Source organism: Nonomuraea antimicrobica (genome assembly GCF_039536965.1).
Classification (GTDB): Bacteria; Actinomycetota; Actinomycetes; order Streptosporangiales; family Streptosporangiaceae; genus Nonomuraea; species Nonomuraea antimicrobica.
In genome coordinates this window covers 24525-81233 of sequence record NZ_BAAAZP010000075.1, presented here as the reverse complement: position 1 = coordinate 81233, position 56709 = coordinate 24525, and the positions used below count along the sequence as shown (strand labels likewise).

The 56709-nt window shown below is 71.9% G+C and carries 49 protein-coding genes (1 of these 49 cut by a window edge); 21 read left to right on the top strand and 28 right to left on the bottom strand.

Going from position 1 to position 56709, the window contains the following annotated elements; genetic code table 11:
- On the bottom strand, nt 1–667 hold the 5' portion of the coding sequence (gene lysA, locus ABD844_RS19915) for a diaminopimelate decarboxylase (protein ID WP_344879603.1). It extends 785 nt beyond the left edge of the window; only the first 667 of its 1452 coding nucleotides appear in the window; it begins with the start codon at nt 665–667; its stop codon lies beyond the left edge, outside the window.
- A 233-nt stretch (nt 668–900) separates the two neighbouring features.
- On the opposite strand from lysA, the gene ABD844_RS19910 reads away from it, so the two are divergent.
- Entirely contained in the window at nt 901–1617 is a 717-nt protein-coding gene (locus ABD844_RS19910) for a nucleoside/nucleotide kinase family protein (protein WP_344879600.1), read from the top strand.
- Between the two features lie 15 nt (nt 1618–1632).
- Here ABD844_RS19910 and ABD844_RS19905 read toward each other — a convergent pair whose 3' ends face one another.
- A complete protein-coding gene (locus ABD844_RS19905) occupies nt 1633–2517 on the bottom strand; it encodes an alpha/beta fold hydrolase (protein ID WP_344879596.1) in 885 nt (294 codons plus the stop codon).
- Nucleotides 2518–2683: 166 nt separating this feature from the next.
- On the opposite strand from ABD844_RS19905, the gene ABD844_RS19900 reads away from it, so the two are divergent.
- Nucleotides 2684–3700, top strand: a complete 1017-nt coding sequence (locus ABD844_RS19900; RefSeq protein WP_344879594.1) for a TetR/AcrR family transcriptional regulator C-terminal domain-containing protein — start codon at nt 2684–2686, stop codon at nt 3698–3700.
- Between the two features lie 135 nt (nt 3701–3835).
- On the top strand, nt 3836–6043 hold the full coding sequence (locus ABD844_RS19895; RefSeq protein ID WP_344879591.1) for a bifunctional SulP family inorganic anion transporter/carbonic anhydrase: 2208 nt from the start codon (nt 3836–3838) through the stop codon (nt 6041–6043).
- Nucleotides 6044–6134: 91 nt separating this feature from the next.
- Here ABD844_RS19895 and ABD844_RS19890 read toward each other — a convergent pair whose 3' ends face one another.
- The gene (locus ABD844_RS19890) at nt 6135–6707 is read right to left on the bottom strand and encodes a TetR/AcrR family transcriptional regulator (RefSeq protein WP_344879588.1); all 573 of its coding nucleotides are present in this window, start codon (nt 6705–6707) and stop codon (nt 6135–6137) included.
- 113 nt (nt 6708–6820) lie between these two features.
- On the opposite strand from ABD844_RS19890, the gene ABD844_RS19885 reads away from it, so the two are divergent.
- A complete protein-coding gene (locus ABD844_RS19885; RefSeq protein WP_344879585.1) occupies nt 6821–7609 on the top strand; it encodes an SDR family oxidoreductase in 789 nt (262 codons plus the stop codon).
- 39 nt (nt 7610–7648) lie between these two features.
- Here the strand turns inward: ABD844_RS19885 and ABD844_RS19880 are convergent, their stop codons facing one another.
- From ABD844_RS19880 to ABD844_RS19865, 4 genes are all read right to left on the bottom strand, one after another.
- The gene (locus ABD844_RS19880; RefSeq protein WP_344879582.1) at nt 7649–8911 is read right to left on the bottom strand and encodes a cytochrome P450; all 1263 of its coding nucleotides are present in this window, start codon (nt 8909–8911) and stop codon (nt 7649–7651) included.
- 123 nt (nt 8912–9034) lie between these two features.
- A complete protein-coding gene (locus ABD844_RS19875) occupies nt 9035–10294 on the bottom strand; it encodes an RNA polymerase sigma factor (RefSeq protein WP_344879579.1) in 1260 nt (419 codons plus the stop codon).
- A gap of 70 nt (nt 10295–10364) precedes the next feature.
- Nucleotides 10365–10739, bottom strand: coding sequence for a YciI family protein (locus tag ABD844_RS19870; protein ID WP_344879576.1), 375 nt, complete (start codon nt 10737–10739; stop codon nt 10365–10367).
- 78 nt (nt 10740–10817) lie between these two features.
- The gene (locus tag ABD844_RS19865; RefSeq protein WP_344879573.1) at nt 10818–11486 is read right to left on the bottom strand and encodes a DUF998 domain-containing protein; all 669 of its coding nucleotides are present in this window, start codon (nt 11484–11486) and stop codon (nt 10818–10820) included.
- A gap of 250 nt (nt 11487–11736) precedes the next feature.
- Here ABD844_RS19865 and ABD844_RS19860 point away from each other — a divergent pair, with 250 nt between their 5' ends.
- The gene (locus ABD844_RS19860) at nt 11737–12792 is read left to right on the top strand and encodes a glycoside hydrolase family 19 protein (RefSeq protein ID WP_344879570.1); all 1056 of its coding nucleotides are present in this window, start codon (nt 11737–11739) and stop codon (nt 12790–12792) included.
- A gap of 138 nt (nt 12793–12930) precedes the next feature.
- Complete coding sequence (locus ABD844_RS19855; RefSeq protein ID WP_344879567.1) at nt 12931–13560, top strand: HD domain-containing protein; 630 nt, start codon at nt 12931–12933, stop codon at nt 13558–13560.
- Between the two features lie 113 nt (nt 13561–13673).
- Here ABD844_RS19855 and ABD844_RS19850 read toward each other — a convergent pair whose 3' ends face one another.
- Nucleotides 13674–14405, bottom strand: a complete 732-nt coding sequence (locus ABD844_RS19850; RefSeq protein ID WP_344879564.1) for a polysaccharide deacetylase family protein — start codon at nt 14403–14405, stop codon at nt 13674–13676.
- Between the two features lie 316 nt (nt 14406–14721).
- Between ABD844_RS19850 and ABD844_RS19845 the strand changes: the two genes are divergently transcribed.
- Together ABD844_RS19845 and ABD844_RS19840 are read left to right on the top strand one after the other, a co-directional pair.
- On the top strand, nt 14722–15711 hold the full coding sequence (locus tag ABD844_RS19845) for a glycoside hydrolase family 11 protein (RefSeq protein WP_344879561.1): 990 nt from the start codon (nt 14722–14724) through the stop codon (nt 15709–15711).
- Nucleotides 15712–15822: 111 nt separating this feature from the next.
- Nucleotides 15823–16461, top strand: coding sequence for a TetR/AcrR family transcriptional regulator (locus ABD844_RS19840; protein ID WP_344879558.1), 639 nt, complete (start codon nt 15823–15825; stop codon nt 16459–16461).
- Here the strand turns inward: ABD844_RS19840 and ABD844_RS19835 are convergent.
- The 7 genes from ABD844_RS19835 to paaA all read right to left on the bottom strand — a co-directional run bounded on the left by ABD844_RS19835 (nt 16449) and on the right by paaA (nt 22043).
- Entirely contained in the window at nt 16449–17297 is an 849-nt protein-coding gene (locus tag ABD844_RS19835; protein WP_344879555.1) for a 3-hydroxyacyl-CoA dehydrogenase family protein, read from the bottom strand. The two genes, ABD844_RS19840 and ABD844_RS19835, sit on opposite strands and share 13 nt — an antisense overlap.
- Nucleotides 17294–18052 carry an enoyl-CoA hydratase/isomerase family protein gene (locus ABD844_RS19830; RefSeq protein WP_344879552.1) on the bottom strand — a complete coding sequence of 253 codons (759 nt, stop codon included), beginning with the start codon at nt 18050–18052 and terminating at the stop codon, nt 17294–17296. Before ABD844_RS19830 ends, ABD844_RS19835 begins: the two co-directional genes overlap by 4 nt.
- 108 nt (nt 18053–18160) lie before the next feature.
- The gene (gene paaE / locus ABD844_RS19825; protein ID WP_344879549.1) at nt 18161–19249 is read right to left on the bottom strand and encodes a 1,2-phenylacetyl-CoA epoxidase subunit PaaE; all 1089 of its coding nucleotides are present in this window, start codon (nt 19247–19249) and stop codon (nt 18161–18163) included.
- Between the two features lies 1 nt (nt 19250).
- Complete coding sequence (gene paaD / locus ABD844_RS19820) at nt 19251–19814, bottom strand: 1,2-phenylacetyl-CoA epoxidase subunit PaaD (RefSeq protein ID WP_344879546.1); 564 nt, start codon at nt 19812–19814, stop codon at nt 19251–19253.
- On the bottom strand, nt 19811–20728 hold the full coding sequence (gene paaC / locus ABD844_RS19815; protein ID WP_344879543.1) for a 1,2-phenylacetyl-CoA epoxidase subunit PaaC: 918 nt from the start codon (nt 20726–20728) through the stop codon (nt 19811–19813). The genes paaD and paaC overlap by 4 nt, the downstream gene beginning before the upstream one ends.
- 26 nt (nt 20729–20754) lie before the next feature.
- Nucleotides 20755–21048, bottom strand: coding sequence for a 1,2-phenylacetyl-CoA epoxidase subunit PaaB (gene paaB / locus ABD844_RS19810; RefSeq protein ID WP_344879540.1), 294 nt, complete (start codon nt 21046–21048; stop codon nt 20755–20757).
- A complete protein-coding gene (gene paaA, locus ABD844_RS19805) occupies nt 21045–22043 on the bottom strand; it encodes a 1,2-phenylacetyl-CoA epoxidase subunit PaaA (protein ID WP_344879537.1) in 999 nt (332 codons plus the stop codon). Before paaA ends, paaB begins: the two co-directional genes overlap by 4 nt.
- A 106-nt stretch (nt 22044–22149) precedes the next feature.
- On the opposite strand from paaA, the gene paaZ reads away from it, so the two are divergent.
- From paaZ to ABD844_RS19780, 5 genes are all read left to right on the top strand, one after another.
- Nucleotides 22150–24207: a phenylacetic acid degradation bifunctional protein PaaZ gene (gene paaZ / locus ABD844_RS19800; protein ID WP_344879534.1), complete on the top strand. Its 2058-nt coding sequence runs from the start codon at nt 22150–22152 to the stop codon at nt 24205–24207.
- Nucleotides 24204–24716: an Lrp/AsnC family transcriptional regulator gene (locus ABD844_RS19795; RefSeq protein ID WP_344879531.1), complete on the top strand. Its 513-nt coding sequence runs from the start codon at nt 24204–24206 to the stop codon at nt 24714–24716. Before paaZ ends, ABD844_RS19795 begins: the two co-directional genes overlap by 4 nt.
- A gap of 171 nt (nt 24717–24887) precedes the next feature.
- Nucleotides 24888–25985, top strand: a complete 1098-nt coding sequence (pdhA, locus tag ABD844_RS19790; protein WP_344879528.1) for a pyruvate dehydrogenase (acetyl-transferring) E1 component subunit alpha — start codon at nt 24888–24890, stop codon at nt 25983–25985.
- A 1-nt stretch (nt 25986) separates the two neighbouring features.
- Nucleotides 25987–27003, top strand: a complete 1017-nt coding sequence (locus tag ABD844_RS19785) for an alpha-ketoacid dehydrogenase subunit beta (protein ID WP_344879522.1) — start codon at nt 25987–25989, stop codon at nt 27001–27003.
- Entirely contained in the window at nt 27000–28457 is a 1458-nt protein-coding gene (locus ABD844_RS19780; RefSeq protein WP_344879519.1) for a dihydrolipoamide acetyltransferase family protein, read from the top strand. Before ABD844_RS19785 ends, ABD844_RS19780 begins: the two co-directional genes overlap by 4 nt.
- A 347-nt stretch (nt 28458–28804) precedes the next feature.
- Here the strand turns inward: ABD844_RS19780 and ABD844_RS19775 are convergent, their stop codons facing one another.
- Nucleotides 28805–29074: a hypothetical protein gene (locus ABD844_RS19775; RefSeq protein ID WP_344879516.1), complete on the bottom strand. Its 270-nt coding sequence runs from the start codon at nt 29072–29074 to the stop codon at nt 28805–28807.
- A gap of 532 nt (nt 29075–29606) precedes the next feature.
- On the opposite strand from ABD844_RS19775, the gene ABD844_RS19770 reads away from it, so the two are divergent.
- Both ABD844_RS19770 and ABD844_RS19765 read left to right on the top strand, forming a co-directional pair.
- On the top strand, nt 29607–32300 hold the full coding sequence (locus ABD844_RS19770) for a hypothetical protein (protein ID WP_344879513.1): 2694 nt from the start codon (nt 29607–29609) through the stop codon (nt 32298–32300).
- Between the two features lie 13 nt (nt 32301–32313).
- Complete coding sequence (locus tag ABD844_RS19765; protein WP_344879510.1) at nt 32314–33192, top strand: hypothetical protein; 879 nt, start codon at nt 32314–32316, stop codon at nt 33190–33192.
- Between the two features lie 254 nt (nt 33193–33446).
- On the opposite strand, the gene ABD844_RS19760 is transcribed toward ABD844_RS19765, so the two are convergent.
- From ABD844_RS19760 to ABD844_RS19720, 9 genes are all read right to left on the bottom strand, one after another.
- A complete protein-coding gene (locus ABD844_RS19760) occupies nt 33447–33782 on the bottom strand; it encodes a helix-turn-helix domain-containing protein (protein WP_344879507.1) in 336 nt (111 codons plus the stop codon).
- A complete protein-coding gene (locus ABD844_RS19755; protein ID WP_344879504.1) occupies nt 33779–34150 on the bottom strand; it encodes a type II toxin-antitoxin system RelE/ParE family toxin in 372 nt (123 codons plus the stop codon). Before ABD844_RS19755 ends, ABD844_RS19760 begins: the two co-directional genes overlap by 4 nt.
- A 152-nt stretch (nt 34151–34302) precedes the next feature.
- Nucleotides 34303–36381, bottom strand: coding sequence for a hypothetical protein (locus tag ABD844_RS19750; protein ID WP_344879501.1), 2079 nt, complete (start codon nt 36379–36381; stop codon nt 34303–34305).
- A gap of 3 nt (nt 36382–36384) precedes the next feature.
- Nucleotides 36385–37239 carry a carbohydrate ABC transporter permease gene (locus tag ABD844_RS19745; protein WP_344879498.1) on the bottom strand — a complete coding sequence of 285 codons (855 nt, stop codon included), beginning with the start codon at nt 37237–37239 and terminating at the stop codon, nt 36385–36387.
- Nucleotides 37236–38201: an ABC transporter permease gene (locus tag ABD844_RS19740; RefSeq protein ID WP_344879495.1), complete on the bottom strand. Its 966-nt coding sequence runs from the start codon at nt 38199–38201 to the stop codon at nt 37236–37238. Before ABD844_RS19740 ends, ABD844_RS19745 begins: the two co-directional genes overlap by 4 nt.
- 3 nt (nt 38202–38204) lie before the next feature.
- Nucleotides 38205–39803, bottom strand: coding sequence for an extracellular solute-binding protein (locus ABD844_RS19735; protein WP_344879492.1), 1599 nt, complete (start codon nt 39801–39803; stop codon nt 38205–38207).
- Nucleotides 39804–39899: 96 nt separating this feature from the next.
- A complete protein-coding gene (locus ABD844_RS19730) occupies nt 39900–43178 on the bottom strand; it encodes a glycoside hydrolase family 38 N-terminal domain-containing protein (RefSeq protein WP_344879489.1) in 3279 nt (1092 codons plus the stop codon).
- On the bottom strand, nt 43175–44677 hold the full coding sequence (locus ABD844_RS19725; RefSeq protein WP_344879486.1) for an FAD-dependent oxidoreductase: 1503 nt from the start codon (nt 44675–44677) through the stop codon (nt 43175–43177). The genes ABD844_RS19730 and ABD844_RS19725 overlap by 4 nt, the downstream gene beginning before the upstream one ends.
- A gap of 7 nt (nt 44678–44684) precedes the next feature.
- Nucleotides 44685–46331, bottom strand: a complete 1647-nt coding sequence (locus tag ABD844_RS19720; RefSeq protein ID WP_344879483.1) for an FAD-dependent oxidoreductase — start codon at nt 46329–46331, stop codon at nt 44685–44687.
- A 141-nt stretch (nt 46332–46472) separates the two neighbouring features.
- Here ABD844_RS19720 and ABD844_RS19715 point away from each other — a divergent pair, with 141 nt between their 5' ends.
- Nucleotides 46473–47531, top strand: a complete 1059-nt coding sequence (locus tag ABD844_RS19715) for a LacI family DNA-binding transcriptional regulator (protein WP_344879480.1) — start codon at nt 46473–46475, stop codon at nt 47529–47531.
- A gap of 4 nt (nt 47532–47535) precedes the next feature.
- On the opposite strand, the gene ABD844_RS19710 is transcribed toward ABD844_RS19715, so the two are convergent.
- Nucleotides 47536–48294: an SDR family NAD(P)-dependent oxidoreductase gene (locus ABD844_RS19710; protein WP_344879477.1), complete on the bottom strand. Its 759-nt coding sequence runs from the start codon at nt 48292–48294 to the stop codon at nt 47536–47538.
- Between the two features lie 62 nt (nt 48295–48356).
- Here ABD844_RS19710 and ABD844_RS19705 point away from each other — a divergent pair, with 62 nt between their 5' ends.
- The 4 genes from ABD844_RS19705 (at nt 48357) to ABD844_RS19690 (ending at nt 52900) form a co-directional block, all read left to right on the top strand.
- Complete coding sequence (locus ABD844_RS19705) at nt 48357–48818, top strand: MarR family winged helix-turn-helix transcriptional regulator (protein WP_344879474.1); 462 nt, start codon at nt 48357–48359, stop codon at nt 48816–48818.
- Nucleotides 48819–48964: 146 nt separating this feature from the next.
- Nucleotides 48965–50161 carry a dipeptidase gene (locus ABD844_RS19700; RefSeq protein ID WP_344879471.1) on the top strand — a complete coding sequence of 399 codons (1197 nt, stop codon included), beginning with the start codon at nt 48965–48967 and terminating at the stop codon, nt 50159–50161.
- 89 nt (nt 50162–50250) lie between these two features.
- A complete protein-coding gene (locus ABD844_RS19695; RefSeq protein ID WP_344879468.1) occupies nt 50251–51684 on the top strand; it encodes a glycoside hydrolase family 6 protein in 1434 nt (477 codons plus the stop codon).
- Nucleotides 51685–52030: 346 nt separating this feature from the next.
- Nucleotides 52031–52900: a hypothetical protein gene (locus ABD844_RS19690; protein WP_344879465.1), complete on the top strand. Its 870-nt coding sequence runs from the start codon at nt 52031–52033 to the stop codon at nt 52898–52900.
- Nucleotides 52901–53085: 185 nt separating this feature from the next.
- On the opposite strand, the gene ABD844_RS19685 is transcribed toward ABD844_RS19690, so the two are convergent.
- The gene (locus ABD844_RS19685; RefSeq protein ID WP_344879462.1) at nt 53086–54090 is read right to left on the bottom strand and encodes a TetR/AcrR family transcriptional regulator; all 1005 of its coding nucleotides are present in this window, start codon (nt 54088–54090) and stop codon (nt 53086–53088) included.
- A 118-nt stretch (nt 54091–54208) separates the two neighbouring features.
- Here ABD844_RS19685 and ABD844_RS19680 point away from each other — a divergent pair, with 118 nt between their 5' ends.
- Nucleotides 54209–55432 (top strand): cytochrome P450, encoded by a 1224-nt coding sequence (locus ABD844_RS19680; protein WP_344879459.1) that lies wholly within the window; start codon nt 54209–54211, stop codon nt 55430–55432.
- A 52-nt stretch (nt 55433–55484) separates the two neighbouring features.
- Here ABD844_RS19680 and ABD844_RS19675 read toward each other — a convergent pair whose 3' ends face one another.
- On the bottom strand, nt 55485–56687 hold the full coding sequence (locus ABD844_RS19675) for a CBM35 domain-containing protein (RefSeq protein WP_344879456.1): 1203 nt from the start codon (nt 56685–56687) through the stop codon (nt 55485–55487).
- Nucleotides 56688–56709: the final 22 nt, after the last annotated feature.

The window sequence follows — 56709 nt, the reverse complement described above, 5'->3', positions numbered from 1 at the left end:
CCCCGCCGGTGCGGATCGACGCGTGCGCGCCCGCCTCGATGTCCGGGACGACCCGCAGCAGCACCTTCTGCCGCCGCCCCGGCGGGACCAGGCCCGCCAGCCGGGGGATCTCGGCGAGGTTGTCGACCACGATGCGGCCGACTCCGTACTCGACCGCGTCGAGCAGTTCGCGCGGGGTCTTGGCGTTGCCGTGGAAGACGATCCGTTCGGCGGGGAAGCCGACGGAGCGGGCGATGGCCAGTTCGCCGCCGGAGCAGACGTCGAGGCCGAGGCCCTCCTGGCGGATCCAGGTGGCCATGGCGCGGCACAGGAACGCCTTGGCCGCGTAGACGATGTCGGCGTCCGGCAGCGCCGTGCGGAAGGCGCGGCAGCGGGCGCGCACGTCGGTCTCGTCCACCACGTACACGGGGGTGCCGTGCCGTTCGGCGATGTCCATCAGGGGAACCCCGCCGGTGCTGGCGACCGGTTGGAAGCGGGTGGTGGCCGACCAGGGCTCCGCGGCGAACGGGGTGCGGGACCCGGCGGGGTCCCGCCGGAGGACGCCCGGCCCGCCGTTCGCCTCGCGGGTCTGGTCGTCGTCACGAACGACCGTGCGCGTCGTGGGCGCCGTGGACATCGTGGGCGCGGTGGGCATCGTGGGCGCCGTGGGCATCGTGGGCTCTGACATGTGCTTCCCTCCCGAGAAGGCCATCCAGGGCAGACGCTAACCCCACATCCGGACATATCTCGCAAAAGCTACACAATTTCCACGCGTGACCCGGGAATCCTGACGCTCCGTTGACGCCGTCCCGCTTCCCGCGCCGGGCCGGGCCGGCCCGGGCCGAAGGGGTGGTCTTGTCGTGCGGGTCCGCGATGTGATCACCTGGCAGGAGCCCCGAGACGCCCGCGAGGAGACGACGCTTGACCAGCCCTCACGACGACAGCCAGGTGTGGGACCCCTTCGGCACGCTCGGCCGGGCCCTGTGGATCGGCGGCGGCCAGTGGGCGGGCAAGAGCACCGTGGCCCGGCTGCTGGCCGCCCGGTACGGGCTGACCGCCTACCACTACGACTACCACGACATCCGCGCCCACAACGACCGCCGGATCGCCCGCCGCCTGGCGCTCGGCCAGTCACCCGCCGATCCCGACCTGGAGGACGTCTGGGTGCACACCACTCCGGCGGAGATGGCCGCGCAGACGCTGGCCGGGTTCCCGGTGCGGTTCGAATGGGCCCTGGACGACCTGCGCGCCCTGGTCTCCGGACGCCCTGTCCTGGCCGAGGGCTGGGGGCTGCGTCCCGAGTTCGTGGCGCCGATCGCCGGATCGCCCCGGCGGATGGTCGTCATGGTGCCCACCGAGGCGTTCCGCGCGTGGCAGGTGCGTTCTCTGCCCCGGGCCGCCACGTTCGATCACGAGGTGAGCGACCCGGTCAGGGCCCAGCGCAACCGGCTCGAACGGGACCGCCTCGTCGCCGACGACGCCGTCCGTTCCGCGCGCCGCCTCGGCGTCCGGGTGATCGAGGTGGACGGGTCCCGCGACGCCGACGCCGTCGCGGACCTCGTCGCCGACCACTTCCGCCCCTACCTCCCGCCCCTGGAGGGCCTTGCGGCGGAACGGAAGGGCAGGCCACCGGCGTAGCCGCGCGGCGGCGGCTCAGCGACCGGCCAGCTCGCTGAAGATCTCCACCAGCTCGGGGCGGCCGAAGGGCCCGACGTGGGGCGCGGCGACGCTGCGCACGTCGGTCGGGTTGTCCGGCGTCAGGCGGTCGGCCTCGCTGATGAACCGGTCCTGCAGCGCCGGAGGGATCAGCCGGTCGAGCGTGAAGCGCACGTACGTCCGCGGGATCCGGCCCCAGGTGTGCGCCTCGCCCCGGGCCTCGGCCAGGGGGACGGCGATGGGCTCGTCCGGTTCGAGTAGGTTGAGCAGCCGCGTCATCTCCTCGTCGGTGAAGCCGCCGGCCAGGCACTCCCGGATGCCGCCGATCACGGCCGGGTCGGCCGAGCGCCAGTTGACCCGGATCACGCCCAGGGCGGTCGGGTCGCCGACCGCCGCCCCGGTCACCAGGCTGACCAGGCTGTCGCGGTTCTCCTCGGTGGCGAGGTAGGCGGTCAGGTTGGGCAGGTCCACGCAGCAGTACGCCGAGACGTACACGACCCGGTCGAGCAGTTCGGGGACGGCGTTGCCGACCCTGCTCACCGTGAGGCCGCCCTGGCTGGCGCCGACCAGGATCACGGGGCCGTGGTCACTGGCGCGGCGCACCACGTCCACGACGCGCTTGGTGTAGTCGTCGAGGGTGTAACCGGCCAGTGCCGACGGCTCGACGGCCAGTGCCCCGAGGTCCTGCGGCGCCTGGTACGCCTGCGGGAAGAACGCTTCGGCGCCGTGTCCCGGCAGGTCGACGGCGACGCTCCGGTGTCCGCGCAGCGTGAGTTCGCCGATCAGGTCCGTCCACGAGTACGACGAGGAGTTGGTGCCGTGCACGAACACCAGGGTCGGCGCGCGCCGGTCGTCGTGGCCGGGGTCATGTTTCGTGGTCATCGGGTTTCGTCTCCCTTATCGGTGCACCGCAGTGCGTACGGTGTATTGGCTGTCCTGCGTACAGCGTATTGACACGACACCGAGAATGGGCGCTGAAAACGTCACTTGCCCTGCTAAAGTGCACTAGTACGATACTCAGTGAACTAGTACATCAGAGGAGAGTTTCATGTCGTCATCGGCGCGGCGGCCCGATCCGCCCTACCTGCGGATCGTCGCGGAGATCAGGGCCCGGATCCTGACCGGCGAGCTGCGTCCCGGCGAGCGCATGTACTCCGTCCGGCAGATCGCCCAGCGATGGGGCGTCGCGGTCGCGACCGCGACCAAGGTGATGGCGGCCCTGCGGGACGAAGGGCTGGTCGAGGCGAAGGTCGGCTCGGGAACAGTGGTCGGCTCAGGAGCGGCGGTCGAGCCAGGGGCGGCAGTCGAGCCGGGGACGGCGGTCGGCACTGGGACGGCGGTCGGCACCCGCTCCGGCGCTCCGCGGCCCGCGCCGGAGCGCCGGACGACCGAGCCGCCCAGGCAGGCGCTGAGCCGGGAGCAGGTGCCGCGCGCGGCCATGGCGATCGCCGACGTCGAAGGGCTCGACGCGGTGTCCATGCGGCGGCTCGCGGCCGAGCTGGGCGTCGGCCCGATGTCGTTGTACCGGCACGTGGCCAACAAGGACGAGCTGGTCACCCAGATGACCGACGCGGCCTTCGGCGAGGTGGAGCTGCCCACGCCCGGCCCGGACGGCTGGCGAGCCAAGCTCGAATGGATCGCCCGCCGCCAGTGGGAGCTGTGCCGGCGGCACCTGTGGCTGCCCAGGGCCGTTTCCCTGACCCGCCCGCTACTCGTGCCCAACATGATGGCCCACACCGAGTGGACCCTGCGCGCGCTCGACGGGCTCGGCCTGCCCATGGAGACCCGTCTCCAAGAGGCCCTGACCATGCACACGCTGGTGGTGGCGATGGCCCTGTCGATGGCGGCCGAGGTCGAGGCGGAGCAGGAGACCGGGGTGCCGCTCGACCGATGGTGGCTGGCGCGGCGGCAACGGGCCGACGACCTCCTCGCCGACGGGCGGTTCCCGCTGCTGGCCACGATCCCCGAGGGCACGGCGTCCGACCTGGACGGGCTGTTCGCGTACAGCCTCGCCCGCCATCTCGACGGCTTCGCCGCCCTGCTCGCCCGCACCCAGCGGAGCTGACCGGCCGGTCACCCTCCCGACCTGCGATGACCCCTCGCCGCGGCCCGGCTCACCCACGGGTCGCGGCGGGCGCCCGTACCGGACGGGCCTTCTGACGCCGGAGGGCGGTTTCCCTGGGGCACTAAGGTGTGCCGCATGGAGACAACTACGGAGAGTCGCCTTATGTGTACTCTCAGGTACGATCTACCCGCCTCACTGGTGGTTTTCCTGGTCGCGGTGCCCCTGTCGCTGGGCGTCGCGCTGGCCTCGGGAGCGCCGCTGGTGGCCGGGCTCGTCGCCGCCGCGGTGGGCGGCATCGTCGCGGGCGCGCTGGGCGGCTCGTCCGTTCAGGTGAGCGGGCCGACCGCGAGCCTGACCCTGGTGATCGCCGGTCTGGTGCACGCCTACGGCTGGCAGGCCACCTGCCTGATCACCGTGCTGGCCGGCGCGGTGCAGGTGCTGCTCGGCGCGTTCAAGGCGGCCAGGGCCGCGCTGGCCGTCTCGCCCGCCGTCGTGCACGGCATGCTCGCGGGCGTCGGCATCATCATCGCGCTCGCCCAGCTCCACGTCGTGCTGGGCGGCAGCCCTCAGCACTCGGCCTGGGCGAACCTGACGCAGTTGCCCGGTCAGATCATCGACATGCACGGCCATAAGGTCATGGTGGGCGTGCTCACCGTCACAGTGCTGCTGGTCTGGGACCGGCTGCCCAAGCCCGTCCGGGCGGTCCCCGCGCCGCTGGCGGCGCTGCTCGTGGCCGCAGGGACGGCCTGGATGTTCAACTGGAGCGTCACCCGCATCGACCTGTCCGGCGCGATCACCGGGTGGGCGCCGCCGCAGCTGCCGCCTGACGACTGGCACAACGTCGTCGGCGCGGTGCTGCTGGTGGCGCTGCTGGCCGGGGCCGAGTCGCTGCTGTGCTGCGTGGCCACCGACGGCACGCACACCGGCCGGCGTTCCGACCTCGACCGCGAGCTGTCCGGGCAGGGCGTGGCGAACATGGTCAGCGGCGTCCTGGGCGGGCTCCCGGTGGCCGGGGTGATCGTCCGCAGCACCACCAATGTCCGGGCGGGAGCCCGCAGCCACTGGTCGGCCATCCTGCACGGCGTCTGGGTCCTGCTGTTCGCGCTCTGCCTGGGCTGGACGATCAAGCTGATCCCGATGGAGGCGCTGGCGGCCCTGCTGGTCTTCATCGGCCTCAGGACGATCAGCCTGGGCCACGTCAGGAAGGTGCACGGCCACAACGAGGTGCCCGTCTACCTGGTGACCCTGGGGGGCGTCATCCTGGTGGGGCTGGCCGAGGGCGTCCTGGCCGGGCTGGCGCTGGCCGCGCTGCTGGCGTTGCGGCGGCTGACGCGGGTGACGGTCGACAAGCGCGAGGAAGGGAACGGTCGCGTGCGCGCGACGGTCTCGGGCTCGCTCACGTTCCTCGGCGTGCCCCAGCTGACCCAGGAGCTGCGGGCGATCCCGGCGAGCACCGCCGTGGACCTCGACCTGAACATCGACTTCATGGACAACGCCGCCTTCGAGGCCATCCACTCCTGGCGGCTCGACCACGAACGCCTGGGCGGCACCGTCACCATCGACGAACTGCACGACGAGTGGTACGCGATGGCCGCCAGCGGCACGCGCATGTTCCCGGCCAAGAGCCCGCCCAAGCCCGCCGGACGCTGGTGGCTGCCCTGGACCCACCGCCGCCCTGACACGGCCGTCGAATGCCAGCTCATCCTGGGCGCCGACGAGTTCCACCGGCGTACGGCGCCGCTCGTACGGGCCATCTTCACCGAGCTGGCCGCCGGGCAGGAGCCCTCTCACCTGTTCATCACGTGCGCCGACTCCCGCATCATGCCCAGCCTGATCACCTCCAGCGGCCCGGGTGACCTGTTCACGGTGCGCAACATCGGCAACCTGGTGCCGCGCGCGGGCTCGGACCCGGGCGACGACTCCGTGGCCGCCGCCATCGAGTACGCCACCCGCGTACTGAACGTGCACACCATCACGGTGTGCGGACACTCCTCCTGCGGCGCGATGGCCGCGCTGCTCCGGGATCCGGCGACCACGGCGGAGCTGCCCCAGTTGCGGCGCTGGCTGCGCCACGGCGGCGCCAGCCTGTCCAGGCTCGACGGGGCACGCGACGACGGCGCCCTCGACGCCCTCTGCCGGCTCAACGTCCGGCAGCAGCTCGAGAACCTGCGAACGTACGGCAAGGTCGACGAGCAGGTCAGGGCCGGGCGGCTGAAGCTGGTGGGGCTGTACTTCGACATCGCCTCCGCGCGTGTGCAGGTCGTGCCGCCGGGCGAGCCCGTCGCGGACGCCGACCATCCCTCGTTCTCCCGGTGCCGACCCGTGCCCAGGCCCGCGACGTAGGCCGGCGCACCGGCCCCTGGCGGGCGGCCGGGCCCGCCGGGCCCTGCCGGGCGGCCGGGAGTGACCGCGTCTCCCGTTCGCTCGTCGGGGCTCAGCCCAGACCCTGACCGGTGCCGACGCCGCGCAGCAGGGTGTCCACCAGGCGGGCCGCCAGGGCGTCGGGGTCGCCGTCGCGGACCTGCGCCGCGTCGTGGATCAGCGCGTAGTAGACCCGCCTGGCCCAGCCGGGGTCGACGTCCGCGCGCAGCGCCCCCGCCTCCTTGGCCCTCGCGAAGAGCCGCTCGCAGCGCTCCATCACGTCGGCGTGGACCCCGGCCGTCTCGGCGGCGGCCATCGCCTGGCCCATGGCGTACCCGAAGTCGATCTTGACCCGCAGCACGTTGGCGGTGATCTGGTAGAGGGCGACGAGCGGCGGCGTGGACTCGGGGTGGGCGGCGTCGACGGCCTCGGCGAACCGGCGGGTGGCCCAGGACGCCAGCGCGGCCACGAGCGCGTCGCGCGAGGCGAAGCGGCGATGGACGGTGGTGCGCGCGACCCCGGCGGCCTCGGCGATCTGCTCCATGCTCGCCGCCGGGTTCTTGCTGAGCACCCGCTCGGCCGCCTCCAGGATCGTCCGCACCGTCCGCTCGGCATCGGATCTCAGGGCGCGCGTCGTCTCACTCACTCCGCAGATGGTACGCCATCGTCTCCGCTCAGCCAGCAGTTGCATCATTGTTGTTGCATCTTCTATGGTTTCAGCATCATCCAAGATGCGCTTCGAGGGGAAAGGATCATTCCATGGACATGAGGCTGACCGGGAAGACCGCCGTGGTGACCGGCGCCAGCAGGGGCATCGGGCTGGCCATCACCCAGGCGCTGGCGGGCGAGGGCATGCGGGTCGTGGCCGCCGCCCGGACGATCACACCCGCGCTGAAGGAGACCGGCGCGACGGCGCTGACGGCCGACCTGTCCACGTCCGGCGGTCCCGCCGAGCTGATCGGGCGGGCGCTGGCCGAGCTGGGCGAGATCGACCTGCTGGTCAACAACGTGGGCGGCGGCGACGTCGGCGACGACCACGTCGGCGGCTTCCTCGGCTTCGCCGACGAGCACTGGGTGCGCGACTACGACCTGAACTTCCTCAGCGCCGTGCGCGCCACCCGGGCCGCCCTGCCGAGCCTGCTGCGAAGCCGGGGCACCGTGGTCAACGTCTCGTCCAACGGCGCACGCATGCCGCACGCGGGGCCGGTGACGTACACGACGGCCAAGGCGGCGCTGACCGCGTTCGGCAAGGCGCTCGCCGAGGAGTTCGGGCCGCAGGGGGTGCGGGTGAACACGATCTCGCCCGGCGCGACGCGTACCTCGCTGTGGGAGTCCCCCGACGGGTACGGCGCCGCGCTGGCCTCCTCGCTCGGCCTGGAGCACGAGCAGCTCCTCGCGGGCCTGCCGTCGAGCACCGGCATGACCACCGGCCGGCTCGTGACGGCGGAGGAGGTCGCCGCCCTGGTGACGTGGCTGGCGTCACCGCACGCGGGCAGCGTCAACGGCGCCGACTACGTCATGGACGGCGGGGCGATCAAGACGGTCTGACGCGCCGCGGTCGACCGCCCGTGGTGGCCGGGCCCCGGATCAGGAACGCCCGTCCAAGGTGTAGCGGACGGGCAGGCGCTTGAGCCCGCCCACGAACGTCGTGGCGGTCCACGCGGGCTCACCGTCGAGGCCGACGCTCGACAGCCGGGGAACGAGTTCGGCGAAGAGCGCGCGGATCTCCGTACGGGCGAGCACCGCGCCCAGGCAGTGGTGCACGCCGGCGCCGAAGCCCAGGTGCCGGTTCGGGTCGCGGCCGGCGTCGAAGCGGGACGGGTCGGCGAAGACGTCCTCGTCCCGGTTCGCCGACGGGTACGACAGCAGCACCGACTCCCCCTTCCCGATGCGCACACCGCCGACCAGCGCGTCGGCCGAGGCGGTGCGCATGAACTCCTTCACCGGGCTCACCCACCGGATCATCTCCTCGACGGCCAGGGGCAGCAGGGCGGGGTCGTCCCGCAGCCGCCGCAGCTCGGCCGGGTGCCGGATGAGCGCCTCCAGGCCGCCCGCGATGGTGGAGCTGGTGGTGTCGTGCCCGGCCGTGGCGATGAGGACGTAGTAGGAGATGGCCAGTTCGTCGTCCAGGAGCCGGCCGTCGACGCGGGCGTTGGCGATCGCCGAGGCGAGGTCGCCGGTCGGCCTGGCCCTGCGCCGGGCCGTCAGGTCGTGGAAGTAGGCGAAGAGGTCCTCCAGTACGGAGGTGTGGCCCTGAGGGCTCCCGCCGCGCCCGGTGTCCTCGTCGTGCTGCCCGAACAGCTCCTGGGTGAGGCGCAGCATGCGCGGGAAGTCCGACTCGGGCAGGCCGAGGAGGCTGAGGATGACGTAGAGGGGGTAGTGCGCGGCGACCTGGCGGGCGAAGTCGCAGGCGCCGTCGTGCTCGGCCATCCGGTCGACGTGGCGGCGGGCCAGCTCGCGCACCCGGGCCTCCATGGCCCGCATGGCCCTGGGGCGGAACCAGTCGGCCGCGACCGCGCGCAGCGCGCGGTGCTCGGGACCGTCCATGTGGACGATGGTCCTGAACCCGGCGCCGCGCGCCCCGCGGGCCTCCATCGCGGCGTCGAGGTCGGCCGTTCTCAGCCTGGGGCGTGGGGCGCTGAGCCACAGGTCGTGGTCGCGCTCGACGGCGAGGACGTCGGCGTGCCGGGTGAGCGCCCAGAACGGGGTGTACCCGGGAACCTCCACCCGGTGGACGGGCGACTCGCGGCGCAACCGCGCGAGCCCCTCGTGCAGGCGGGTCTCGTCGGTGTACGCGGCGGGCGCGGCGAACATGCGCCCGGCCTCGACCACCGACATGGCGGTGTCCACGATGCAGCCTCCTGTCGCGTCGGCCAGGTCATGCCATTCCCCCGCCGCGCCCTCCCCAAGCCCCCTGCGTCTCCTCGCACGGGCACATCGCCGCCCGAGCCACCCGTGACCGGCGCCCGGCCGTCACGCCGAGAGAGCGGCGGCGCGGCGCAGGAACAGGGCGCTCTCGCGTTCGTTGCCGGTCAGCTCGGCCGCGCGCCGGAACTCGGCCGCCGCCTCCCCCGCCCGGCCGAGCTTGGCCAGCAGGTCACCGCGGACGGCGGGCAGATGGGCGTAGCCGCGCAGGGCGCGTTCGCCGATGAGCGCGTCGGCGATCTCCAGCCCGCGTTCCGGGCCGTAGGCCATGCCGACCGCGACCGCCCTGTTCAACTCGACGACGGGCGAGGGCGTCAGGTGGGCCAGCAGCCGGTAGAGGGCCGCGATGCGTTCCCAGTCGGTGGCCTGCGCCGTGAGCGCGCGGGCGTGGCAGGCGGCGATGGCGGCCTGCAGCCCGTACGGCCCCAGCGTGCCCAGCTCCTCGGCCCGGCGCAGCGCGGCCAGGCCGCGGCGGACGAGCAGCCGGTCCCAGCGGCTGCGATCCTGGTCGAGGAGCAGGATGGGCGAGCCGTCACGGGCGGTCCTGGCCGGGATGCGCGCGGCCTGGATCTCCATGAGGGCGAGCAGGCCGTGCACCTCGGGCTCGGCGGGCATGAGCCCGGCCAGGACACGGCCCAGGCGCATGGCCTCCTGGCACAGCGACGGGCGGATCCAGTCCTGGCCCGCGGTCGCCGCGTACCCCTCGTTGAAGATCAGGTAAATGACCTCCAGGACGGACGCCAGCCGCCCCGGCAGCTCGGCGGGCGGTGGCAGCTCGATCGGGATCCTCCTGTCGGCCAGCGTGCGCTTGGCGCGGGAGATGCGCTGGCCGACGGTGGGCTCGGGGACGAGGAACGCGCGGGCGATCTCGGCCGTGGACAGGCCGCCGAGCAGCCGGAGGGTGAGCGCGAGCCGCCCTTCGGCGGGCAGTTCGGGATGGCACGCCGTGAAGATCAGGCGGAGCAGGTCGTCGCCGATGTGGTCGTCGAGGGCGTCGTCCAGCTCGGCTTCCGCCGACTCCTGGCGGAGCTCCAGGTCGCGGCCCACCTCCTGCAGCTTGCGCTGGTAGGTGTCGCGGCGGCGGAACTGGTCGATCGCGCGGTGCTTGGCGGTGAGAGTCAGCCAGGCACCCGGATTGTCCGGTACGCCCTTGCGCGGCCACTCTTCGAGGGCGGCCACCAGCGCGTCCTGGGCCAGCTCTTCCGCCAGGGCGAGGTCTTTGACCATCCGGGCCAGGGCGGCGACGACGCGGGCGGACTCGATCCGCCACACCGCCTCCACCACCCGGTGCGATTCGGCTGCCGTCATGCGTCCTGGATACACCATCCGGCCACGGGGCCGACCGCGCGTGCGCGGCCGACCCCGTGGCCGGGCGCGGTCACGCCGGCGGGGCGAAGTCCTCGGGGGTGAACAGGCGCAGGACGTCCGCCTCGCCCTCCCAGCCTGGCCACAGGTCACGGTGCAGCTTCATGAAGCGGGCGGCCCATTCCACGGCCTCCTCCTTCGTCCTGACCTCGTACAGCGCATAGCTGATCATCTCCTTGGCCTCGGCGAACGGGCCGTCGCTGACGGTCAGCCGGCCGCCGCTCACCTCGATCCGCGCCCCCTCCGAGCTGGGGGCCAGGCCGCTGTTGTCGAGCATGCTCCCGGCCTCGGTGGCCTCCTGGCCGAGCTTGAAGATGGCTTCCATGAGGTCGGACGGGGGCGGCCCGTCGGGCTGGGCGATGACTTTGAGTGTGACCAGATAACGCATTCGTGTGCTGCCTTCCACTATCGCCGCGGGGCTCTTCAGGGGTGGTTTCCAGGATGGACTCGTCAGGATAGGACGAGGTCAGGCGGGGTGGCGCGCCAGGCTCAGCGACAGCAGCGACAGCCAGCACCAGACCGCCACGATCCCGGCGACGAACACCAGGGTGCCGGCGGCGCCGCCGGCGCCGGAGGCGATCCCGGCGAACGACCCCAGGAAGAGCGTGCCGGTGACGCGCGAGTACCAGGCCCAGCCGTTGTCGCCGTGGCGGGCGTACCGGGAGCCGATGATGTAGCACGCCGCGGACAGACACAGGAACCCGACACCGCCGACGGCCAGGTGCAGGATGCCCGACAGCGTGACGACGCCGGGGCCTTCCGGCGTACCCGCGGGGAAGCCCATCGCGGGGTCGGCGGGGAAGAGGGCGGCGCCGATCATACTGACGCCGAACGCGCCGACGAGGATCGGCGCCCAGCGGGCCCCGCGTCCGGGCATCAGGGCGCGGCGCAGGCCCACGGCCGCGGCGACGGTGGCCAGGCCGGTGACGGCGAAGTTGGCGGTCTGGATCCAGCCCGGCTCGCCGTTGGCCAGCAGGCTCCAGGCGTGGCGGGTCAGGTCGAAGCCCTCCCGGGTGAGCGCCTGGACCAGCGCGACGGTCACGTACAGAGGGCCGGCCGCGACGCCGCAGCCGAGCAGCAGGCGCCGCAAGGAGCCGGGGCGGGCGGGGGCGGGCGGGCTGAGCTGCTGGGTCATGGTCGTCTGCCTCGCTTCTGCGGGGCCGGTCCATCCGGCCCTCCGGGGACACCGCGAACGAGGCGGCGGGATTTCGACACGCGCCCGCGGATTCTTTTCAAGATTTTTTCTGGACCCCCGTGCGCGAGCGATTCCACCCCGTCGATCGGCGCGGTGCGGAACTCTGACTTTGGGCCTTGCGCGGCGGCAGCTCATCCGTTAATCCTTAGGAAACTTTCTTATGTATTCCAGGCTTCGAGGGAGTGATCACGTGCGAAGATTCCTGGCCCCGCTGGCCGCGTTGTTACTGGCCACCGGGGTGCTCGCGGTGCTTCTGCCGTCCACGGCGAACGCCGCCGCCTGCGCCACCGCCTGGAGCGCTTCCTCCGTCTACACCGGCGGCGCGGTCGTGTCGCACAACGGGCGCAACTGGTCCGCCAAGTGGTGGACCCAGAACGAGACCCCTGGCGGCGCCGACGTCTGGGCCGACCAGGGAACCTGCACCGGCGGCAGCGGCGGGGGCACGGCGTGCTCCTACCCGAACTGGGTGGCCGGGCAGTGGTACGCCGTGGGCAGCATCGTCCGCTACACCGACGGCAACCACTACATCGCCGTCCACGAGAACCCCGGCTACGACCCGGTGATCAGCCACTGGTACTGGGACCCGTACACCTGCTCGGGCGGCCCCACCGACCCGCCTGACCCGTCCGGCTTCGTGGTCAGCGAGGCCCAGTTCAACCAGATGTTCCCGAGCCGGAACTCCTTCTACACCTACAGCGGCCTGACCGCGGCGATGAGCGCCTACCCCGCCTTCGCCAAGACCGGCAGCGACACGGTCAGGAAGCAGGAGGCCGCCGCCTTCCTGGCGAACGTCAACCACGAGACCGGCGGGCTCGTCCACATCGTCGAGCAGAACACCGCCAACTACCCGCACTACTGCGACGCGAGCCAGTCGTACGGATGCCCGGCCGGACAGGCCGCCTACTACGGCCGCGGCCCCATCCAGTTGAGCTGGAACTTCAACTACAAGGCGGCCGGGGACGCGCTCGGCCTGCCGCTGCTGACCAACCCGTGGCTGGTGCAGCAGGACGCGGCCGTGGCCTGGAAGACCGCCCTGTGGTACTGGATGACCCAGAACGGCCCCGGCACCATGACGGCCCACAACGCGATGGTCAACGGCCGCGGCTTCGGCGAGACCATCCGCAGCATCAACGGCAGCCTGGAGTGCAACGGCGGCAACCCCGCCCAGGTGCAGAGCCGGGTCAACGCCTACCAGCGCTTCACCGGGATCCTCGGGGTGACCCCCGGAGGCAACCTCACCTGCTGAGGACCCACGACCCCCGGCCCGCACGCTGTCCACATCGCGTGCGGGCCGCGGCACCTCCCCGAGGCACCCCTGCGTTCGCGCGTTGTCCTCCCGGGTATCCGCAGGTCACGGGGGGAGCGCCGACCGAGGGGACACCGCATGGCGATCGACGAGACCGTGCCGGACACCGAACTGGCCAAGGAGGCCACGGCGTTCGTCCGCGACAACACGAGTGACCTGATCTACCACCATTCGCGCCGTGTCTACTTCTTCGGCACCTTGCAGGGCCGTACGCGCGGCCTGAGCTTCGACCCCGAACTGCTCTACATCGGCGCCATGTTCCACGACCTGGGCCTGAACGCGGAGCACCGCGACAGCGGCAAGCGCTTCGAGGTGGACGGCGCGAACGAGGCCCGCCGTTTCCTGCGGGCGCGAGGCGTGCCCGAGGACAGCATCCGGCGGGTCTGGACGGCCATCGCCCTGCACACCACCCCGGGCATCCCGGAGTTCATGGAGCCGGAGATCGCCCTGGTCACGGCGGGCGTCGAGTACGACGTGCTCGGCATCGGCTACGACGACCTCACCGACGCCCAGCGGGACGAGATCACCGCCCTGCACCCGCGGCCGGGTTTCAAGGAGGCGATCCTGGCGGCGTTCACCGAGGGCATAGCGCCCAAGCCGGAGACCACGTTCGGCAACGTCAAGGCCGACGTCCTGGAGCGGTACGTGCCCGGCTTCCGCCGCGGCAACTTCGTCGACACGATCCTCGGCTCGCCCTGGCGGGAGTAGCGCGTACGGCGCCGGTCAGGCCGTACGGCAGGCGACCGACGGCCAGGTCCGGTTGCCGCCGTGCCGGACGGTGAAGCCGAAGGTGTTGCCGCTGCCGTCCGGCCGCGTCGTCATCACGTCGCCCTCGCCGGGCCTGCGCCGCCGGGCGCGACGGCCCTGCCGGTGACGGTGGAGATCATCCCTGCGCACAGGTTGCGGGCGCGCAGGTTCGCGGCGATCTGCGGGATGGCGGCCAGTGTCGTGGCGTACTGGTCGTGCATGAGGATGACCTGGCCGTTCTGCAGCCGACCGGCCGCCTGGACGATCTGGGCGGCGCTCGCCCCGTTCCAGTCCCGGGAGTCGACGTCCCAGAGCACCTCCGTGAGGCCGAGCTGCTGCGCCACCGACCTCAGGGTGGCATTGGTCTCCCCGTACGGCGGACGGAACAGCCGGGGCGCGACCCCCGTGGCCTGCTGGACGACCTGCTGGGTGCGCTGCAGTTCCGAGGCCATCTGCGCGCTGCCGAGCTGGGTCAGGCGCGGGTGCGACCAGCTATGGTTGCCGATCCACATGCCCGCGTCCCGCTGCGCCCGGACCAGGGCCTGGTTGTTCTGGGCGTTCTGACCGGTGTTGAACATCGTGGCCCGCAGGCCGTTCGAGGTCAGCGCGTTGAGCAGGTTGGCGGTGTTGCCGGGATTGGGCCCGTCGTCGAACGTCAGCCCGACGTAGCCGCCGCAGGCGGCGGCGCGGCGCCCGGCGGCCACGGCCGAGGTGGCGGTGGCGGTGGCGGTGACGGCGAGACAGACGGCGAGAGTCCCGCCCAGGACGGCGGCGGTGAGTGCGGTACGGCGCTTCCGATCGATCATGCTAATCCCTTGATCGCTGGAGGACGGCTTCACCTGCGGTCATTGTGGAGACGCCGCCGAAACGTGTCAACGACAGTCAGAAATATTTCGGCAACAACGGGGCGGCTACACCTAACATCACCCGCCCGACATGGAGCCTCACCCGCCGGAACCTGCCAGCACCACCGAGAAACGTTCATCCCCTCCGCGAGCCTCACCTGCCGGATTTCAAAGACATTTCCCCGATCATTGACAACCCGTCGAGGCGATCCGATACTTTCGCAATTACACCGATAATTTCGGATCCCGCCAGCCTTCACGAGAAGGAGGCACGCACATGAACGACGCCCCCGCCCGCCCCCGCAACCACGCCAGGACGCTGCTCGGCCGTGTCTGCGTCGTCGCCGCGGCCCTGGTCGTGGCCCTGGCGACGCCGCCCGGCATCGCCCACGCCGCCCCCGTCACCTCCAACCAGACCGGCACGAACAACGGGTACTTCTACTCGTTCTGGACCGACAGCCCGGGCTCGGTCTCCATGGAGCTCGGCTCCGGCGGCAACTACAGCACCTCGTGGCGCAACACCGGCAACTTCGTCGCCGGGAAGGGCTGGAACCCCGGCGGACGCAGGACGGTGAGCTATTCGGGCAGCTTCAACCCGTCGGGCAACGCGTACCTGACGCTCTACGGGTGGACGAGGAACCCGCTCGTCGAGTACTACATCGTCGACAACTGGGGCACCTACCGGCCCACCGGGACCTACAAGGGCACCGTCACCAGCGACGGCGGCACGTACGACGTCTACCAGACGACGCGCTACAACGCCCCCTCCATCGAGGGCACCAGGACGTTCAACCAGTACTGGAGCGTCCGGCAGCAGAAGAGGACCGGCGGGACCATCACCTCGGGCAACCACTTCGACGCCTGGGCCCGCTACGGCATGAGCCTCGGCGGCCATGACTACATGATCCTCGCGACCGAGGGATACCAGAGCAGCGGCAGCTCGAACATCACCGTGGGCGGCTCCCCCGGCGGCGGTGGCGACGGTGGTGGCGGCGGTGGCGGCGGGTGCACCGCCACGCTCTCCGCCGGCCAGCAGTGGAGCGACCGGTACAACCTCAACGTCTCGGTCAGCGGCTCCAGCAACTGGACCGTGACGATGAACGTGCCGTCCCCGGCGAAGATCCTGTCCACCTGGAACATCAGCGCCGCCTACCCCAGCGCCCAGGTGCTGACCGCCCGGCCCAACGGCAACGGCGACAACTGGGGCGTGACGATCCAGCACAACGGCAACCACACCTGGCCGACGGTCTCCTGCGGCGCGGGCTGACCACCGGCCGACGGCGCCGGTCGGGCCGTACGGCGGGAGACCGTCCCGGCGCTCCAGGTCGCCCTTCGGCGCCTGGTCAAGGCGGCGGTCGGCACGTGAGATGCTGCAAAGGTGACGACGATCGGACCCGCCGAGCCGGCCCCGCGCCGCCGGCGTGGCCGTCCCGGCTACGACCAGCCGGCGATCCTGCGTACCGCGATCGAGCTGTTCAACCGCAGGGGCTACGACGCCACGAGCATGGGCGACCTGGCCAGGGAGCTGGGGCTGACCAAGCCGGCCATCTACCACCACGTCACGAGCAAGGAGCAGTTGCTCGGCGAGGCGCTGGCCGACGCCCTCGACGAGCTGACGTCCGTCGTGACCGAGGCGTCCGGCGAGCGCGACGGGGTCAGCGCCTACCAGCGGCTGCGCGAGGTGGTGCGGCGCAGTGTCGAGGTGCTCGTGGCGCACCAGCCGTCCGTCACGCTCCTGCTGCGGGTGCGCGGCAACAGCGAGGTCGAGCTGGCCGCGCTGGAGCGGCGGCGCTGGCTCGACGACCGCCTGGCCGCGCTCGTCGCGGACGCCGTCGCGGAGGGCTCGCTGCGCGACAACGTGCCACCGGCGCTGGTGAGCCGGTTGCTGTTCGGGATGGTGAACTCACTGGTGGAGTGGTACCGGCCGGACGGGGCCTACGATCACGCGGTGGTCGCCGACGCGATCACCGCCATCGCCTTCGACGGCCTGGCCCGCCACGAGGCTCACCAGGTGTAGAAGCCCTGGCCGGTCTTGCGGCCCAGGTGCCCGGCCGCGACCAGGTCGCGCAGGACGCGCGGCGGCTCGAAGCGCGGGCCCAGCTCGCGCGCCAGGTGCTCGGCGATGGCGAGCCGCACGTCGAGGCCCACGAGGTCGGTGGTGCGCAGCGGCCCGGTCGGGTGACGGTAGCCGAGGGTCATCGCCGTGTCGATGTCGGCCGCGCTCGCGACCCCCTCCTCCAGCATCCTCATCGCCTCCAGCGCCAGGCAGACCCCGAGCCTGCTGCTGGCGAACCCGGGCGAGTCGATCACGGTGATGGGCGTCTTGCCGAGCGCCGCCACCCACCCCTGGGCCCTCGTCACGAGCCCCGGGTCCGTTCGCGGCGCGGCGACGATCTCGACGAGGTCGCTCACCGGGACGGGGTTGAAGAAGTGCAGCCCGAGAAGGCGCTCCGGCGACTTCAGGGCGGCCGCGAGCCCGTCGAGGGACAGGCTGCTGGTGTTGGAGGCGAGCACGGCCGACGGCGCCCGCCGCTCGGCGACGGCCAGCACCTCGGCCTTGAGCGCCGCGTCCTCGGGCACGGCCTCGACGACCAGCTCGCAGCCCGCCAGCCCGCCGGGGTCGGCCGTCGTGCGCAGCCGGGCCAGCGCCCGCTCGACCGGCTCGCCGAGCGCGCCCTTGGCGTGGGCCTTGGCCAGGCTGTCGGCCACCCGGGCGGCGGCTGCGGCGGCCGTATCGGCGGTGTTCTCGACGATCACCACGTGGCCGCCCGCGACGAGGAACGCGTGCGCGATCCCGGCCCCCATCCGTCCGCCGCCGTAGATCCCCACCGTGCGCGGGAGGTCACCGTTCATCGCGTACGTCCTTCCCCGCGGCGGCGTTCCAGGAACGCCGTCATCCGCGCGTGCTTCTCCTCGGTCTCGAACAGCACCGCCTGCGCCAGGTCGTCCACGAACGGGTGGGCCTGCCGCGGGGCGTGGAAGACGGCCTTCATGAGCCGGGTGGCCAGGGGCGCCTGCGCGGCCACGCGGTCGGCGAGCCGGTGCCCGGCGGCCGTCAGCTCCGCGGGCTCCACGACCTCGTTGAGCAGCCGTACGGCGTGCGCCTCCGCGGCGTCGAGCACGCGGCCCGCGAGCAGGATCTCCTTGGCCAGCGGCTCCCCCACCAGCTCGGCGAGCCGCCAGGCCGCGCCGGCGGCCGCGAGGATGCCCAGGCCGGTCTCCGGGTTGCCGATGCGCGTGCGCGGGGTGCCGATCCGGAAGTCGCAGGCGTAGGCGAGTTCGGCGCCGCCGCCGAGCGCGTACCCGTCGAGCAGGGCCACGGTCGGCATGGGCAGCCGGTGGATCCGGTCGAAGATCTTGGAGTTGATGCCGCGCAGCGCGTCGTCCCTGCCGCGTTCGCGAAGCTGGGCGATGTCGGCCCCGGCGGCGAAGGTGGTTCCCTCACCGACGAGCAGGACGATCCTCGGCTCCTCCTCGACGGCGGCGCAGGCGGCGTGCAGGGCGTCGACCAGCTCCCGATCGATCGCGTTGCGGACCTCGGGACGGTTGAGCCGCCACACGACTCGGTCGGCGCCCTCCTCGACGACCAGGCCGGCCCCGGCGCTCATGGGCGCTCCCCGGGCGAGGCGTCCCCTGGAGGGACGACGCCCGGCGTCCGCACGCCGTTGATCACGAAGGCTTGGGTCACGCAGGGCTCCTCTGGGTCGGGAAAGGGTTCAGGCGTCGTAGTCGACGGTGACGCTGTCGCCGTCCGGGAAGGTCTGGCAGGTCAGCACGAACCCGGCGGCCACCTCCGACGGTTCGAGCGCGTAGTTGCGCCGCATGTCGACCTCGCCCGCGCGGACGAGCGCGCGGCACGTCCCGCAGACGCCGCCCTTGCAGGCGAACGGCAGGTCGGAGCGGGTGGCCTGGGCGCCGTCGAGGATCGTCGTCTCCCGGGAGACGGGCGCGGTCGCGCGTACGCCGTCGAGCACGGTCGTCAGCTCGGTCGTCGCGCCGGTCAGGACGCCCTCCTCGGCCCGGCGCGGCCTGGGCGGGGGCTCGTCGACGTAGAACAGCTCGACGTGCACGCGCCCGGCGGGGACGCCGAGCCCGGCGAGCACCGTACGCGCGTCCTGGACCATCTCCAGCGGGCCGCACAGCCAGACGTGGTCGAACACCTCGACCGGCACCAGGCGGGTGAGCAGGCGGCGCAGCCGGTCGCCGTCGAGCCGTCCCGACAGCAGCTCGACGTCGCGCGGTTCACGGGAGAGCGTGTGGACCACCTGGAGGCGGGGACCGTAGCGGTTCTTCAGGTCGCCCAGCTCCTCGGTGAACATGACGGTGCGGCTGGTGCGGTTGCCGTACAGGAGTGACACCTGGGCGCCGGGGTGGGTGAGCACCGTGGCGGCGACGGAGAGCATCGGGGTGATGCCCGATCCGGCGGCCACGCACAGGTGGCGCTCGCCCAGGGCCGGGTCCGCCCGCCAGGAGCCGCCGGGGGCCTGTGCCTCGACGCGCGTGCCGGGGGTCACCTCGTGGACGAGCCAGGAGGAGAACAGCCCGCCGGGGATCTCCCGGACGCCGATCCTGGGCGCGGCGCCGGCCGGGGCGCAGATGGAGTAGGAGCGGCGGTGCTCGCGGCCGTCGATGACGCGGCGCAGGGTGAGCGACTGACCGGCCCGGAAGGCGAACGCGTCCCGCAGCTCCTCGGGGACGGCGAACGTGATCGCGGCGGCGTCCTCGCACAGGCGGTCCACCGCGGTGACCGTCAGCGGGTGGAAGGCGGTCCTGGCGGGCGCGGTGCCGGGCGCGAGCGCGGTCATGTCAGATCTCCTTGACGTGCTCGAAAGGTTCGAGGCAGTCGGTGCAGGTGTAGAGGGCCTTGCAGGCGGTGGCGCCGAACTCCGAGACCAGCCGGGCGGCGGCCGACCCGCAGCGGGGGCAGGTCAGGCGCCGCCGGACGGGGCCGAGCGTGAGGCGCACCGGGCCGGTCCGCCGGGGCGCCGGGCCTGGGGCCGACAGACCGGCCTCGCGCAGGGCCTCGCGGCCCCGTTCTGAGATCCAGTCGCTGGACCACGGCGGGTCGAGGACGATCCGCACCTCGACGTGCGGGAAGCCGGCCGCGTTCAGCCGGTGGACGAGGTCGTCGCGCATGGTCGCCAGGGCCGGGCAGCCGGTGTAGGTGGGGGTGATGGAGGCGATGACGACCTCGGCGCCGCTCGCGTCCCGTGCCACCTCGAGACCGCGCAGCACGCCCAGGTCCGCCAGGGTCAGCATCGGCATCTCGGGGTCGCGTACCTGACGGGCGACCTCGGCGGCGCGCTCCCGCGTACGGGCGCCGGGCGCGTCGTCCGGCAACGGCCCGGACGTGCGGCGAGGGGCGTTCACCAGCGCCCGCTCGGGTGTGCGCGGGCGACCGCCTGCATCTCGGCGAGCAGCAGGCTGAGCGCCTCGGTGTGCAGGCCGTCGCGGCCCGTCCGGCCGCCGACCCCGGCCAGCGGCGCGTGCTCGGGACGGTCCACGCCGCTCACCGCGAGCACCTGGGCGAGGACGGCGTCCACCTCGTCGCGGACGGACTCGGGGTCCACGCCGGCACCGGCCCGCGCGAGTGAACGTTCGAGCGGGTGCGAGGAGACCAGCTCCGCCTGGTACGGCCACAGCGCGTCGAGCGCGGCGACCAGCCTGCGGCGCGACTCCTCGGTGCCCCGCGCCAGGGTGAGGAACCAGCGTCCCGCCCAGTCGCGGTGGTAGGCGATCTCCTTGACCCCCTTGGCCGCCACCGCCGCGAGCACGCCGTCGCCGCTCGTCCGCAGCCGCTCCAGCAGCGCCAGCCGTGCCGCGGAGAACAGCAGCAGCCGGACCACCACGTGCGCGAAGTCGCCGTTGGCCACCTCCACCAGCCGTACGTTGCGAAAGTGCCCGGCGTCGCGGAAGAAGGCCAGCGCGTCCTCGGCGGGCACCGGCGAGCCCGCGGGCAGGCCGGGCACGACGGAGGGGTCCGCGGCGGCGGCCCGCGCCAGCAGCAGGCGGGCCTGCCCGAGCAGGTCGAGTGCCATGTTCGCGAGCGCGATGTCCTCTTCGAGGTCGGGCGCCCTGCTGCACCACTCCGACAGGCGCTGCGCCATGACGAGGGCGTCGTCGCCGAGCATGAGGCAGTACGCGGCCAGCTCGGCCCCGTCCACGCCGGGCGGGGTCGTGGCGTCGATCCCGGCCAGGGGGTCCTCGAAGTCGGTGCCGAAGGCCCACTGGGAGGAGTCGCCGCCGATCAGGCCGTCGAAGATGCTGCCGTGTTCGTCGCTCATCGTGCTCTGCTTCCGATCGGGGTGCCTCAGATGTGCGGCACGTCGCCGGGGATCTCGTAGAACGTCGGGTGCCGGTAGACCTTGTCGCCGCTGGGCGCGAACAGGGGGTCCTTCTCGTCGGGGCTGGACGCCGTGATGGCGTCGGCCCGTACGACCCAGATGCTCACGCCCTCGTTGCGCCGGGTGTAGACGTCGCGGGCGTGCCGTACGGCCATCGTGTCGTCGGGGGCGTGCAGGGAGCCGACGTGCACGTGGTTGAGTCCGCGCTTGCCGCGCACGAACACCTCGTAGAGCGGCCACTCCCGCCGGTCGGCGCTCATCGCCCGCCCTCCCCGGTCGTGGTGGGGGCCGCGGCCTCGGTCCGGTCCTGGGCCGAGCGCTCCGCGAACGCCGTCGCCGCCTCGCGCACCCAGGCGCCGTCCTCGTGGGCGGCGCGGCGGTGGGCCAGCCGCTGGGCGTTGCACGGCCCGTCCCCGCGGATCACGGCGGCCAGCTCGGCCCAGTCGGGCTCGCCGAAGTCGTGGTGGCCGCGCTCTTCGTTCCAGCGCAGGCCGGGGTCGGGCAGCGTGACGCCGAGGGCCTCGGCCTGCGGGACGGTCATGTCCACGAACTTCTGCCGCAGTTCGTCGTTGGAGTTGCGCTTGATGCCCCACGCCATCGACCGTTCGCTGTTGGGCGACTGGGTGTCCGGCGGGCCGAACATCATCAGCGCCGGCCACCAGAACCGGTCCACCGACTCCTGGACCATGGCGCGCTGCTCGCTCGTGCCGCGCATCATGGTCATGAGCAGCTCGTAGCCCTGCCGCTGGTGGAACGACTCCTCCTTGCAGATGCGGATCATGGCGCGGCCGTACGGGCCGTAGGAGGTGCGGCAGAGCGGCACCTGGTTGCAGATCGCGGCGCCGTCCACGAGCCAGCCGATCGTGCCGACGTCGGCGTAGGAGAGCGTGGGGTAGTTGAAGATCGAGGAGTATTTCTGCCGGCCGGTGAGCAAGAGTTCGGTCAGCTCGGCGCGGGAGACGCCCAGGGTCTCGCACGCGGCGTACAAATAGAGTCCGTGCCCGGCCTCGTCCTGCACCTTGGCCAGCAGGATCGCCTTGCGGCGCAGCGACGGGGCGCGGCCGATCCAGTTGCCCTCGGGCTGCATGCCGATGATCTCGGAGTGCGCGTGCTGGGCGATCTGGCGGACGAGGGTCCTGCGGTAGGGGTCCGGCATCCAGTCCCGGGGCTCGATGCGGTCGTGGCGCGCGATCGTGGCGTCGAACGCGGCCTGCAGCCGTTCCTCCTGGTCCGGCCGGGCCGGAGTGGTCGTCATCTTTCCTCCGGGACATCGGGCTCATTTACTTATCGCTCGGTCAGTAATAAGGTCGCACATGGTACGGCGTCCGCGCAACGGGGTCGCCCCGCGGAGAGGAGACAGGGTGAGCACGCTGCTGGAGAGCTACGCCGCCGGACGCTGGTTCCGGGCGGCCGACGAGGGAGAGCCACTGCTCGACGCCGCCACCGGCGAGGAGGTCGCGCGGATCTCCAGCCGGGGCCTCGACGTGCCCGCGATGGTCCGGCACGCCCGCGAGACGGGCGGCCCCGCGCTGCGGTCGCTGACCTTCCACGAGCGGGCCGCGCTGCTCAAGGCGCTGGCCAAGCACCTGAACGAGCACAAGGACGAGCTGTACGCGCTGTCGGTGCGCACCGGCGCCACCGCCCGCGACACGGCGATCGACGTGGACGGCGGCATCGGCACCCTGTTCAGCTACGCGAGCAGGGGCGTGCGCGAGCTGCCGAACGACACGATCGTGCTGGACGGCGGCCTGGAGCGGCTGAGCAAGGGCGGCACCTTCGTCGGCCGCCACCTGTACGCCTCCCGCCCCGGCGTCGCCGTCCAGATCAACGCCTTCAACTTCCCCGTCTGGGGCATGCTGGAGAAGCTCGCCCCGGCGTTCCTGGCGGGGCTGCCCTCGATCGTCAAGCCCGCGAGCCAGACCGCCTACCTCACCGAGGCGGCGGTCCGGCTGATCATCGGGTCGGGGATCCTGCCCGAGGGCACGCTCCAGCTCCTCGCGGGCGGCGCCGCCGGGCTGCTCGACGCGCTGACGGTCCAGGATTCCGTGGCCTTCACCGGCTCGGCGCACACCGCGGGCATCCTGCGCCGCCATCCGAACGTGCTCGACGGCGGCGTGCAGCTCGGCGTGGAGGCCGACTCGCTCAACTGTTCGATCCTCGGCCCCGACGTGCGGCCGGACGATCCGGAGTTCGACCTGTTCGTCAAGGGCGTCGTGACCGAGATGACGGTCAAGGCGGGGCAGAAGTGCACGGCCATCCGCCGCGTGCTCGTGCCGGGACCGGTGGCGGAGTCCGTGGTCGAGGCGCTGGCCGCGCGCCTGGCGAAGGTGACCGTCGGCGACCCGCGCAACCCGGACGTACGCATGGGCGCCCTGGCCAGCCTCGGCCAGCGCGACGAGGTGCGCAAGGCCGTCGAGGCGCTGACCGCGAGCGCCGAGGTCGTCGCGGGCGGCCCGGCGGGCACCCTGGGCGGCGCGACCCTGCTCGACGCGGATCCGGTGCGCGGCGCGTTCATGACCCCGCTCCTGCTGCGCGCCCGGCGGGGGGCCGCCGCGCCGCACGACGTGGAGCCGTTCGGCCCGGTGAGCACCGTGCTCGCCTACGACGGCCTCGACGAGGCGGTCGCGCTGGCCGCCCGTGGCCGGGGCAGCCTGGTCGCCTCCGTCGCCACCCACGACCCCGAGGTCGCGCGGGCGGTCGTGCTCGGGCTCGCGCCGTGGCACGGCCGGGTCCTCGTGCTGGACCGCGACGACGCCAAGGAGTCCACGGGGCACGGCTCTCCCCTACCCGTGCTCGTGCACGGCGGGCCGGGGCGGGCCGGTGGCGGCGAGGAGCTGGGCGGGATCCGGGGCGTGCTGCGGCACATGCAGCGCACCGCCGTCCAGTCCTCCCCCGACCTGCTCACCGCGGTCACCCGCCACTGGACGACCGGCGCGGCGCGCAACGAGTCCGGCGTGCACCCGTTCCGCAAGTCCCTGGCGGAGCTGCGGATCGGCGACACGATCGCGTCCGCGCCCCGGACGGTCTCGCTCGCCGACATCGACCACTTCGCCGAGTTCACCGGCGACACCTTCTACGCCCACACCGACCCCGAGGCCGCCGCGCGCAACCCGCTGTTCGGCGGCATCGTGGCGCACGGCTACCTCGTGGTGTCGCTGGCCGCCGGGCTCTTCGTCGACCCGGCGCCCGGCCCGGTCCTGGCGAACTTCGGCGTCGACGCCCTGCGCTTCCTCACCCCCGTGAAGGCGGGCGACGCCATCGCGGTGACGCTCACCGTCAAGCAGATCACGCCGCGCAGCGGCGCCGACTACGGGGAGGTGCGCTGGGACGCCGTCGTCACCAACCAGGACGGCACCCCTGTCGCCACCTACGACGTGCTCACCCTGGTGGCCAAGACCTGGCCGGCGGCGGACGGGTGACGTCCGCGGAAGGAGGGGACGGCTGGCCGGAGCCCTCCGCCGCCCGTCTCGACGAGGTCGACCGCGCGATCATCGCCGAGTTGCTGCGCGACGGCCGGATGTCGGTGCGGACCCTGGCCGAGCGCGTCCACATCTCGCGCGCCAGCGCCTACGCCCGGCTCACCCGGCTCATGGACGACGGGGTGATCATCGGTTTCACCGCCCAGCTCGCGCCGCACAAGGCCGGGCTGGGCACCAGCGCGTACGTCTCGCTCACCATCGAGCAGAACTCCTGGCGCCAGGTCTCGGCCAGGCTCAAGGACATCACCTACGTCGAGCACTTCGCCATGGTCGGCGGCGACTACGACGTGCTGGCGCTGGTCAGGACGCCGGACAACGCGGCGCTGCGGCAGGTGGTCCTGGAGCGCATCCAGGACATCCCCGGCGTGCGCGGCACCCGTACGTGGCTGGTCTTCGACGAGGCCCGGGGCCGGGGGGCCGGATGGGGCAAGGGCACGGGCAAGGGCTGAACGCGGCAGAACGTCCGGCCCGATCCTCACGGACGCTCCCGCAGATCTACATTTGGCCCACTTTGAGGCTGGATGCAGCCATTTGTCGCCCTTTGTCCCCAATGTCTTGAGCAAATGGACGGCTAGGCGGACGCTTGCCTTGTCAAACGTCCAGCGAAAGCGAGCGTCGCCATGTCCCTTGCTCAAGTGGTCGACGGCCTTCTCCCCGCACCCGTCCCGGTACGCTTCGTCGCCGAGGACGGCACCCCCGTCGACCCGCCCCCCGCCTACCCCGCGCCGCCCGACGGCCACCTGCTGGAGGGCTACCGCCGGATGGTCGTGGGCCGCCGCTTCGACCGCCAGGCGACCGCGCTGACCAAGCAGGGCAGGCTCGCCGTCTACCCCTCCAGCCGGGGACAGGACGCCTGCCAGGTCGCCGGGGTGCTCGCGCTGCGCGAGGACGACTGGCTGTTCCCGACGTACCGCGACTGCGTGGCCCTGGTCGCCCGCGGCCTCGACCCGGTCGAGGTGCTCACCCTGCTGCGCGGCGACTGGCACTGCGGCTACGACCCCGTGGCCACGCGCGTCGCGCCCCAGTGCACGCCGCTGGCCACCCAGACCATCCACGCGGTGGGCATGGCCGAGGCGCTGCGCCGCAAGGGCGAGGACGCGGTCGTGATGGCCTTCATCGGCGACGGCGGCACCAGCGAGGGCGACTTCCACGAGGCGCTCAACTACGCCGCCGTGCTGCGCTCCCCCGTCGTGTTCTTCGTCCAGAACAACAAGTACGCCATCTCGGTGCCGCTGGCCCGGCAGAGCGCCGCCCCCGCGCTGGCGTACAAGGGGGTCGGGTACGGCGTGCGGTCCGAGCAGGTGGACGGCAACGACCTGGTCGCGGTGCTGTCCGTGCTCACCGCCGCCGTACGGCACGCGCGGGAGGGCGGCGGGCCGTTCCTGGTGGAGGCGCACACGTACCGGATGGACCCGCACACCAACGCCGACGACGCCGCCCGCTACCGGGACAGCGAGGAGGTCGAACGGTGGGAGGCGGCCGACCCGATCGCCCGGCTGGAGACCTACCTGCGCGGGCGCGGGCTGCTGGACGCCGACGGCGTCGCCGCCGCGCACCGGGCCGCCGAGGAACTGGCCGCCGGGCTGCGCGACCGGATGAACGCCGACCCGCGCACCGACCCGCTGGAGCTGTTCGACCACGTCTTCGCCGAGCCCACGCCGCAGTTGCGCGAGCAGCGCGCGCTGCTGGCGTCCGAACTGAACGCGGCGGAGGGCTGACATGACCGTGATCTCGATGGCCCAGGCGCTGAACCTCGCGCTGCGGGACGCGCTGCGCGACGACGAACGCGTCCTCGTCTTCGGCGAGGACGTGGGCCCGCTCGGCGGCGTCTTCCGCATCACCGACGGGCTGACCAAGGAGTTCGGCGAGGAGCGGTGCTTCGACACGCCGCTGGCCGAGTCGGGGATCGTGGGGCTGGCCGTGGGCATGGCGATGGGCGGGTTCCGTCCGGTGGTGGAGATGCAGTTCGACGCCTTCGCCTATCCGGCCTTCGAGCAGATCGCCTCGCACGTCGCCAAGACGCGCAACCGCACCCGCGGGCGGCTGTCGCTGCCGATGGTGATCCGCATCCCGTACGCCGGGGGTATCGGCGGGGTCGAGCACCACTGCGACTCCAGCGAGGCGTACTACGCCCACACGCCGGGGCTGAAGGTGGTGACGCCCGCGACGCCGGACGACGCGTACTGGCTGCTGCGCGACGCCGTCGCCGACCCCGACCCGGTCGTCTTCATGGAGCCCAAGCGGCTGTACTGGGCCAAGGACGAGACCTCGCTCGGCGAACGGCACGCCGCGGGCTTCGGCCGGGCGGCGATCCGGCGGCAGGGGCGCGACGCGACGCTCGTCGCGTACGGGCCGGGCGTGCCCGTCGCGCTGCAGGCGGCCGAGGCGGCGGCCCGCGAGGGCGTCTCGCTGGAGGTGGTGGACCTGCGCACCATCGTCCCGTTCGACGACGAGACCGTGGTGTCCTCGGTACGCAGGACCGGCCGGTGCGTGGTGGTCCAGGAGGCGCAGGGGTTCGCGGGGGTGGGCGCCGAGATCGCGGCCCGCGTCCAGGAGCGCTGCTTCCACTCGCTGGCCGCGCCCGTGCTGCGCGTCACGGGCTTCGACATCCCCTACCCGCCGCCGAAACTCGAGCACTCGCACCTGCCGGACGTCGACCGCGTGCTCGACGCGGTGGACCGGCTGCAGTTCGGCGACGAGCCCGACGTCCTGCACCTGGCCCGGGAGGCGTCATGACCGGCACGGCCACGGCGCGGGTGTTCCACCTGCCCGACCTCGGGGAGGGGCTGACCGAGGCCGAGATCGTCGACTGGAAGGTGTCCGTGGGCGACACGGTCGAGGTCGACCAGATCGTGGTGGAGGTGGAGACCGCCAAGGCGGCGGTGGAGGTGCCGGTGCCGTACGCGGGGACCGTACTGGCGCTGCACGCCCCGACGGGCGCGGTCCTGTCGGTGGGCGCCGCGCTCATCGAGGTCGGCGCTGCCGGGTCCGGTGCGGGCGCCGGGGTGGGGGCTGAGGATCCGGCGGCGGCGCGTTATCGGGAGGAGGAGCAGGCGGGCTCCGGCAACGTCCTGATCGGTTACGGCACCGGCCACGCGACGGGCCGCCGCCGACGCCGTACCACCGCCCCAGCCGCCCCAGCCCCGATCCCCCACCCCCGAGCCCCTCAGCCACCGGTCACCGTGTCGAAGGAGGGGCAGGCGCCTCTGGTGATCTCCCCGCTGGTCCGCAGGATCGCCCGCGAGCACGAACTCGACCTCGCCACCGTCCACCCCAGCGGGCCGCACGGAATGATCATGCGCCGGGACGTCGAGGAGGCCATCGCCAACACCGCGTCCGAGACGGCCCGCGAACACACGACGCCCGAGACGCCCCGCGCCCATTCCCACACGACGACCGACGCCGCGCTCGCACATTCCCGCGCGACGACCGAGGGGGCACGCGCGCATTCCCGGACGGAGTCCGAGGCGGCGCCCGTACATCCCCTCACCCCACCCGGGGTGGAACGCATTCCGCTGCGCGGGCTGCGGCGCGCGGTGGCCGAGAAGCTGAGCCGCAGCCGCAGCGAGATCCCCGACGCCACGACCTGGGTGGACGCCGACGCCACCGCACTGCTCGAAGCGCGCGCGGCGCTGCGGCAGGCCCGCCCCGATCTCGGCATCGGCCTGCTCGCCCTGCTGGCCCGCATCTGCGTGGACGGCCTGCGGCGCTTCCCCGAGCTGAACTCCACGGTCGACACCGCCCGCTCCGAGATCGTCCGGTACGGGCACGTCAACCTCGGCTTCGCCGCGCAGACCGACCGCGGCCTCGTCGTACCGGTGATCAGGGACGCCCACCTGATGACCACCGCCCGGCTCGCCACGGAGCTGACCCGGCTCACCGGCCTGGCCCGCTCGGGCAAGCTGCCCCCGGAGTCGCTGACCGGAGGGACGTTCACCCTCAACAACTACGGGGTCTTCGGCGTGGACGGGTCCACCCCCATCATCAACCACCCCGAGGCGGCGCTGCTCGGCGTCGGCCGCATCATCGACCGGCCCTGGGTGACCGGCGGCGCCGTCACGGCCCGCAAGATCACGCAGCTCTCCCTCACCTTCGACCACCGGGTCTGCGACGGGGGCGTGGCCGGTGGGTTCCTGCGCCACGTGGCCGACTGCGTGGAGAACCCCGCGATCCTGCTCGCCGACTTCTGAGCAGCCGAGCACCCAAGCTCACCGACGCCGAGCCCGAACCCCGAACCCCCGGACCTCGGGCCCCGACCCCGGAGCCCGGAGCCCGGAGCCCGGAGCCCGTCCAGGCTCGTCACGACGAGGGCGCGCGCCGGGAGCGGCACGGGACGCGCCGGACGGTTCGACCTCGCAGGAGGAGACGGCGGGCGGCGGGCGGCCACCCCACCGCCACCCGCCACCCGCCGCCTCCTCCGTCGTCCGAGCGCCGCCCGGGTCGGTACCGGGCCAGGTCAGTGCCGGGCCGGGTCAGTGCCAGGCCCGGTCAGCACCAGACCCGGGCCAGTGGCAGACCCGGGCCAGTGGCAGGCCGGTCAGTAGTAGAGGGACAGGAGGTAGCCGGGGCTGTCCCAGTCACACTTCCACTTCTGCGCCTTGCCTGAGTTGACCGCGTACGCCCCGACGGACGCGCACGTGTAGTACTCCTTGTAGACCTGGTACGGGTGCCACGAGGCGGCGTTGGCGGGCGTGCCGGTGGCGACCACGGTGGCGGCCATGACGCCGGCCAGGACGGCCAGGGCCTGCGCGGGCTTGCGCAGCAGAGCGAGCTTGCCGCGTGGGGTGTGAGTGCGGGTGCGAGACATGGTGATGTCCTCCTCTGTGTGAGGTTCCGCCTGGCTGAATGCCGGATGACTCGCGATCAGCATCCGCCCGCCCGCCACACGGCCACTACACGACTGCTACAGGACCGCGACAGAGAGCACCCGTTCCTGGCACGGACAGCGAGATCGGGACCCGCGAGTTCCTCGGGTCGGGGAGGTCCGGAGCCACCTGATCGGCGTCCGCACGATACCGAGAAATTCGCATTTCTCCACAAAGGCATTGCATCCCAACGAAACGGATTCCCATAAGAGTGAAGTGCACGATCTGCCCCACTCGCAGTAATCCGCGATCGCCCGATTTGCTCATATTCGATCACCTCAAATGCCGCCCACCGAGGAGCGGCGAGTAAAGAGAAAATCGCTGGTCATTGGGCTACGGCAGACTTACGATGGGCATCCGCTTCGCGATTCATGCTTACCACTCCGGCCAAATGGGATATAAATGGGAAATTCAGTTACGCAGCCGGTGCTCGACAATTCTGCGCGAGAAATCCTCAAAGGCACTCTCGTTCCTGTGCAGGTCTCCGTGCCCAGCGGCGACGGGGGCGGCGGCATCGTCAAGCTGGGCGCCCTCCGGCATCTGGAGCTGGCTCCCGGCGACGTGGATGCCGTGCTCGACCGGCTGCGGCGGCCTGCCGAGCCCGACAGCCCCGGCGAGCCGAGCGACTCCGATGAGCCGAGCGACTCCGGCGAGCCTGACAAGTCCGGCGAGCCTGTCGAGTCCGGCGGTCCGGAGTTCCCGGGGGCGACGATCGATGTGCTCAGGGCGTTCGAGGGTGGGGCCGTGGCGCTCGGGCGGCCCGATGTGGTGTCGGTCGCACGGATCCCGGCGTCCGAGCTGGCGCGTTTCGCCGAGGCCCTCGTCGAGGTGCGGGCCGAACGGCTGCGCGGCGCCGAGGAGGCGCGCGCCGCGGAGACGGCGCACGCCGCCGCGGAAGCACGCACCGCGCACGAGACCGCTGACGTCGCGCAGGCCGTCCAGGCGCTCAACGCGGCCGTCGTCGCGCTGCGCGGTCTGGCCCTCTACACCGGCACGCCGCCCATCGGCATGCTCAACCTCGAACGCATCGAGATGGTGCCGATCGGCATCCAGCGCGGCGAGCTGGTCGCGACCATCCCCCTGGCCCCCGGCGAGGAGACCGCGGTCACGCACAAGGAGTGGTCGGTCACCACGAAAGAGTTCACCACGATCGTCACCGACGAGCTGGAAGAGGTCAGCGAGACCGGCGTCACCGACAACACCGACCTGGCGCAGTCGACGTCCTCGCAGAGCCAGCACTCCAACCAGTTCAACATCACCGGAACGGTCCAGGGCGGCATCCCGATCATCTCCGGCTCCAGCACCTCCAGCTTCACGGCGCAAGACTCCGAGTCCGAGTCCGCCACCGAGAGCATCAAGCACGCGCGGGCCACCACCCAGAAGGCGTCGTCGCGCTCGCGGCGCGAGCACAAGGTGACCATCTCCACCACGACGGTCACCGGAGAGTCCGAGACCTCGACGCGCATACTGAAGAACACCCAGAAAGACCCCATCCGGATCGACTACTTCAGCCTCATGCGCAAGTGGCGGGTCCGGCTCTACCGCTACGGGCTGCGCCTGACGTACGACCTGGTGGTGCCCGAGCCGGGGGCGGCGATGCGGCGCGCGTACGCCGAGCTCGACCGGCTCCACGCGATGCAGCGGCCCTTCGAGTTCACGGTCAAGCCCTCCGACGTGACCATCGAGATCGTCGACAAGGACGGCAACCCCGCGGGCGAGAGCACGCCCGTGGCGGAGCGCAAGCCGAAATACCTCTGGCTGGCCGAGCGCCACGGCGTCACGGTGCGGCCCTACCCGGAGGAGCCGACGCCGCTGACGCCGAGCGCCCACGTGGGCACGAGCGGCGGTTGGTGGTTCCTCGACCTGGAGTTCGAGGTCCCCGGCGGCACCCGCATCAAGGAGGTGCGGCTCAACGGCCAGATCGGCAAGGACGACGAAGACGACAAGATGAACTTCGACGTCATCGGCGCCCACAACGAGCCGCAGTGGCGAGGGCTGAGCGACGCGCTGATCATCCGTGACCACCGCGTCCTGGCGCCCGGCGGCGTGCTGCCCTTCCTCCAGGGTTTCACCGGGCGGCAGAAGGTCACGTTCTTCTTCCACCACTCCGAGGAGGTCTACGTCGGCCTCGTGGTGCACCTGGAGCACACGTCCGCGGCCATCGAGCAGTGGCGCGTCGAGGTCTGGAACGCCCTCTACAACGCCGCGCAGACCCGCTACTTCGCCCAGCAGGAAGACATCGTCGGCCGCATCGCCGCCATCGAGGACCGGCTGACCGGCGTCGACACGCTCACCCTGCGACGCGAGGAGAGCGACGAGATCATGAAGTGCGTCCTGCGGTTCATCCTCGGGCCCGACTTCGACTTCATGCCCGACGAGATCCTCAAGGCGTTCGTCGCGGCAGGGGTCGACGTCGAGCACGGCATCGGGTTCGACGGGCCGCGCCTCGGCATGCTGCCCGAACAGTGGGCGGCCGTGCGCCGCCACGAAGACCTCATCCGCTTCATCAACCAGGCCATCGAGTGGGAGAACGTGGTGACGTTCCTCTACTCCTACTTCTGGGACGTGCCGCCGAGCTGGCCGTTCATCCGGCAGCTCCGCCACCCCGACCCCAACCGGCAGGCGTTCCTGCGCGCGGGCAGCGCGCGGATCGTGCTCACCGTGCGCAAGGGCTGGGAGGAGCGCTGGATGCGCTTCGCCGAGGGCGGCTCGATCGGGGCGGGGGTGCCGGAGCCGTACCTGACGATCGCGAAGGAGATCGCCGCCTACGACGACCGCAACTATCCGGGCATCCCCCCAGCCAACCCCGGGCGGGCGGCCGTGCACCTGCAGGACTCCGTGTACACGACGTTCCGCGTGGATGTCGAGCCGAGCGCGAGGCCGGTGAACATCAAGGTCGCCGGCAGCGCGGGCTTCGTGGTCGGGCTGCCGGTCGTCATCGACGCCTACGACGAGCGCCGGGTCCAGGAGCGGCAGCTCGTCGTGGCGATCCCCGACTCGACGCACATCACGGTGGCCCGGCTCGACTTCGCCCACGAGGGCTCGCAGGCGCCCGTTGCGATGCTCCAGCCGGGTGAGAAGGGCGCGCTGGTCGCCGAGTGGCACGAATACACGCCGTCGTCCGGCACCGACATCGCCGTCACCTCCAATCTCACCTCCATCGCCTGAGGAGAGCGGGCGCGTGAGCTACTTCTGTTTTGAGCGGAGCCCGGAGGTGCGGCTGTCGCGGCTGACGCTGGCCGTCGGCGAGGAGGCTCAGTCGATCCTGTGGCGCGGCGAAGGGCCCGACGACATCGTGCACTCGGCGCTGTTCGACCACGATCGCACGCTGGTGTTCGCCGACGAGACGAAGGTCTCCTACGTGCCGCCCCACCCCTTCCGGAGGTGGCAGATCACGGGCAGGGCACCGGGGTCCGGGCGCTTCGAGGCGATCTACATGCCGCGTACGGGGGCCCTCGTACGGCTCGGGCGGATCGACCTCGACGTCCGGCTGGAGCCCGACATGGAGGCGGACCTCGTCTACACCGGGAAGTTCCTGCTGTGGCGCAGGTCCGTGCCGTCGGCGCTGCGGGCGAAGGGCCCGCTGCTGTTCCATGCCACGTCGGGGCTGATGGGGTCGCAGATCGTACTGATGCAGTCGGGCTACAACCAGGGGCCGCTGCCCGAGGGGCTCTACTCGTTCTTCACCCATGTCGATCCCAAGCAGAACTCGGTGGAGGCGGCGAACAAGCGCGGCGACCACGCCGCCTCCAACCACGAGGAGGGCATCCAATACCTGCCGATCGGCGGCAACGGCCCCGTCTTCCCCGACTGGGGCACGTTCCGGGTACGCCTAACGGCGCTGCGGGGCAAGACGTACGGCAGGTCCGGGTTCTGGCTGCACGACTCGCGTAAGGGGTTCAGCCACGGGTGCGTCGAGGTCGGGCAGACCACCGACGGCCTCGACTTCTTCTCGGCGCTGCTCATCAACGCGGGCAGCCCCGACCGCAAGCCGAAGCTGATCCTCCGGGTGAAATACTCCTACCCGGAGCAGATCACCAGGGGACAGACCCTGCGATAAGGCCACCCTGCTTCCCACCGGGGAGTTCTCAACGGCAGCTCTTCCAGGTCCTGCACCAGCGTGTGCTCACGCCAACGGACGCAACAAACCCTTGCCGCCCGGGGACCTGGCACGCCACGCATCGGTAACGGTCCGATCGACACGAGACGGGCTCCGATCACAGGCTCGAAGAAATCGAGTCGGTCGATGAGAACTCCCTCGCGGATCTCGGCGGCCTCGGCGACGTCGGCGCGGACGGAGGAGGGTGTTCGAGTTCATGCGGCGTGGGTGTCGGTGCCGCGCAGGATGTACAGGTCATCGCCGAACACGGCCGAGATCTGGAGTTGCCCGCCGAGGGCCTGCACGTAGCGGGCGATGGCTTCCACGGTGGACACCTCACCGCGTTCGATCTGGGAGACCCGGCTCTTGGTCACTCCCATCAGGTCAGCGACGTCGGTCTGTGACAGGCCCAGGCTCTTGCGGCGTTCGGCCAGCCGGTAGCCGTCGATGTAGGCCTGATTACGCCGCCGAGCCTCAGCCACGGCCTCCTCACCGCCGGAAGTGGCCACGATGTCGGCGCGGACGTCGCTCCACTTGGGAAAATTCGTCATTGGTCCTTCTCCTCCGCCTCGCGCTCGGTCAGGTAGTCCGCGTACAGCTCTTCGGCGCGGGGGATGACCCGCCGATACCAGCCTGACCAGTCACCGGACTTATCCCCGCCGATCAGCAAGACGGCCGACCGCCACGGATCGAACACAAACAAGATCCGGATCTCGGAGCGACCCGCCGAGCCGGGACGCAGTTCCTTCAGGTTGTGAACCTGGGAACCCTCCAACTTGTCCACCAGCGGGCGGCCCAGGCTCGGACCGGCCTCAGCCAGTCGGTCGACGGCATCGACGACCTGCGCCCGGGATCGCTCGTCCAGGGCGTTGATCCAGGTCAGGATCTCGTTGGTGACGCGGATCTCCCACTCCTCCACATCCAGAAGTGTAGCAAATCCTTTACTTGGCGAAGGAGCGTCACGACGCCGGATCGCTGACGACGGCATGCGGCCTGACGGCTACGTTGACGACGGCGTCGCGCGGAAGTGGAAGACGGCCCCGCCGTGAGGTGGGCGGGACCGTTGGGTGGTCAGGAGATTATCTGGTAGCCGAACTGCACCTCCAGTTCGGTGGCGCCCGCGCTCTCCAGTACGCGGAGCTGGAGGCGTTTGGCGGCCGACGTGCCGTCCACCACGTACGGCGAGGTCAGCGCGGTGGCCTGGAACGAGGTGGTCGCCCCGGTCGCCGCGCCCCCGGCGCTGTCGCCGTTGGCGTCCAGGCGGACCGCGCAGGTCCCGGCGCCCAGTTTCCTGGACACGCGGATGATGCGCAGCCGCTGGCCGTCGGCGTACAGGAGGTTGGACAGGTCGTGCAGGCCGTCGGCGACGGCGCCGTCGATGCGGGCGGTCAACCAGCCGTCGATCTGCTGCACGCCCTTGTTGCCGATGACGCGGGTCTGCGCGGTCTGCGTGCCGGTCAGCGCGTACGGGCCCGCGTGGTTGCCGTTGAGGTCGTTGGCGCTGATGAGCACGTCGGGTGAAGCACTGACGATGGCGTAGTCCTGGCGGTTGGTGCCGTCGCCGACGAAGCCGCCGATGGCGTTGCCGGTCACCACGACGCGGGTGGCCTGCGCGCGGATGTTGATCCCGGCGCCGTGCCGGTAGGCCGTGCCGCCCGAGTGGGCGCCGCCGAACCGGGCGCCCTTGAGGTCGAAGGCGTTCGCCCCGATCACGGTGATCGTCCAGGGGCCGTCGAGGCCGGTGACGCCGGTGAGGGTGACGCGGTCGTCGCTCTCCCAGCCGTGCGGGCCGGAGGTGGTGACCCGGACGCCGCCCGAGCCGTTGTCGGCCACGGTGCCGATCTGCCGGGCGAAGTCGGCGTGCGCCATCCGGCCGTTGTTGCCGATGAGGCAGCCGGTCACGGTGGTGCGGGCGGCGTCGACGTCGATGCCGTTGCGGCCGGCGCCGCGGATGACGCAGCCGGTGAAGGTGACCCCGCCGGTGAACTCGGGGCCGACCCGGACGTTGTCGTACTCGCCGTCGGCGGAGATGTAGGTGTTGGCGAACTGGGCCTGCGCGCCCGCCTCCAGCAGCACTGGGACGCCGTGGCCGTTCTCGAAGCCGCCGCCCTCGAAGTAGACGAACTTCGGCAGCGCCTTGCTGCCGGTGGTGTTGCGCATCCAGAGCCCGTGCCGGCCGAACAGGATGGCGGTCGCGATGAACTTGATCGACCCGCCGAGCCCGTCGATGACGACGTTGTCGGTGACCTTGTTGCCGGAGCCGGCGGCGATGCCGCACTGCACGAATTCGACGGGATCGGCGCGCTGGTCGTCGGCGACGCCGTTGAGCAGGATGACCTGGTCGCCCGTGAAGGTGTTCCAGACGCAGTTCTGGAACCGTACGGTGTTGCAGGCCCGCAGCACGAGCCCGTTGTGGCCGTCGCGGAAGCGGGCGTTGGAGAAGGCGAGCATGTAGTTGCCGTCGGCCGTGCCTGGCCCGGCCCGCTCGGTGCGGATCATGGCGCCGCCGTCCAGGCCCAGGCCGCGGATCTGCAGGTCGCGGAAGCCGCCCCCGTGTACGCCGGTCAGCAGGAACCCGTCGGCCGTGCCGGTGTCGAGGAGGATCTGCGTGCCGGTGTCGAGGCTGTCGGTGTGGCCGGCGCCGGCGAAGGTGATGGGCACCCGCTTGACGGAGATCGTCTTCTTGAGCAGCACCTTGCCGGGGCCGATCTCGATGGTGCCGCCCGTGGGCAGGGCGTCCACGGCACCTTGCAGGCGCGGGGTGTCGTCGTCGGCGCCGGTGCCGCGCCAGCCGTACCAGGCCAGGTCCACGGTGGCGGCGACGGGGCGCTTCCACCGGCCGGTGGCCACGCCGGTGACGGCGAAGACGGTGCCGGCGTCGTCGGCCTCGGTGCTGTTCTCGTCCCAGTAGAGGTCGCCGCCGCCGCGTCCGGGCGTGGGGGTCACTCCGGGCTCGTCCTGGTGGTAGCCGAGCAGGTACACCTGCTCGGCGGGCTGTCCGGGGGTCTTGCGCAGGTCGGTGACGCCCGCGATCACGCGGACGTCCGCGCGCCTGGCGGCGGCCTGCGCGGGCGTGGCGGTCAGCGCCAGGGCGGCGCCGCCCGCGCCTAACGCCGACAGGATGCGACGGCGCTCTTCGTTGATCTTCATGTGTCAGCCTTTCACCGCGCCGATGAGGATTCCCTTGGAGAAGTGCTTCTGGAGGAACGGGTAGACGATCGCGATGGGGACCAGGCTCAGCACCAGGATCGCCATCTGCATGGACTGGGCAGGGGGCAGGAAACCGCCCGACAGATCGGCCGCGTCGACACCGAGCGAGCTGTTGTCGACCACGTACGTCCGCAGGACCAGTTGCAGCGGCCACTTCTCGGTGTCGTTGAGGTAGAGCATGGCGTTGAAGAACGCGTTCCAGTACGCCACCGCGCTGAACAGCCCGACGACGGCCACGACCGCCTTCGACAGCGGCAGCACGACCCGCAGCAGGATGCGCAGCTCGCCGGCCCCGTCGATGCGGGCGGCGTCGATCAGCTCGCCGGGGATCTCCTGGAAGAACGCCCGCATGATGATGATCTGGAACCCGCTGGCCAGCCCGGGCAGGATGAGCGACCAGTAGGAGTCGAGCAGCCCGAGCTGCTTGATCGTCAGGTACATCGGGATCATGCCGGGCGCGAACAGCAGCGTGAACAGCACGGTCAGCAGGATCGGCCGGTGCAGCAGCGAGCCCGGCCGGCTCAGCGAGTACGCCAGCAGCGTGATGCAGGTCAGCGAGAGCAGCGTCCCGGCGACGGTCACGCCGACGGACACCAGCAGCGCCCGGGTGACCACCCCGCCCGCCAGGATGGCCCGGTAGGCGTCGAGGCTGGGGCGCTCGGGCCACAGCACGTAGCCGCCGGTGGCGGTGACCTGCGTCTGGTCGGCCAGGCTGGTGGAGATGACCGCCAGGAACGGGAGGATCACCAGAGCGCAGCAGGCGGCCACGACCACGCCTTTGACGGCACGAACGATCATTTGGTGTAGAGCCCTCTCTCGCCGAGCAGGTGCGCGACCTTGTTGGCGCCGACCACGAGCACCAGCCCGACCAGGCCCTTGACCAGGCCGACGGCGGCGGCCACGCCCCAGTTGCCGCCGACCACGCCGTAGGTGAAGACGTAGGTGTCCAGCACCTCGGACACGTCGGTGCCGACCATGGCCTGCTGCAGGATGATCTGCTCGAAGCCGACGGTCAGCACGTCGCCGAGCTTGAGTATGAGCATCAGCACGATCACGCCGCGGATGGCGGGCAGCGTCACGTGCCAGAGCTGGCGGGTCTTGGAGGCGCCGTCCATGGCGCTGGCCTCGTACAGCTCGGGGTCGACCCGGGACAGCGCGGCCAGGAAGATGATCGTGCCCCAGCCGGCGTCCTTCCAGATCACCTGCGAGGTGATGAGGGCGAGGAACAGGTCGGGGTTGCCCATGAGCGGCAGCGTGGCCAGGTCGTGCCCGCGCAGGAACGTGTTCAGCAGCCCCGCGTTGCCCAGCATGTGCTGGAAGATCGCGACGACGACCACCCACGACATGAAGTGCGGCAGGTACAGGATCGACTGGGCCAGCCGCTTGACCCGCTCCCCCGCGAGGGAGTTGAGCAGCAACGCCAGCGCGATCGGCACGGGGAAGACGAAGACGATCTGCACGAGCGAGATGACGAGCGTGTTGACCAGCGCGTTGAGAAAGAGCGGGTCGCCGTTGAAGAGCACCAGGAAGTTCCGCAGGCCGACCCACGGCGCCTCCCAGATGCCGAGGAAGGGCTGGTAGTCCTTGAACGCGATCACGTTGCCGAGCATCGGCACGTAGTGGAACAGCACGATCACGAGCAGGCCGGGCACGCCGAGCAGGAGCAGCAGCCCGTCCCTGCGCAGGCGCGAGGTGCGCGGCCTGGTGCGCCGCGCGGGGGCGGCCGGGCGGGTCGGCGGGGCTTTCACGTCGAGCGCCATCGATCAGTCGCCCTGGGCCAGCGCGGTCTCGTACTCGCGGCGCATCTGGTCGCCGCCCTGCGCACGCCACTGCTTGACGACCTCGTCCCAGTGGCTGACGGGCTTGCGGCCGGAGACGATGTCCAGCTCGGCCTGGTCGATGATCTTGATGAGGGTGCCGCCCTTGTTGACGGCGGTCTCGGAGTAGAGGGCGGCGGCGGGGTTGCGCACGATGGAGGGCACCACCCGTTCCTGGTAGGCGCGCTGGGCGTCCACCCGTTCTCTGGGGCCGGGGCCGAGCACGTGCGGGGAGTCGGCGACGTACTCCAGGGGCAGCTTGACCTCGGCGTCGCCGAGGCTCGTCGGCTGGGGAGCGCCGTCCTTCATCGTGTAGTGCTCGCCCTCGACGCCGAACTTGCGGAACATGTACTCGCTCGTGCCGAGCGGCGCGGACAGCCAGTCGCAGACGCGCAGCAGCTTGGCCAGGCGGTCGCGGTCGGTCTTCTTGAACGCGGTGATGGCGAAGTGCGCCTGGCCCGCCCGCGCGGGGCCGGGCGAGACGATCGCGCCGACGTCGACCTTGTAGGTGTCGGCCAGGATGTCCCAGGCGGCGTAGCCGTCGGCGTTGAGCGCGACGGTGCCGTTGCCGAACAGGTCGCGCAGGTTGAGCTTGCCGCCGACGGCGTCGGGGTGGAACACACCGGCCTTGACCAGCTCGGCGGTCTTGGCGATGGCCTCCTTGCGCTCCTGCGTCTCGTGCTCGGAGGTGAACCTGCCGCCCTCCACCCGCCACGTGTTGGGCACGCCGAGCATGGTGCCCACGAACGTGATGACGCCCTTGGGGCCGCCGAAGGCCCACCGGTTCTTCGCCGGGTCGCTCAGGCCCTTGGCCAGGGCCAGGAAGTCGTCGTAGCTCTTGGGCTCGCCGTTCAGCGAGCGTTCCGCGATGAGGTCGGAGCGGGCGAACATGATCGTGCCGACGATGGCGCGGGGCACGGGGATCGCGTACACGCCGCCCTGGTAGGCGGTGGCCAGCCAGGAGTCGCGCGGGATGCCGGCCAGGAACGGGTAGTTCTTGACCGCGTCGCCGGAGAGCAGTTCGCTGAGGTCGGCGCACAGGCGGGTGAGGATCTGGGAGCGGTTGGCCAGGCTGGCCGAGAGCATGAGGACGTCGGGCAGGTCGCCGCTGGCGATGACGGTGGACAGTTTGCTCACGTAGTCGGCGGCGGGCGCCATCGTGATGTTCAGGGTCGCGCCGAGGCGGGTGTTCAGCTCCTGCCAGTAACGGTTGGCGTCGGCGCCGGGCGGCACCGGGTCGAACATGTTGGTCAGCACCTTGACCTCGCCCAGCCCTTCGCCGGGCTTGCCGGTGAAGGCGGTGACGGGGTTGGCGGGATAGCTGTGGTAGGCGGCCAGCACACCGTCCGCGGTGGCGGGCACGTCGGGTTTGACGACGGTCGAGGGAAGGTACGCGGGCAGGACCGCCTTGCGCGTACTCCCCTGCGGGCTCGCCGGGGGCGAGGACGAGCCGCACGCTGTCAGCAGGCCGCCCGAGGCGGCCAGCAGCGCGGTGCTCCCGGTGAGCTGGAGGAACTGGCGCCTGCTGTGACGCGCGTCAGACATGGCCTTTCCTTTCGTCGGGGGGGTCGTCGTTGGGGGGTTCGTCGTTGAGGGCCGACGTTGGGGCCGACGATGGAGGACGTCGTCGGGCAGTGGGGGCTATCGGAGCTTGAGTGTGACCACGTGCCAGGGCTCGATCAGGACGGCGCCGTCGAGTTCGCGCAGCTCGCTCTCGTCGGCCCGGCACACGACGACCCGGCCCGGGTGGCGCGGACGTACCTCGCCGCCGCGGCCCGACAGGTCCTGGAGGCGGACGAGCAGGCCGTCGCGGTCGCGCGGCTCGGACACGGTCGCGGCGACCCAGTCCGGTAGTCCGAGGTCGAGCAGGCGGCCGGAGGGGGCGGCGAGGCGGCGCGGCTCGGTGTCGAACTTGTCGAGCCTGCTCACCTCCGACACCATGGGCGCCGCCCTGACCTCCCGGCCCAGCCGCCCGGCGGCCACCGGGTCGAAGGCGGGCAGCGGGCGGAAGGCGTAGCGCAGGGTGAGCGTGCCGTCCTGCTCGGGCGGGGTGTTGGTGGGCCAGTAGTTGTTCATGACCCAGGAGTAGAGCGCGCCCGTGGGCGGGGCGAAGCGTTCCGGCCAGGCACCGCGCACGATGTCGCCCGCGGTGAACAGCGGCGCGTCGGCCGAGGTCCACGCCACGGCCCCGGCGGGTGAGCCGACGACGACGCCGTACTGCGTGGTGAACCACTCCTGGCAGGCGCCGGGGGCGTGGTCGGCGGCGGGGTCGATCCAGCCCTGCTGCCGGTCGTAGTGGAAGCGGGGTTGCTCGGCGGCGAACGGGAAGGCCACGTACAGGGCCTCCTTGGCCGGTTCGCGCTCCTTCTCCAGGCGGACGGTCACGTCGACGCGGTCGTCGTCGTCCCTGAGCAGCACGTCCACCTCGACGTACGGGACGCTGGGGGCGCTGCCGACCGACCGCAGCCGCCAGCCGTCGTACGTCCTGCGCAGCCCGACCGGGCGCATCGCGGCCGGGAAGACGGCGAGGTCCGGCGGGTCGGCGTGGGGGCGGCGGCCGTCGAGCGAGGTGCGCGGCACGGGCGGGTGGTGGTGCGGGTCGCCGCTGTGCGCGGGCACGACGCGGGTGGAGGGGCCGTTGCGTACGTAGAGCACCTGGCCGAGCGGCCCGTCGAGCAGCCGGCGGCCGTCGGCCCGGCAGGTCAGCCCGAGCACGGCGCCGGTCGCGGGATCCAGCTCGGCCTCCCACCGCGAGGTGACGAGCCGCGGCGGCACCGGCAGCCAGTCTTTCGCCCGCTCGCCGGAGGCCGCGCCGCGGCCGTCCTCCTCGCCCGGCGCGAGCGGGGCCGGGGCGGCGAGCGGGATCGTCCGGTAGCCGAAGCCGGGGACGTCGGCCACGGTCATCCGGTAGCGGCGCAGCCCGGCGCAGTCGGCCAGCACCTCGGCGGGCAGCGGCGGCGGCCCGGCCGACTCGAACTCGACCTCCACGTCCCTGGCCCAGCTCAGCGGGTTGTGCACGAGCAGGGTCGGCCCCTGCGTGGTGACCAGCTCGCCGAGCTGGCTCATGGCCCTGCGGCCCTCGTCCACGGCGGTCCGCAGGGCGGTGTGCACCTGGTGCCGCTTCCAGTCGAGCTGGTCGCCGACCTGCTCGCCGTGCGGGTGGGCGAGCGCGTGCGACCAGGTCCAGGTGTGCTCGGCGCCGAACAGCGCGCCCTCCCAGGCGGCGTCGAGGGCCTCCCGGTTGGGCCGGTAGCCCGGTTCGGCCCGTGTCACCAGGGCGGCCAGGCCCTCGGCGGCGGGCAGCGCGCTCTGCGCCCGCCGGTGCTCGGCCACCACCGTGGCGCCGGTGCCGACGCCGTCCTCCCAGTAGCTGCCGCCGTCGCCCCGCCACACCGGCAGCCGGTCGGCCAGCGGGCGGACCGCGTCCAGGTAGCCGGCCATCGTGGAGACGACGATCCGGGGGTGGGCGTAGACGGCGTTCCAGCGAGCGGCGAAGCCGGCGTCGCCGTCGGCGAGGTCCTCGTTGTCGGCGTGGGTGCCGATGACCGCCAGGTCGTGGGGCAGGTAGCCGGGGCGTTCGTAGCGGGCCAGCAGGCGGCACAGGGAGTGGGCGCCGCCCTCGATCGTCTGCGGGTCGCCCACCATGAAGCGGAGCTGGGAGTAGGTGTCGGAGAAGTGGGTGAGCACGCGCGAGCCGTCCACGCCCTCCCACATGACCGGGCTGAGCAGGTGTTGCAGGTCGCTGTCCGCGTTGCCGCCGCGGTGGTGGTTCTCGATGCCGACGAAGCCCTCGACGCCGAGCGCGGCCAGGATGGACGGCACGGCCGCGCTGTAGGAGGGCACGTCGGTGAGGTTGGCGTACGTGACGGGCACGCCGTGCTCGTCGCGCAGCCGCGCCGCCAGGTAGGCGGCCCGGTAGATCTCCTCCAGCGAGGCCACGCCGGACAGGAACAGGCTGTGGAAGGCGTTGACCGCGATGCGGCCCTCGCGCAGGGCCCTGAGCACCCGGTCGGCGTTCTTCTCCGACCGGGTGGCCAGGTACTGGGCCAGGATGAGCGAGCCGTCCACCGAGAACGCGAAGCCGGGGTCGCGCTCCAGCGCCGCCAGCGCCCGGTCGAGGTTGCGGCTGTGCAGCTCCAGCACCTTGCCCTGGCCGTCGGTGTAGCCCACGTCGAGGTGCACGTGCGGGATGAGGTGCAGCGTCCACCTGCGGGCGGGGGTGAGGGCGAACGTCACGGGCGGGCCGCCGTCCACCCGCACCTCGGCCGGGCCGCGCGCCTCGTCGACCGGGAAGCGGACGCGTACCTGGCCGAGGTCGCGTTCCGGCAGGTCGAAGGCGTGCGTGCGGCCGGACAGCCGGACCTCCGCGCGGCGGGCGGAGGCGGGCACGGTCAGCTCGACGAGTTCGCGGCCGTCGTGCAGGTAGAGCGGCGTGGCCTTGAGCGCGGGAGGGGGCGGCGGCGACGTGGCGGGCGTCAGCTCGATCGAGCGCCAGGTGATGCCGCTGCCGAAGTGGTGCCCGAACTGCTCGCGGTGCCGGTGCGGCTGCCCGCCGGGGATCGTCACGGGGCCGGTGGCGGCCTCGCGGTCGAGCGTCGTGGTGATCGCCAGTACGTGCTCGCCCGGCGGCAGCATCGCCCCGGGGATCGGCACCTCCATCGTCACCTCGCCCGCGATGGGGCCGTGCCGGTAGACCTCGGTGCGGTCGTCGCGGCGTACCTCGGGGTGGACGAGCCCGCGGTGCCGGCCGTCGATCTCGATCTCCAGGTCGGGGCAGGGGCCGTGCCCGGCCGTGAACTCCAGCCGCAGCGCCCACCGCTCGCGGGCCTGCCCGACGTGCAGCGGCAGCTCGACCCGGTGCGGCCGCCGGCCGGCCGCCGCGTCGAGCGGCCCCGGCTGGAACGGCGGATCGGGGATCATGTCGGAACCTCCAGCTCGGGCAGGGACAGCACGCTGCCGTGCTCCCGCAGGGCGGCGGCCAGGTCGGGATAGCGGTAGTCCTGCACCGCCTGCCCGGTACGCAGCGCCTGAGCCGCCAGCTCGCCCGCGGCCTCGCCGAGCATGCCGAAGTTCGGCTCCATGCGGGCCGACAGGTACGCGACGTGGCTGGCGGAGAAGCAGACGGGCACGGCGACGTTCTCGATCCCGCCGCGCGCAGGGAAGAGGCACTCGGCGGGGATCTGGTAGAGGTCGGCCGGCTCGTTGTACTCGGTGCCGCTGGGCGGCCCCTCCCCCGCGATCGTGTCCTGGCCCTCGGGGTAGAGCTGGACGATGTGGCAGTCGATGCCGTACTTCCAGCAGCAGACCGGGGTCGGCGTGGTGTTGCCGGGGGCGCGCAGGTCGTGCTGGGTGAGGACGTGCTGTCCGACCATGCGGCGGGCCTCGCGGATGTAGAGGGCGTGCGGGAAGCCGGCGCCGTACGGGCTGTCGGCGAACTCGTCGGCGGGCAGCCCGAAGGCGCGCGTGTCGGCGCGGAACGACTCCGGCAGCGACGGGTCGTTCGCCAGGAAGTAGAGCAGGCCCTGGTGCCAGCGGACGTGCTCGGCGATGACCTCCTCCCGCCGCGCCCAGGTGCCGTCGGGGTAGTCCCACGACGCGCCCGGCAGGTCGAACCCGATGAACAGCGCCTGGTTGGTCTGGTACTTGTCGCCGGGCGGCAGCAGCGCCGTGTGGGTGACGATGTCCGACAGGCCCCCGATGCCGCGCCGCCGGACGAGCTGGCCGAGCAGGTCGTACAGGCGCGGGTCGTACCCCTCCGGGCGGGGGAAGGGCAGCCGGTCGGCCGCCTTGGACAGCACGCCGCGGAAGTTGTACGCCTGCGTCTTGGCGTCGCCGTCCCCTGGCCGCTCGGTGGGCGGCGGGCCGACCGGGTAGCCGCGGTTGGGCGAGAACTCGCTGCGGCGCAGCGCCCGGTGCGGGAGCACGCCGGCGAACGGCTCGTCGTAGCGGGCGCGGGGCTCGCGCCCGTAGGTGTACGGCACGCCGGCGGCGGCCATCAGGTCGCCCTCGTAGGAGGCGTCGATGAAGAAGCGCGCCCGCCGGCCGAGCACCGCCTGGATCCGGCGGCCCCGGGTCTCGACGTCGGCGGGGCCGTGGACACGGGTGCCGGCCAGCACCTCGGCCCCCGCCTCCGCCAGCAGCCGCCGGGCGACCCGCTCGGCGACCTTCGGCTCGAAGCGGTAACGCGGCTCGTCCGCGCCGTACTCGCGGCCGATGCCGGCGAAGAAGCGGTCGCGGGTCAGCCCGGCCAGGGCCTCGATGACGTTCGGCGGGTCGCTCTTGACCAGCCCGCCGGCCACGATGCCGCCCACGTGCCCGGTCGGCTCCAGGATCAGGCTGGACAGCCCGCGCAGGCGCAGGCGCAGCGCGGCCATGATGCCGGCGAGCGTGGCGCCGTAGATGATGACGTCGTGCTCCATGGCCGCCTCACCCGCGCCGCTCGGGCAGGACGTAGGTGGGGGTGGCGTTCTTGCGCGCCTGCGAGGGGCGCAGCACGGCGACGTCGTCCGGCCAGGCCACCGGGGCGCCGATGGTGCCGGTGAGCAGGCGCTGCAGGTCCTCGGTCAGCTCGGCGGAGTCGGCCACGGCGTGCGGCTCGCTGCCCCGGCTCAGGCAGAGGGACGACAGCGCGCCGACGGCCTCGCCGATGCTCCACTCGACCGGGTGCAGCCGGTAGCTGCCGTTGGTGATGTGGGTGGTGCCGATGTTCTTGCAGGCGGGCAGCAGGTTGCGCAGGCGGACCGGGACGAGCGCGCCCAGCGGGATCTGGAACGGGTAGACCTCGAGGTTGACGTAGTTGATGCCGGCCGTGCTCGGGTGCAGGTCGATGTTGTAGTGGCCGACGCCCACCGAGTCGGCGAACCGTTCGGCGCCCGCGCCCTCGGGGCGGTCCACGACCGCGATGTGCTGCTCCACCACGGTGAAGCGGGCCCTGATGCGGCGCGACTCGCGGATGTAGGCGGACTTCGCCAGGCCGTCGGCCGTGCCCGTGAGGTCGGGGCGCAGCCGCAGCCCCGGGTAGCCGTGGCCCCCGTCGTGGCGCGGCGCCTCGGTCTGCATCCAGTGCAGGTACGACAGCGACAGCTCCTTGCACCGCTGCAGCGCCTTGTCGCGGTCGGCGCCCCGGCCGAGCAGCGGCGCCTCCCAGTAGTCGATGTTCGGCCAGTTCACCAGCGTGATGTCGGTGTCGACGAGCGCGCGGTCGAACTGGGTGCGGGCCCTGATCCGGCGGAAGTGCCACAGGTCGGCCAGGCTCACGGCGTCCGTGTCGCCCTCGAAGATCCGGTTGACCCGGCCCTTCATGGTGTGGATGTCGATCTTCTCCCAGGAGAGCTGGGGGCCCGGCCAGAAGGAGTCGACGTGGGTCTTCCAGTGGTCGTAGGAGGCGGGCTTGTCGATGACGTGCTCCTCCCCCGGCCGGTACTCCAGCGGGAAGCACCAGGTGATCGCCTGCTGGTCGGTGGGGTCGGCCACCGAGGCCGCGTACGGCTCGCCGGTCTCGTCGCGGGACTCGGCGCCGATCACGTGCTCGGCGCCGGTCAGCTCCAGCAGGTCGCCCAGCTCGGTGGCGTCGGCCACCAGGGGCGCCACGACGGTGGTCGGCTCTCCGGTACGCGTGCCGCGCAGCGTCACGGAGGTCACCCGGTCGCCCTCGGTCTCCGCCGCCACGGGGACGTGCTCGAGTAGCACGGTGATCCGGCCCGCGGAGACGTACGGCATGAGCAGCTCTTCGAGGGCGGCCAGCGCCACCCGCGGCTCCACGCACAGCTTGCTCACGTTGCCCAGGCCGGGGTTGAGCACCTCCTGCGCCGCCACCTCGGGAAGCAACGGGTAGTTGCGCCGGTAGTAGTCGCGGATGCGGTTGCGCAGCTCCCGGTATCCGGCGGAGACGTGCGGGGTCTCGATCCACGGATGCTCGTCGGAGGGCACGGCCTGCGCCGTGAGCTGTCCGCCCAGCCAGTCCGTCTCCTCCGTGAGCACCACGCGGTGGCCCAGGCGGGCGGCCGTCAGCGCGGCCGCCACCCCACCCAGTCCGCCGCCCACCACCAGCAGGTCAACCTTCAGCTCAGTCATTGCTAATGTATTAGCTTTCTGTGCGCCAGCCCGTCAGGTTGCGCACATGTTAAGCCTGGGCTAAATGGACGTGTCAATAGCTGATTCTTGTGCAAATATCAGCACTGGACAGCCGAGCGATTGCTAATGAAAAATGGGGGCATGTCGCGATCAAGGGGGAGAGGGCCGAGCCAGGCGGACATCGCGCGGGAGGCGGGGGTGTCCCAGTCGACGGTCTCGATGGTGCTGACTGGCTCGGGCGACCTCGGCCGCATCTCGGCCGAGACGCAGCGCAAGGTGCTCAGGGCGGCCAGACAGCTCAAATACGTCTCCGCGGGCCAGCAGCGCCTGGCGTCCGGCGGCCGGCACGCGCCGCTGCTGCTCGGCGTGCACACGTTCGAGCCGATCTTCCCGACCAGCGCGGGCGACTACTACTTCGAGTTTCTCCAGGGCATCGAGGAGCAGGCCGGGATCGAGGGCTGCAACCTCGTGCTGTTCACCGCGGCGCCCAACGACGACGGGGTGCGCCGCATCTACCGCGGCTCCACGAACGGGCTGCGCCAGGCCAACGGCAGCCTGCTGCTCGGCCACCACACCCACAGGGAGGACCTGGCCCGGCTGGCCGCCGACCGCCACCCGTTCGTCTACATCGGCCACCGCGAGGTCCCCGGCACGGAGATCTGCTACGTCGGCGGCGACTACCGCGCGGCGACCGGCCGCATCCTCGACGACCTGGTGGCGCTGGGCCACCGCACCTTCGCCTACGTCGGCGAGGCCAAGCGCGACGAGCCGCAGACCGACCGCTGGGAGGGCTTCCGCGCCGCACTCGAACGTTTCGGCCTGGCGGTGCCCGAGCCCGTCTTCACCCGTCCCGACGACCTGACCGCGCAGTGGCTCGACCGGACCGTGCGCGAGGGGGCCACCGCCATCCTCGTCGAGGCGGTCAGCCTGATCCGGGTCCTGGTCGCCATGGCCAGGCTGCGCGGCCTGGAGATCCCCGGCGACCTCTCGCTGGTGCTGCTCGTGGACGACCCCTCGGGCGAGTCGGGCCTCGACCAGGTCGCCACGCTGCGCATCCCCCGCAACGCCATGGGCCGCCGCGCGGTCGACCTGCTGACCTCTCTCATCACCGACCCGGCCGGCGACTACGAGCGCCAGGTGCTGCTGCCCTGCACCCACACGCTCACCGGCACGGTCGGGCCCCCGCGCCCCTCGGCGTAGCCGGTCAGCGGGTCAGGTGACGGCCGCCGGCCACGGACAGCACCTCGCCGTTGACGTGCCCGTTGGCCGCCGAGCCGAGGTAGGCGGCGGCCGAGGCCACGTCGTCCGGCGTGCAGATGCGGCCCGTCGGCGTCTTGGCGCTCTCGGAGTCGACGGCCTGCTGACCGAGCCAGGGCGCCGACAGCGCGCGGTCGGTGAGCGTGAAGCCGGGCCGTACGACGTTGGTGAGCACGCCGTGGGCCGCCTCCCTGACGGCGAGCACCTTCGCGGCCGTCTCCAGCGCTCCCTTGGCCGCCGGGTAGACCACGCCCGCGGCCATCGGCTGGTCCACCACGTCGGACGAGACCAGCACCAGCCGCCCCCACCCGGCGTCGCGCATGCCGGGCAGCACGGCGTCGGCCAGCATCAGCGTGCCGGTCACGTTCGCGGTGAAGCCGTCGTTGAGCCCCTCCCACGTCTCCGGCCCTCTCTCGGGCCAGGCGACCGCGTTGGCCACCAGGACGGCGACGGGGCCCAGCTCCCGCTCGACCTCGTCCACCGCGGCCAGGACCGACGCCGGGTCGCGCTGGTCGATCCGCACCGCCACGCCCTTGCCGCCCGCGCGGGTGATCGCGCCGAGGAGGTCGCGTACGCGCTCCTCCGAGCGGTGCCACCCCGCGGCGACCAGCGCGCCCTCCCGCGCGAACGCCATCGCGACCGCCCGGCCGATGTCGCCCGACGCCCCGGTGACCAGCACCACACGCCCATCGAGCCCCAGGTCCATGAGACCTCCCAGATAGTTAGCCGACTACTTATTAGCCGACTATATATCTATAGGATGGTCAGGTGGACACAAGCGAGGCGATCCGCGTCAACCGGGCGCTGAACAAGATGAGCAAGCTCTACCGCGCCGCCAAGGCCCGCAAGCTGGCGGCGCTGGGGCTGCACCCGGGGCAGGACGTCATGCTGTGGCTGCTGGCCCAGGAGCGGGCGGGGATCACGGTGTCGGAGCTGGCGGCCCGGCTGGGCATCGAGCCGCCCACCGCCACCCGCAGCCTGGCCCGCCTGGAGGGCGGCGGCTGGTTCCGCCGCGAGCCGGTCCCGAACGACCGCCGCCAGGTGCGCATCGTCGTCACGGAGGCGGGCCATGCGCTGATCCCGGAGATCGAGCGCGCGTGGGCGGAGCTGGCCGAGGAGACGCTGGGCGGGGTGAGCGCGGAGCAGCGCGAGAACACGCTCCTCGCCCTCGAACAGGCGAACGACCGCCTGCGGGGCCTGGTCGACCCGACCGTCCTGACGGAGGAGTGAACGGCGGCGTCCGACAGGGGTGTCGGCCGATACATGTGCGCGATTGACGCAATTGACGGATAGATGCTTGATTGAGGTGACTTGTACGCTTGCATCGCTCCGACTCCGGTTCGCGCCGGAGCCTCGGCCCGCCGGAAGGGGAACTCGTGAGCATCGACGGCGTAGCCGACCGGGTGGAGACGATCCTGCGCGCAGCCCCGATCGTCGACGGCCACAACGACCTGCCCTGGGCGGCCCGTGTCACCTGCGGATACGACCTCGCCCGGCTCAACCTGCGCGACACCGCCGGAGCCACGCACACCGACCTGACCCGGCTGCGCGCGGGGCGGGTGGGCGCCCAGTTCTGGTCGGTCTACGTCCCGGCCTCACTGTCCGGGCAGGACGCGCTCGCCGCCACCCTTGAGCAGATCGACTTCGTCCGGCAGATGGCCGCCGCCTACCCCGCCGACCTGGCCCTCGCCTTCGGGGCCGACGACGTCGCGGCGGCGCGGGAGCGGGGGCGCATCGCCTGTCTCATGGGCGCCGAGGGCGGCCACTCGATCGCCTGCTCGCTCGGCGCGCTGCGCATGCTGTACGCCCTGGGCGTCCGCTACCTGACCCTGACGCACAACGACAACGTGCCGTGGGCCGACTCCGCCACCGACGCCCCGGCGGCCCACGGGCTGACCTCGTTCGGGCGCGAGGTCGTCCGCGAGATGAACCGGCTGGGCATGCTCGTGGACCTGTCCCACGTGTCGCCGGAGACGATGCGGGACGCGCTCGACGTGAGCGAGGCACCGGTGATCTTCAGCCATTCGTCGTGCCGCGCCCTCGTGGACCATCCGCGCAACGTCCCGGACGCCGTGCTGGCCCGCCTGCCGGGCAACGGCGGCGTGTGCATGGTGACCTTCGTGTCCGCCTTCGTCTCCGAGCAGTGCAGGGAGTGGGGGCTGGAGCTCGACGCGTACGTGCGCGAGCAGGGCGTGGACCCGGCCGACCGGGCGGCGGCCGAGGAACCGGCGGCGGAGTTCCTGCGGCGCAGGCCGCGCCCGCGCGCCACGCTGGCCCAGGTCGCCGACCACGTGGAGCACGCCCGTGAGGTCGCGGGCGTGACGGGCATCGGGCTGGGCGGCGACTACGACGGCTGCACCGACCTGCCCGACGGGCTGACCGACGTGTCCTGCTATCCCGCGCTCTTCGCCGAGCTGGTGTCCCGTGGCTGGAGCGAGGGCGACTGCGAGCTGCTGGCCGGGGGGAACGTGCTGCGCGTGCTGCGCAGGGCCGAGCGGATCGGCGCTGAGCTGGCCGCGCGGCGGGGGCCCTCGCTGGCCCGGTACACGGCGGACGGCCTGCCCGGTCACTGAGGACCCGGGAACCCCAGAACGGATCTGTTGACCCGGCCGGGATCGGACAGTCATGATCATCGTCGGAAGCCGACGAAAGGTTATCACACGTGCGATCCCGCTTATGTCTCCGATCTGGTGGAACGGCCGCGCTGGCAGCCGTACTGACCGCCGCCGCCCTCGTCGTCCCCTCGCCCGCCTCCGCCGCCGCCCAGCTCATCGCGAACGGCGCCTTCACCACCTCCACCAGCCCGTGGGCGGCCCACGGGCAGTCCGCGATCTCGGTGGAGACCGAGCGCCTGCGGGTGGAGGTCAAGGCGGTCGTCGCCAACTCATGGGACGCGATGGTCGCCACGCCCACGACCGCCGCCCTGAACCCCGGCAAGAGCTACACCCTCTCCTTCGACGCCTCCTCCACGACCGCCTTCACGGCCCGCGCCACGGTCCAGTACACGGCCACCCCGAGCAGCAACCAGTCGCTGTCCACCGACGTGTCCCTGACCACGGGGAGCAGGCGCTACAGCATCCCGTTCGTGGCCGCGCCCGGCTCCGCCACGGCCGCCGAGGTCACGTTCCAGCTCGGCGGGTCCGGCGGCAAGCCGGTCGTCCGCCTCGACAACGTCTCGCTCATGGAGACGCAGACCACCCGGCCCACCGCCCTGTACGTTTCCTCGCTGTCCAACCCCGCCAAGTGGGCCGGCCAGCACCTGGGGACCCCCGAGGGCCAGGCCGTCATGAACGCCATCGGCAGCAAGCCGATCTTCGAGTGGTTCGGCGACTGGTTCGGTGACCTCACGCTGGCCGTGGACACGTACGTGGGGGCGGCGCAGGCGCAGGACCGGCTGCCGATGCTGGTGGCGTACAACATCCCGAACCGGGACGCGTGCGGGGGCCACTCGGGCGGGGGCGCGGGCGACGCGGTCGCCTACCACGCCTGGATCACCGAGTTCGCCAAGGCGATCGGCACCCGCCACGCCGTCGTCGTGCTGGAGCCCGACGCGGTCGCCGCCGCGGGCTGCGTGACGCGGTTCGGCCTGGACCCCGCGGACCAGTACCGGATGCTGCTGGACGCCACGCAGGTGCTGCGGGCCCAGGCGCCGAACGCCTGGGTGTACCTGGACGCGGGCCACGCCGCCTGGCTCTCCCCTGACGAGGCCGCCCCCGCGCTGGTCGCGTCGGGCATCGGCAACACGCGCGGCTTCTCACTGAACGTCTCCAACTACGTCACGACCGCCGACAACGAGGCGTACGCGGCGGCCGTCAACACGCGCCTGGCGGGGACGGTGGGCGCGAAGAAGTACGTGATCGACACCAGCAGGAACGGCAACGGCCCGTACGTGGACGGCACGCCGGGCGACAACTGGTGCAACCCGCCGGGGCGCAAGCTCGGGACCACGCCCCGGCAGCAGTCGAGCGGTGCCGAGTACCTGTTCTGGGTGAAGGTGCCGGGCGACTCCGACGGGCCCTGCGGGATCGGCGGCACGACGCCGGCCGGCACCTTCAGCCCCGATCTCGCCCTGGCCCTGATCAACGGCACCCCCTGACCTTCGCGGGCCTCGCGTCTCCCCTGGTCAAGGGCGCCATCTGAGCTCACGCGGGCCCGGCGCCTGGCCGGCGGCGCACCTGCCCGCCGGCCCGGTGCCACTCGCGGCGGCCCGGATCGTTCCAGTCGCGCCGGAACCGTTCCCGTCGCCGTCGGCCCGTCACACTCGGTGACACCGCCACGTTGCGTGGACCGTTCCGCACAAAACGTGAGCATTTCTCGGGTTGTCGATCGTTTTGACACAGACTTGTCACGATCGCGGTAACGGAAGGTTGCCTGCCACTCATGCTCTGTTATGGTCCCGTCTTGTCTCAAATTGGGATGACCTTTCACTACATAGGAGGATCATGAGGAGCACGAAGAGGGCTGCCATCCTGACCGCGGCCGTGGTCACGGCCACCGCGCCGCTGCTGGCCGTCGCCTCCCCGGCGCTGGCCGAGCAGCCCGCCAAGACCACCCAGGCCGTTCAGACCCTGCCGCTGGAGTGGCTCTCTCTTGACGCGCTCACCGGTAACCAGTTGGTGCAGCGAGTCAAGGACCTGCTCGGCAAGGGCTACGTCCCCACGGCGCTGAACGTGACCAACGCGGCCAACCCGCAGTACACGTCCCTGTGGGTCAAGGACGCCACCAGCAAGGTGAACGTCCTGCAGGGGCTGACGGCCACGACCCTGCCCCAGCGCATCCAGGAGCAGGTCAAGGCCGGCTTCCAGCCGAAGCTGATCAGCGGCACCGGCATCGGCTCCAACGCCGTCTTCGCCGCCGTCTTCGAGAAGACCACGCAACTGGCGAAGTCCCAGCTCGCCATGTCCAAGGAGACCTTCACCAAGGTCAACTCGGAGCTCTCCGCCGCCGGCTACAGCATCTCCTCGCTGGACGTGTACGGCACGGTCGAGAGCCCCCTGTACGCGGCCGTCTGGGCGGCCGGCGGCACCACGGGGGCCCTCCAGGTGACCCTCGGCCAGACCGTTGAGCAGCGCGGCCAGGAGCTCCTGGCGAAGGCGAAGCAGGGCCTGCGCCCGGTGCTCATGGCGGTCGAGCCCGGCAAGCTCTACACCACCGTGTGGAGCAAGGGCAGCACCACCGGGCTGAAGGAGTACCTGAGCCTGTCCAAGCTGACCTACACGGTCAAGTCGGTCGAGCTCAAGAGCCTCGGTTACACGCCGCAGATCCTGAGCACCGAGGACGGCGTCATCGCGTCCGTCTGGAGCAAGAGCTAGCCGCCTGGGGATTGATCCGCGGGCATGCCGTACGTCCGCTCCCCGGTGACGTGGTGACACCTCCGTTCGGCCGCCTCCCCGCCTCCTGCCCCCGCGCAGGCGGGGTCGGGGCCGAAGGGGCAGGGGTGGTCCACGTCGCCGGGGAGCGTCCCCGCGCCTGCCGCCACGACGATGTCAGGGCCGGATCAGCGGGTTTCGCTCGATCGCCGGTGGCCGTGGCGGGCGCGGTAGGCGCGTTGCTGGCAGGCATGTGAGCAGTATCTGCGGGGTCGGCCGCGCGCGGGCTGAGCCACCGGCGCGGCGCAACACGGGCACGTGGACGCCACGGCCTCTCTTTTTTCGTCACGCACCTTTGTCGGACTTTCGTCACCCCGGTGGATCCCGGACCGGCTGCTGGGCCATGCGCCCTCCGCCGAGATGCCATCGGGCGCGGGCCCTCCGCCCGGCGCGAGAGCTGCGTCCGTCGTGAGAGCTGCGTCCGTCGTGAGAGCCGTGTCCGTTGCGAGAGCCGTGTCCGTCGCGCGGGTGGCGTCCGGTGTGCGGCTCGACGCCGCCGCCGCGCGTACGCCACGCATCGCGATGTCGACGGCCCGCAGCACCATCGCCTCCATCCGCTCGTGCGCCGGCTCCCCCCGCGCCACGCCGACCAGGCCGACGGTCTGGATGGCGCCCACCACCGCGCCGACCATCCCCGCCGCGGTCATCCGGTCGAGCCGGTCGGAGTACGCCTCGTAGAGCGCGTGGGCCAGCCGCAGCAGCGACTCCTGCATGTGCCGCAGCCGTCGCGCCTGCAGCTCGGGCACGGTCATGACGAGCTGGACGCGCAGCGGGTCGACGCCCGCCGTGATGTCGGGGCCGAGGTCCGGGGACAGGGCCCGGCCGAAGCCCTCCCGCACGACCCGGGCGAGCAGCTCGGCCGGCCCTTCCTCGGGACCGTGCTCGGCGAACATCCGGAACACCGCGTCCATCCCCTCCCGGTCGCCCGCGAAGAGGATGTCCTCCTTGTCGGCGAAGTAGTTGAAGAGCGTCGCGGTGGAGACCTCGGCCGCCGCGGCGATCTCGGCGACCGTGGTCCGCGCGTACCCCTTCTCCGCGAACAGCCGCGCCGCCGCCTCGACCAGCGCGCGCCGCGTGCGCTCCTTCTTGCGCTCACGCAGGCTCGGCGCCTTCTCCTCTGCTCCGCTCTCCACGAGCGCAGGGTACAGCGGCTAATGTTGGAACGCAACGAAAGTTTCATCGTTTGCAATTATTCGTCAAGTGCTGTTTCGTGGGGAAGGTCCGTACGCACGCAAGGGAAGGTCGAGAGAGATGGCACCAACGTTGTCCGCGGGGACACCCGCCCCGATCACCATGCCCACGGAGCGGAGCGCGGGCTGCCCGTTCGACCCACCGCCCGAGCTGGGGCCGCTGCGCGAAGGGCAGCCCGTCCAGCCGCTCGCCTACCCCGGCGGACACACGGGCTGGCTGGTCACGAGCCACGCCCTGGTCCGTACGGTGCTCGCCGACCCCCGCTTCAGCTCCCGGATGGAGTTCCGCCGCCCGGCGATCCACCGGCCCGCGATCGAGGAGATGATCACCTCGGACCGCGTCCCGGCCGGGATGTTCATCGGCATGGACGCCCCCGAGCACACGCGCTATCGCCGCCTGCTCACCGGTGAGTTCACCGTGCGCCGGATGCGGCAGCTCGAACCGTGGATCGAGCGCGTCACCGACGAGCACCTCGACGCGATGGAGCAGGCCGGGCCGCCAGTGGACCTGGTGGCGGCGTTCGCGCTGCCGATCCCGTCGCTGGTGATCTGCGAGCTGCTCGGCGTCCCGTACGCCGACCGCGAGCGCTTCCAGCACGACACCCGCGTGGCGATGACGCTGGAGAGCACCCCCGAGGAGTTCGACGCCGCCCGGCACTCGCTCGGCGGCTATCTGCGCGAACTGGTCCTCCGCAAGCGCGCCGAACCGGCCGACGACCTGCTCAGCGGCCTCGTCACCGGCGGCGAGCTGAACGACGAGGAGCTGACCGGCATCGCGATGATGCTGCTGGTCGCCGGGCACGAGACCACCGCCAACATGATCAGTCTGGGCGTCCTCACCCTGCTGGCGCACCCCGGCCAGTTGGCGGCGGTCAGGGACGACCCGTCACTGACCGAGAACGCGGTCGAGGAGCTGCTGCGTTACCTGTCGATCATCCAGTTCGGGACGCAGCGGGGTGCGCTGGAGGACGTCGAGCTGGGCGGGGTGACGATCAGGGCGGGTGAGGTCGTCACGGTCTCGATCCCCGCGGGCAACCGGGACCCGGAGCGCTTCGACGACCCCGACACCCTCGACGTGACGCGGAGCGCCGCCGGGCATCTCTCGTTCGGGCACGGGGTGCACCAGTGCCTGGGCCAGCAACTGGCCCGCATCGAGCTGCGGTGCGCGTACCCGGCGCTGTTCCGGCGGTTCCCCACCCTGCGTTCGGCGGTGCCGATCGAGGAGGTGCCGCTGCGTGCCGACATGAACATCTACGGCGTGCACCAGCTCCCCGTCACCTGGTGACACCCCGCTCCGCGGCAGCCACCGGAACGTTCCGCCGGGTCGGAGCGCGCGCTCACTGCGCCAGCTCGATGTAGTCCAGGTTCGGGTTGCCGCCCGCGGTGGTGGACGTGATCCGCACCGTGTTCGCGCCCGCGGTGAGGGTGACGGGCACGGTGGCGGTGGCCCAGGTCGTCCAGGCGCCCGTGCCGCCGAAGGGTGGGGTGGCGACGGTCGTGCCGTTGACGGTGACCGTCGCCGGGCGGCCGGTCGTGGTGCCGTTGGCGTAGCGGATCCGGAGGGTGGCGGGTCCGGCGGCGCCGCTGACCGTCCACTCCACGTACGGGCCCGCGGCATTGTCGCCGTTGACGAACCCCGCCCCGGAGAAGCCCGCGTGGTTGGACTCCACCGCGCCCTGGGAGATGGTCGCGTTCTCCGCCTCGTACCGGGTGACGCCGCCGCCGCTGCCCGGCACGGCCTTGTAGGACCTGAGGTTCGTGAGCAGCAGGTGGCAGTTCTGCAGCGAGCCCGACGTGTCGCCCAGCGAACGGTAGATGCCCCACTTGGGCCGCACCCGGTCGCCGAGGAACGTGTCCACGCCCGTCCTGGTCGCGTCCACCACCGTGGCGCCGCCGTTCGAGACCATCCACCTGACCCCGCCGGACGAGCCGTCGCCGATCCTGATCTCGTAGTCGACGTCGATCCACCTGTCGTGCAGCGGCTCCAGGTCGGTCCGCCCGACCAGGATGTCCGGCTCGAAGATCTTGTGCTCGATGGTCTGCCTGCCGTCCACCCGGCGCAGCGAGGTGACCGTGATCGGCGACGTCCCCGTGCCGGGCATCTTGGTCTGGAAGATGTGGGTGAACGTCGTGGTGGCCTTGAGCGTGCTCGGGATGTACATCGAGTACGTGACCCGCCACAGCTCACCGCTCCTCCACTGCAGGAAGCCGCTGCCGGAGGTACGGTTGCCGGTCACCTCGTGCCGCTGCCGGTCGGTGCTCGTGTCCCGGTCGGCCGTGTGCATGGTGAAGCGGTAGTTGTTCCCCTCGGGGAAGATGTGCGGCGCACCGGCCGGGTGGGAGTCGGCGCGGTCGTCCTCGACGGTCTCCCACGCCCCCATGCCGTTGACGGAGGCCGCGGGCGACCACAGCAACTGCCAGGTCATCCCGGAGGGCAGCAGGGTCGGGGCGGCCCACGCGGGCCGCGCGGGCAGCAGCGGCGTGACGGCGGCGGCTCCCAGGAGGGCGCCGAACCGGCGGCGGGACAGGGGCTCTCTCATGTCGTCACATCCAGACGGTCGG

Excerpts from the sequence above, each read along its gene's own strand:
- ABD844_RS19905 (WP_344879596.1), bottom strand. The coding sequence starts at position 2,517 with ATGACCACGAAACATGACCCCGGCCACGACGACCGGCGCGCGCCGACC.
- ABD844_RS19900 (WP_344879594.1), top strand. The coding sequence starts at position 2,684 with ATGTCGTCATCGGCGCGGCGGCCCGATCCGCCCTACCTGCGGATCGTC.
- ABD844_RS19895 (WP_344879591.1), top strand. The coding sequence starts at position 3,836 with ATGGAGACAACTACGGAGAGTCGCCTTATGTGTACTCTCAGGTACGAT.
- ABD844_RS19885 (WP_344879585.1), top strand. The coding sequence starts at position 6,821 with ATGGACATGAGGCTGACCGGGAAGACCGCCGTGGTGACCGGCGCCAGC.
- ABD844_RS19875 (WP_344879579.1), bottom strand. The coding sequence starts at position 10,294 with ATGACGGCAGCCGAATCGCACCGGGTGGTGGAGGCGGTGTGGCGGATC.
- ABD844_RS19870 (WP_344879576.1), bottom strand. The coding sequence starts at position 10,739 with ATGCGTTATCTGGTCACACTCAAAGTCATCGCCCAGCCCGACGGGCCG.
- ABD844_RS19865 (WP_344879573.1), bottom strand. The coding sequence starts at position 11,486 with ATGACCCAGCAGCTCAGCCCGCCCGCCCCCGCCCGCCCCGGCTCCTTG.
- ABD844_RS19855 (WP_344879567.1), top strand. The coding sequence starts at position 12,931 with ATGGCGATCGACGAGACCGTGCCGGACACCGAACTGGCCAAGGAGGCC.
- ABD844_RS19850 (WP_344879564.1), bottom strand. The coding sequence starts at position 14,405 with ATGATCGATCGGAAGCGCCGTACCGCACTCACCGCCGCCGTCCTGGGC.
- ABD844_RS19845 (WP_344879561.1), top strand. The coding sequence starts at position 14,722 with ATGAACGACGCCCCCGCCCGCCCCCGCAACCACGCCAGGACGCTGCTC.
- ABD844_RS19835 (WP_344879555.1), bottom strand. The coding sequence starts at position 17,297 with ATGAACGGTGACCTCCCGCGCACGGTGGGGATCTACGGCGGCGGACGG.
- ABD844_RS19830 (WP_344879552.1), bottom strand. The coding sequence starts at position 18,052 with ATGAGCGCCGGGGCCGGCCTGGTCGTCGAGGAGGGCGCCGACCGAGTC.
- paaE (WP_344879549.1), bottom strand. The coding sequence starts at position 19,249 with ATGACCGCGCTCGCGCCCGGCACCGCGCCCGCCAGGACCGCCTTCCAC.
- paaC (WP_344879543.1), bottom strand. The coding sequence starts at position 20,728 with ATGAGCGACGAACACGGCAGCATCTTCGACGGCCTGATCGGCGGCGAC.
- paaB (WP_344879540.1), bottom strand. The coding sequence starts at position 21,048 with ATGAGCGCCGACCGGCGGGAGTGGCCGCTCTACGAGGTGTTCGTGCGC.
- paaA (WP_344879537.1), bottom strand. The coding sequence starts at position 22,043 with ATGACGACCACTCCGGCCCGGCCGGACCAGGAGGAACGGCTGCAGGCC.
- pdhA (WP_344879528.1), top strand. The coding sequence starts at position 24,888 with ATGTCCCTTGCTCAAGTGGTCGACGGCCTTCTCCCCGCACCCGTCCCG.
- ABD844_RS19785 (WP_344879522.1), top strand. The coding sequence starts at position 25,987 with ATGACCGTGATCTCGATGGCCCAGGCGCTGAACCTCGCGCTGCGGGAC.
- ABD844_RS19780 (WP_344879519.1), top strand. The coding sequence starts at position 27,000 with ATGACCGGCACGGCCACGGCGCGGGTGTTCCACCTGCCCGACCTCGGG.
- ABD844_RS19775 (WP_344879516.1), bottom strand. The coding sequence starts at position 29,074 with ATGTCTCGCACCCGCACTCACACCCCACGCGGCAAGCTCGCTCTGCTG.
- ABD844_RS19760 (WP_344879507.1), bottom strand. The coding sequence starts at position 33,782 with ATGACGAATTTTCCCAAGTGGAGCGACGTCCGCGCCGACATCGTGGCC.
- ABD844_RS19750 (WP_344879501.1), bottom strand. The coding sequence starts at position 36,381 with ATGAAGATCAACGAAGAGCGCCGTCGCATCCTGTCGGCGTTAGGCGCG.
- ABD844_RS19745 (WP_344879498.1), bottom strand. The coding sequence starts at position 37,239 with ATGATCGTTCGTGCCGTCAAAGGCGTGGTCGTGGCCGCCTGCTGCGCT.
- ABD844_RS19740 (WP_344879495.1), bottom strand. The coding sequence starts at position 38,201 with ATGGCGCTCGACGTGAAAGCCCCGCCGACCCGCCCGGCCGCCCCCGCG.
- ABD844_RS19735 (WP_344879492.1), bottom strand. The coding sequence starts at position 39,803 with ATGTCTGACGCGCGTCACAGCAGGCGCCAGTTCCTCCAGCTCACCGGG.
- ABD844_RS19730 (WP_344879489.1), bottom strand. The coding sequence starts at position 43,178 with ATGATCCCCGATCCGCCGTTCCAGCCGGGGCCGCTCGACGCGGCGGCC.
- ABD844_RS19725 (WP_344879486.1), bottom strand. The coding sequence starts at position 44,677 with ATGGAGCACGACGTCATCATCTACGGCGCCACGCTCGCCGGCATCATG.
- ABD844_RS19720 (WP_344879483.1), bottom strand. The coding sequence starts at position 46,331 with ATGACTGAGCTGAAGGTTGACCTGCTGGTGGTGGGCGGCGGACTGGGT.
- ABD844_RS19715 (WP_344879480.1), top strand. The coding sequence starts at position 46,473 with ATGTCGCGATCAAGGGGGAGAGGGCCGAGCCAGGCGGACATCGCGCGG.
- ABD844_RS19710 (WP_344879477.1), bottom strand. The coding sequence starts at position 48,294 with ATGGACCTGGGGCTCGATGGGCGTGTGGTGCTGGTCACCGGGGCGTCG.
- ABD844_RS19690 (WP_344879465.1), top strand. The coding sequence starts at position 52,031 with ATGAGGAGCACGAAGAGGGCTGCCATCCTGACCGCGGCCGTGGTCACG.
- ABD844_RS19680 (WP_344879459.1), top strand. The coding sequence starts at position 54,209 with ATGGCACCAACGTTGTCCGCGGGGACACCCGCCCCGATCACCATGCCC.
- ABD844_RS19675 (WP_344879456.1), bottom strand. The coding sequence starts at position 56,687 with ATGAGAGAGCCCCTGTCCCGCCGCCGGTTCGGCGCCCTCCTGGGAGCC.